This window comes from Roseateles chitinivorans (assembly GCF_002761755.1).
In the GTDB taxonomy this organism is placed as follows: Bacteria; Pseudomonadota; Gammaproteobacteria; order Burkholderiales; family Burkholderiaceae_C; genus Roseateles; species Roseateles chitinivorans.
This window is the reverse complement of sequence record NZ_PEOG01000011.1, coordinates 1-55393: the sequence shown is the minus strand read 5'-3', so window position 1 is coordinate 55393 and position 55393 is coordinate 1. Positions and strand designations below refer to the sequence as shown.

53 protein-coding genes and 2 pseudogenes (1 of these 55 cut by a window edge) are annotated in these 55393 nt (G+C 69.1%); 25 read left to right on the top strand and 30 right to left on the bottom strand.

Annotated features, from left to right (window positions below):
• Both CS062_RS05160 and CS062_RS05155 read right to left on the bottom strand, forming a co-directional pair.
• Positions 1 to 107: the beginning of an RBBP9/YdeN family alpha/beta hydrolase gene (locus CS062_RS05160; protein ID WP_099860377.1), read on the bottom strand. Its footprint begins 514 nt before the window's first position; the window shows 107 of its 621 coding nt (coding positions 1-107); its start codon is at positions 105 to 107; its stop codon lies off the left edge, out of view.
• A gap of 40 nt (positions 108 to 147) precedes the next feature.
• A complete protein-coding gene (locus tag CS062_RS05155; RefSeq protein WP_091729700.1) occupies positions 148 to 366 on the bottom strand; it encodes a TOBE domain-containing protein in 219 nt (72 codons plus the stop codon).
• A gap of 274 nt (positions 367 to 640) precedes the next feature.
• Between CS062_RS05155 and CS062_RS05150 the strand changes: the two genes are divergently transcribed.
• The 9 genes from CS062_RS05150 to CS062_RS05110 all read left to right on the top strand — a co-directional run bounded on the left by CS062_RS05150 (position 641) and on the right by CS062_RS05110 (position 6917).
• A complete protein-coding gene (locus CS062_RS05150) occupies positions 641 to 1681 on the top strand; it encodes a S1/P1 nuclease (protein WP_158238668.1) in 1041 nt (346 codons plus the stop codon).
• 336 nt (positions 1682 to 2017) lie between these two features.
• Positions 2018 to 3130: a 6-pyruvoyl trahydropterin synthase family protein gene (locus CS062_RS05145; RefSeq protein ID WP_099860375.1), complete on the top strand. Its 1113-nt coding sequence runs from the start codon at positions 2018 to 2020 to the stop codon at positions 3128 to 3130.
• Positions 3127 to 3774 (top strand): 7-carboxy-7-deazaguanine synthase, encoded by a 648-nt coding sequence (queE, locus tag CS062_RS05140; RefSeq protein ID WP_099860374.1) that lies wholly within the window; start codon positions 3127 to 3129, stop codon positions 3772 to 3774. Before CS062_RS05145 ends, queE begins: the two co-directional genes overlap by 4 nt.
• Before the next feature lie 392 nt (positions 3775 to 4166).
• Positions 4167 to 4481: a nucleotide pyrophosphohydrolase gene (locus CS062_RS05135; RefSeq protein WP_099860373.1), complete on the top strand. Its 315-nt coding sequence runs from the start codon at positions 4167 to 4169 to the stop codon at positions 4479 to 4481.
• On the top strand, positions 4478 to 5140 hold the full coding sequence (locus tag CS062_RS05130) for a 3'-5' exonuclease (protein ID WP_099860372.1): 663 nt from the start codon (positions 4478 to 4480) through the stop codon (positions 5138 to 5140). Before CS062_RS05135 ends, CS062_RS05130 begins: the two co-directional genes overlap by 4 nt.
• A 152-nt stretch (positions 5141 to 5292) precedes the next feature.
• On the top strand, positions 5293 to 5811 hold the full coding sequence (locus CS062_RS05125; protein WP_099860371.1) for a GNAT family N-acetyltransferase: 519 nt from the start codon (positions 5293 to 5295) through the stop codon (positions 5809 to 5811).
• A gap of 3 nt (positions 5812 to 5814) precedes the next feature.
• Positions 5815 to 6204, top strand: coding sequence for an AbrB/MazE/SpoVT family DNA-binding domain-containing protein (locus CS062_RS26760; protein ID WP_233217913.1), 390 nt, complete (start codon positions 5815 to 5817; stop codon positions 6202 to 6204).
• On the top strand, positions 6201 to 6683 hold the full coding sequence (locus CS062_RS05115) for a PIN domain-containing protein (RefSeq protein ID WP_099860370.1): 483 nt from the start codon (positions 6201 to 6203) through the stop codon (positions 6681 to 6683). Before CS062_RS26760 ends, CS062_RS05115 begins: the two co-directional genes overlap by 4 nt.
• 15 nt (positions 6684 to 6698) lie before the next feature.
• On the top strand, positions 6699 to 6917 hold the full coding sequence (locus CS062_RS05110; RefSeq protein ID WP_091729668.1) for a hypothetical protein: 219 nt from the start codon (positions 6699 to 6701) through the stop codon (positions 6915 to 6917).
• Between the two features lie 23 nt (positions 6918 to 6940).
• On the opposite strand, the gene CS062_RS05105 is transcribed toward CS062_RS05110, so the two are convergent.
• Positions 6941 to 8029, bottom strand: a complete 1089-nt coding sequence (locus CS062_RS05105) for a hypothetical protein (RefSeq protein WP_099860369.1) — start codon at positions 8027 to 8029, stop codon at positions 6941 to 6943.
• A gap of 159 nt (positions 8030 to 8188) precedes the next feature.
• Here CS062_RS05105 and CS062_RS05100 point away from each other — a divergent pair, with 159 nt between their 5' ends.
• Positions 8189 to 9169, top strand: a complete 981-nt coding sequence (locus CS062_RS05100) for a helix-turn-helix transcriptional regulator (protein WP_099860368.1) — start codon at positions 8189 to 8191, stop codon at positions 9167 to 9169.
• A gap of 28 nt (positions 9170 to 9197) precedes the next feature.
• Here the strand turns inward: CS062_RS05100 and CS062_RS05095 are convergent, their stop codons facing one another.
• Both CS062_RS05095 and CS062_RS05090 read right to left on the bottom strand, forming a co-directional pair.
• Entirely contained in the window at positions 9198 to 9806 is a 609-nt protein-coding gene (locus tag CS062_RS05095) for a cob(I)yrinic acid a,c-diamide adenosyltransferase (protein ID WP_099860367.1), read from the bottom strand.
• Between the two features lie 66 nt (positions 9807 to 9872).
• The gene (locus CS062_RS05090) at positions 9873 to 10184 is read right to left on the bottom strand and encodes a hypothetical protein (RefSeq protein ID WP_099860366.1); all 312 of its coding nucleotides are present in this window, start codon (positions 10182 to 10184) and stop codon (positions 9873 to 9875) included.
• Positions 10185 to 10372: 188 nt separating this feature from the next.
• On the opposite strand from CS062_RS05090, the gene CS062_RS05085 reads away from it, so the two are divergent.
• A complete protein-coding gene (locus CS062_RS05085) occupies positions 10373 to 11818 on the top strand; it encodes an FAD-binding oxidoreductase (protein ID WP_099860365.1) in 1446 nt (481 codons plus the stop codon).
• Here the strand turns inward: CS062_RS05085 and CS062_RS05080 are convergent, their stop codons facing one another.
• The 5 genes from CS062_RS05080 to CS062_RS05060 all read right to left on the bottom strand — a co-directional run bounded on the left by CS062_RS05080 (position 11819) and on the right by CS062_RS05060 (position 18674).
• Positions 11819 to 13327, bottom strand: a complete 1509-nt coding sequence (locus CS062_RS05080; RefSeq protein ID WP_233217919.1) for a SpoVR family protein — start codon at positions 13325 to 13327, stop codon at positions 11819 to 11821.
• 113 nt (positions 13328 to 13440) lie between these two features.
• Positions 13441 to 14730, bottom strand: a complete 1290-nt coding sequence (locus CS062_RS05075; RefSeq protein WP_099860364.1) for a YeaH/YhbH family protein — start codon at positions 14728 to 14730, stop codon at positions 13441 to 13443.
• Positions 14731 to 14761: 31 nt separating this feature from the next.
• A complete protein-coding gene (locus CS062_RS05070) occupies positions 14762 to 16684 on the bottom strand; it encodes a PrkA family serine protein kinase (protein ID WP_099860363.1) in 1923 nt (640 codons plus the stop codon).
• 423 nt (positions 16685 to 17107) lie between these two features.
• Positions 17108 to 18016 carry a ParB/RepB/Spo0J family partition protein gene (locus CS062_RS05065; protein WP_099860362.1) on the bottom strand — a complete coding sequence of 303 codons (909 nt, stop codon included), beginning with the start codon at positions 18014 to 18016 and terminating at the stop codon, positions 17108 to 17110.
• A 67-nt stretch (positions 18017 to 18083) separates the two neighbouring features.
• Positions 18084 to 18674, bottom strand: a complete 591-nt coding sequence (locus CS062_RS05060) for an RBBP9/YdeN family alpha/beta hydrolase (RefSeq protein WP_099860361.1) — start codon at positions 18672 to 18674, stop codon at positions 18084 to 18086.
• A 79-nt stretch (positions 18675 to 18753) separates the two neighbouring features.
• Here CS062_RS05060 and argC point away from each other — a divergent pair, with 79 nt between their 5' ends.
• Both argC and CS062_RS05050 read left to right on the top strand, forming a co-directional pair.
• The gene (gene argC / locus CS062_RS05055) at positions 18754 to 19719 is read left to right on the top strand and encodes an N-acetyl-gamma-glutamyl-phosphate reductase (protein WP_099860360.1); all 966 of its coding nucleotides are present in this window, start codon (positions 18754 to 18756) and stop codon (positions 19717 to 19719) included.
• Positions 19719 to 20168: a GNAT family N-acetyltransferase gene (locus CS062_RS05050; protein ID WP_099860359.1), complete on the top strand. Its 450-nt coding sequence runs from the start codon at positions 19719 to 19721 to the stop codon at positions 20166 to 20168. The genes argC and CS062_RS05050 overlap by 1 nt, the downstream gene beginning before the upstream one ends.
• 25 nt (positions 20169 to 20193) lie before the next feature.
• Here CS062_RS05050 and CS062_RS05045 read toward each other — a convergent pair whose 3' ends face one another.
• From CS062_RS05045 to mnmG, 4 genes are all read right to left on the bottom strand, one after another.
• Positions 20194 to 20988, bottom strand: a complete 795-nt coding sequence (locus CS062_RS05045) for a GNAT family N-acetyltransferase (protein ID WP_099860358.1) — start codon at positions 20986 to 20988, stop codon at positions 20194 to 20196.
• Between the two features lie 24 nt (positions 20989 to 21012).
• Positions 21013 to 21786, bottom strand: a complete 774-nt coding sequence (locus tag CS062_RS05040) for a ParA family protein (protein WP_091729619.1) — start codon at positions 21784 to 21786, stop codon at positions 21013 to 21015.
• An 89-nt stretch (positions 21787 to 21875) separates the two neighbouring features.
• Positions 21876 to 22556, bottom strand: coding sequence for a 16S rRNA (guanine(527)-N(7))-methyltransferase RsmG (gene rsmG, locus CS062_RS05035; protein ID WP_099860357.1), 681 nt, complete (start codon positions 22554 to 22556; stop codon positions 21876 to 21878).
• 47 nt (positions 22557 to 22603) lie between these two features.
• Positions 22604 to 24571, bottom strand: coding sequence for a tRNA uridine-5-carboxymethylaminomethyl(34) synthesis enzyme MnmG (gene mnmG, locus CS062_RS05030; RefSeq protein WP_099860356.1), 1968 nt, complete (start codon positions 24569 to 24571; stop codon positions 22604 to 22606).
• A gap of 210 nt (positions 24572 to 24781) precedes the next feature.
• Here mnmG and CS062_RS25730 point away from each other — a divergent pair, with 210 nt between their 5' ends.
• Entirely contained in the window at positions 24782 to 25066 is a 285-nt protein-coding gene (locus tag CS062_RS25730) for a YkgJ family cysteine cluster protein (protein WP_143742255.1), read from the top strand.
• 36 nt (positions 25067 to 25102) lie between these two features.
• Positions 25103 to 26098, top strand: a complete 996-nt coding sequence (locus CS062_RS05020) for a Bug family tripartite tricarboxylate transporter substrate binding protein (protein WP_099860354.1) — start codon at positions 25103 to 25105, stop codon at positions 26096 to 26098.
• A gap of 200 nt (positions 26099 to 26298) precedes the next feature.
• On the opposite strand, the gene CS062_RS05015 is transcribed toward CS062_RS05020, so the two are convergent.
• The 4 genes from CS062_RS05015 to CS062_RS05000 form a co-directional block, all read right to left on the bottom strand.
• Positions 26299 to 28479: a peptidase domain-containing ABC transporter gene (locus tag CS062_RS05015; protein ID WP_233217912.1), complete on the bottom strand. Its 2181-nt coding sequence runs from the start codon at positions 28477 to 28479 to the stop codon at positions 26299 to 26301.
• A complete protein-coding gene (locus CS062_RS05010; protein WP_099860353.1) occupies positions 28472 to 29719 on the bottom strand; it encodes an HlyD family secretion protein in 1248 nt (415 codons plus the stop codon). Before CS062_RS05010 ends, CS062_RS05015 begins: the two co-directional genes overlap by 8 nt.
• A gap of 53 nt (positions 29720 to 29772) precedes the next feature.
• Positions 29773 to 29961, bottom strand: coding sequence for a hypothetical protein (locus CS062_RS05005; RefSeq protein WP_099860352.1), 189 nt, complete (start codon positions 29959 to 29961; stop codon positions 29773 to 29775).
• A gap of 124 nt (positions 29962 to 30085) precedes the next feature.
• Positions 30086 to 30799 (bottom strand): helix-turn-helix transcriptional regulator, encoded by a 714-nt coding sequence (locus CS062_RS05000; protein ID WP_099860351.1) that lies wholly within the window; start codon positions 30797 to 30799, stop codon positions 30086 to 30088.
• A gap of 233 nt (positions 30800 to 31032) precedes the next feature.
• Between CS062_RS05000 and CS062_RS04995 the strand changes: the two genes are divergently transcribed.
• A complete protein-coding gene (locus CS062_RS04995) occupies positions 31033 to 31404 on the top strand; it encodes a DUF4902 domain-containing protein (RefSeq protein ID WP_497006787.1) in 372 nt (123 codons plus the stop codon).
• Between the two features lie 2 nt (positions 31405 to 31406).
• Here the strand turns inward: CS062_RS04995 and CS062_RS04990 are convergent, their stop codons facing one another.
• The 4 genes from CS062_RS04990 to CS062_RS04975 all read right to left on the bottom strand — a co-directional run bounded on the left by CS062_RS04990 (position 31407) and on the right by CS062_RS04975 (position 35481).
• A complete protein-coding gene (locus tag CS062_RS04990; protein ID WP_099860350.1) occupies positions 31407 to 32585 on the bottom strand; it encodes an ABC transporter permease in 1179 nt (392 codons plus the stop codon).
• Complete coding sequence (locus tag CS062_RS04985; protein WP_099860349.1) at positions 32582 to 33397, bottom strand: ABC transporter ATP-binding protein; 816 nt, start codon at positions 33395 to 33397, stop codon at positions 32582 to 32584. Before CS062_RS04985 ends, CS062_RS04990 begins: the two co-directional genes overlap by 4 nt.
• The gene (locus CS062_RS04980) at positions 33394 to 34941 is read right to left on the bottom strand and encodes an alpha/beta hydrolase (RefSeq protein WP_099860348.1); all 1548 of its coding nucleotides are present in this window, start codon (positions 34939 to 34941) and stop codon (positions 33394 to 33396) included. Before CS062_RS04980 ends, CS062_RS04985 begins: the two co-directional genes overlap by 4 nt.
• Positions 34942 to 35007: 66 nt before the next feature.
• Positions 35008 to 35481 (bottom strand): MaoC family dehydratase, encoded by a 474-nt coding sequence (locus CS062_RS04975; protein WP_099860347.1) that lies wholly within the window; start codon positions 35479 to 35481, stop codon positions 35008 to 35010.
• A 190-nt stretch (positions 35482 to 35671) separates the two neighbouring features.
• Here CS062_RS04975 and gstA point away from each other — a divergent pair, with 190 nt between their 5' ends.
• Positions 35672 to 36280, top strand: coding sequence for a glutathione transferase GstA (gstA, locus tag CS062_RS04970; protein ID WP_099860346.1), 609 nt, complete (start codon positions 35672 to 35674; stop codon positions 36278 to 36280).
• A 102-nt stretch (positions 36281 to 36382) separates the two neighbouring features.
• On the opposite strand, the gene CS062_RS04965 is transcribed toward gstA, so the two are convergent.
• The 3 genes from CS062_RS04965 to CS062_RS04955 form a co-directional block, all read right to left on the bottom strand.
• Positions 36383 to 37972: a thioredoxin family protein gene (locus CS062_RS04965; RefSeq protein ID WP_233217911.1), complete on the bottom strand. Its 1590-nt coding sequence runs from the start codon at positions 37970 to 37972 to the stop codon at positions 36383 to 36385.
• Between the two features lie 89 nt (positions 37973 to 38061).
• A complete protein-coding gene (locus CS062_RS04960; protein ID WP_099860345.1) occupies positions 38062 to 38550 on the bottom strand; it encodes a GFA family protein in 489 nt (162 codons plus the stop codon).
• 88 nt (positions 38551 to 38638) lie between these two features.
• Complete coding sequence (locus tag CS062_RS04955; protein WP_099860432.1) at positions 38639 to 39439, bottom strand: helix-turn-helix domain-containing protein; 801 nt, start codon at positions 39437 to 39439, stop codon at positions 38639 to 38641.
• A 121-nt stretch (positions 39440 to 39560) separates the two neighbouring features.
• On the opposite strand from CS062_RS04955, the gene CS062_RS04950 reads away from it, so the two are divergent.
• Positions 39561 to 39896, top strand: a complete 336-nt coding sequence (locus tag CS062_RS04950) for a DUF2834 domain-containing protein (protein ID WP_099860344.1) — start codon at positions 39561 to 39563, stop codon at positions 39894 to 39896.
• On the opposite strand, the gene CS062_RS04945 is transcribed toward CS062_RS04950, so the two are convergent.
• Positions 39872 to 40600 carry a hypothetical protein gene (locus CS062_RS04945; RefSeq protein ID WP_099860343.1) on the bottom strand — a complete coding sequence of 243 codons (729 nt, stop codon included), beginning with the start codon at positions 40598 to 40600 and terminating at the stop codon, positions 39872 to 39874. The genes CS062_RS04950 and CS062_RS04945 overlap by 25 nt on opposite strands.
• A 236-nt stretch (positions 40601 to 40836) precedes the next feature.
• Positions 40837 to 42126: a DUF4397 domain-containing protein gene (locus CS062_RS04940; RefSeq protein ID WP_099860342.1), complete on the bottom strand. Its 1290-nt coding sequence runs from the start codon at positions 42124 to 42126 to the stop codon at positions 40837 to 40839.
• Positions 42127 to 42330: 204 nt separating this feature from the next.
• Here CS062_RS04940 and CS062_RS04935 point away from each other — a divergent pair, with 204 nt between their 5' ends.
• Both CS062_RS04935 and CS062_RS04930 read left to right on the top strand, forming a co-directional pair.
• Entirely contained in the window at positions 42331 to 44391 is a 2061-nt protein-coding gene (locus CS062_RS04935; RefSeq protein WP_099860341.1) for an FAD-dependent oxidoreductase, read from the top strand.
• A gap of 171 nt (positions 44392 to 44562) precedes the next feature.
• Positions 44563 to 46863, top strand: a complete 2301-nt coding sequence (locus CS062_RS04930; protein WP_158238667.1) for a sensor domain-containing protein — start codon at positions 44563 to 44565, stop codon at positions 46861 to 46863.
• On the opposite strand, the gene CS062_RS04925 is transcribed toward CS062_RS04930, so the two are convergent.
• Together CS062_RS04925 and CS062_RS04920 are read right to left on the bottom strand one after the other, a co-directional pair.
• On the bottom strand, positions 46864 to 47217 hold the full coding sequence (locus CS062_RS04925; protein ID WP_143742253.1) for a hypothetical protein: 354 nt from the start codon (positions 47215 to 47217) through the stop codon (positions 46864 to 46866).
• A 143-nt stretch (positions 47218 to 47360) separates the two neighbouring features.
• Positions 47361 to 47831 carry an Lrp/AsnC ligand binding domain-containing protein gene (locus CS062_RS04920; RefSeq protein WP_099860338.1) on the bottom strand — a complete coding sequence of 157 codons (471 nt, stop codon included), beginning with the start codon at positions 47829 to 47831 and terminating at the stop codon, positions 47361 to 47363.
• 114 nt (positions 47832 to 47945) lie between these two features.
• Here CS062_RS04920 and CS062_RS04915 point away from each other — a divergent pair.
• Positions 47946 to 50966, top strand: a pseudogene (locus CS062_RS04915) (L-glutamate gamma-semialdehyde dehydrogenase); the annotation flags it as partial.
• 669 nt (positions 50967 to 51635) lie between these two features.
• Here the strand turns inward: CS062_RS04915 and CS062_RS04910 are convergent.
• Complete coding sequence (locus CS062_RS04910; RefSeq protein WP_143742252.1) at positions 51636 to 51998, bottom strand: hypothetical protein; 363 nt, start codon at positions 51996 to 51998, stop codon at positions 51636 to 51638.
• Positions 51999 to 52196: 198 nt separating this feature from the next.
• Here CS062_RS04910 and CS062_RS04905 point away from each other — a divergent pair, with 198 nt between their 5' ends.
• From CS062_RS04905 to CS062_RS04890, 4 genes and pseudogenes are all read left to right on the top strand, one after another.
• Complete coding sequence (locus CS062_RS04905) at positions 52197 to 53633, top strand: aminotransferase-like domain-containing protein (protein WP_099860335.1); 1437 nt, start codon at positions 52197 to 52199, stop codon at positions 53631 to 53633.
• Positions 53634 to 53665: 32 nt separating this feature from the next.
• Entirely contained in the window at positions 53666 to 54481 is an 816-nt protein-coding gene (gene proC, locus CS062_RS04900) for a pyrroline-5-carboxylate reductase (RefSeq protein WP_099860334.1), read from the top strand.
• Between the two features lie 67 nt (positions 54482 to 54548).
• A complete protein-coding gene (locus CS062_RS04895; RefSeq protein WP_091729518.1) occupies positions 54549 to 55109 on the top strand; it encodes a chorismate--pyruvate lyase family protein in 561 nt (186 codons plus the stop codon).
• A 40-nt stretch (positions 55110 to 55149) separates the two neighbouring features.
• Positions 55150 to 55393 (top strand): annotated as a pseudogene (locus tag CS062_RS04890) (HPP family protein); the annotation flags it as partial.

The window sequence follows — 55393 nt, the reverse complement described above, 5'->3', positions numbered from 1 at the left end:
CAGCTTTGCCAGTGCGCCGGTCCGCTGTCGTGCAGGCCGGGGATGATCAGCAGCCGCGGCTCGGCGCTGCCGAGGTGCTGCGCGGAGCGGTGAGGGTAGAGCGCCATGGCGGTCTCCTGCGGGGGCGGGCGTTGGAGCGCGCGGAGATCAGAGGGTCGCGATCGACACCTCGGTGGACTTCACCAGTGCGACGACTTCCTTGCCGACCGTCAACTGGAGTTCCTTGACCGAGCGGGTCGTGATCACCGAGGTGACGATCAGTCCGCCGGCGGTCTGCACGTCGACCTCGGAGACAACCGGTCCTTCGACGATCTCCTTGATGGTCCCGCGGAACTGGTTGCGGACGTTGATGGCGGTGATGGTCATGCGAGGGGCTCCTGAAAGGGTGACGACCAGCTTAGGCAGCCCGCCTCATCAGCCGAACGAAGCGCTTTGCCGATGGACATGCGGCCTGCGCATAAGCCGCCGATCAGGCCTGGCGGCGGGCACACGGGTAAAGCGCAGGTAAAGCCAGCCGTACGCTGGCGAGATGCGCCCGAAGCCGGGGAATCTCCGTTGCCGCCCGTCACGGAGCGCCATGCACAATCCGCGATCCCCAGCCGGCCAGGCGCCGGCGCATCGTCCGACACGGGTTCCTGTCATGACCACAACGTTTGCACGCGGCGTCGCCGCGCTGTCGCTGCTCGCCGCCTGCTGCGGCTCCGCCTTCGGCTTCGGCGCCGCCGGCCACAACGCCGTCGGCGAGATCGCCGCCCAGCTGATCAAGGGTCATCGCGCCGACACCGAGGTCCAGCGCATCCTCGGACCGGTCTCGCTGCGCGACATCGCCGTCTGGGACGACTGCGTGAAAGGCATCGACACCGGCAACGACTTCAAGTACGCCGTCACCGGCCGCTTTCCCGAATGCGCGGTCTTCGAGAACAACGCCGAGGAAGAAGCCCGGATGCGCGACTACGTGAAGCGCAATTTCGAGCAGTGCGGACCCAAGCCGGGCGAGGAGTCCTGCAACAAGCAGTACCACTACGCCAACGTCGCGATCCAGCGCGGTCGCTATGTGCCGGGCGCGATCGGGACCAGCGACCACGACATCGTGCCGGCACTGAAGGCCGCGATCCTGGTGCTGAAGACCGGCCAGCAGACGCCGCCGATGGACTTCAATGAGCGCGAGGCGCTGGCCCTGGTGGTCCACGCGCTGGGCGACATGCATCAGCCTCTGCACATGGGCTCGCTCTACCTGGACGGCGACGGCAAGCCCTATGACCCGGACCGGCAGGGCCAGGATGCGATGACGCACACGGTCGGCGGTAATGCGATCACGATGCCGCGTCCGGACGGCACGCCGGGCGGCAATCTGCACAGCTACTGGGACGGTCTGCCCGGACGCCTGAGCGCCGAGCAACTGGCCGCCATGCCGGCCCAGGCCAAGGCGGTGCCGCCGACCGCCGGCAGCCCGGACGACTGGCCGGTGCTGTGGGCGAGCGAATCGCTGCTGGGCGCGAAGGAGGCCTTCGAAGGCATGAGCTTCGGCGCCCGCCAGCAGAGCCTGCGCGGTCCGCGCTGGATGGGCACGCCGCCGGCCGGTTATGAGGCCCGCAGCCTGGAACAGACCCGTCAGAACGTCATCAAGGGCGGCGCGCGCCTGGCGCAACTGCTGCGGTCGATCTGGCCGGACAAGCCATGAGGCGTTGAAGCCGGCCTCACTCAAGGCGCCCCGCCATCGCGGGGCTTTTTTTCGTCCGCAGGGGCGGATTGGTCTGGAGGGCGGGCTGTGCACAACCCTGGGGACGGGTGTTGAACAACTCGATGCTTGTCCACACCGGCGCGGCGGCGCCGGAACTTGTTGTCTCGCCATCCCGTCGTTGCCCGGGTCCGGCCCACACCGTTGCTCCGTCGGCAAGTCCTTGTCGGGCCACAGGAAACGGTGGTTGTCCACAGAAACCCTCCAACACCTACCAATACGACCAAAGAGATATTCAACACAAGGAGATAAGAAAACCCGGCATGTCACACTCTCAGGATGTCTGCTTTTCCTGCTTCCCTTGTCACCGCTTCGGCAGGCTTCGAGTCGGCCTGCCAGATCGACGCGCTGCCCGCCGGGCATCGCTCGCGCGGCCTGCACGGCCACAGCTACCTGGCCACGGTCCGTGCCGAACTGCCCGCCGGTTGGGCGCCATTTCCCGGCGGTGAGGTCAGCGCCCTGCGCGACTGCCTCGAGCGCTGCATCGCCCCGCTCGACCATGCGCTGCTGAACGCGCACATTCCGCAGCCGACCGACGAGAACATCGCCCGCTGGATCCGCCAGCGCCTCGAATCCGAATTCCAGGTCCCCGGCATCACCCAGGTCGGCATCCAGAGCACCTCGAACTCCGGCGTCGACCTGGATGCCAACGGCCACGCCCATGTCTGGCGCCGCTATCGCTTTCAGGCCGCGCACCAGTTGCCCAATGTCCCGATGGGCCACAAGTGCGGTCGTATGCATGGCCATGGCTTCGAGTTGATCCTGCATGCCAACCAGGACCTCGGCGAACGCGACCTGAGCATCGACTACGACCACCTCGACGAGCTCTGGGCACCGTTCCACGCGCAGCTGAACTACCGGTGCCTCAACGAGATCGAAGGCCTGTCCAATCCGACCAGCGAGCTGATCTCGTCGTGGCTCTGGGAACGGCTGAAGCCGCAGTTGCCGGAGTTGAGCTGGGTGACGGTGTACGAGACCGGCTCCAGCGGCGCCAACTTCGACGGCGAGCGCTACCGGATCTGGAAGGAGTTCACCCTCGACAGCGCCGTCAAGCTGAACCGGGCGCCGGCGGACCATCCGCTGGCCGGCATCCACGGCCACACCTTCACGCTGCGACTGCATCTGAGTGCCGCGCTGGACGAAGTCTTCGGCTGGGCGATGGACTTCAGCGACGTGAAGCTGCTGTTCGATCCCATCTTCAAGGCCATGGACCACCATCCGCTGCATGAGCTGGCCGGATTGCCGGACGCCGACACGGCCAGCCTGGCCGCATGGGTGCTGCGCCAGGCCAAGGCCCAGTTGCCGCCGCTGGAGCGGGTCGACCTTTACGAGACCCGCGGCAGCGGCGTCATCGTCAGCCACGGTCCGTTCGAGGAGCTGATCCCGGTATGACCTACGCCGTCAAGGAAATGTTCTACACGCTGCAAGGCGAGGGTGCCCAGGCCGGCCGCGCGGCCGTGTTCTGCCGCTTCGCCGGTTGCAACCTGTGGACGGGCCGCGAGCAGGACCGCGACAAGGCCGTCTGCACCTTCTGCGACACCGAGTTCGTCGGCACCGACGGGCAGGGCGGCGGCAAGTTCGCTTCAGCCGATGCACTCGCGGAGGCGATCGATGCCAAGTGGCCCAAGGACGAGAGCGGCCGCAAGACCGGCACGCCCTATGTCGTCTGCACCGGCGGCGAGCCGCTGCTGCAGCTCGACGGGCCGCTCGTCACCGCGCTGAAGGCCTTCGGTTTCGAGATCGCGGTCGAGACCAACGGCACCCAGCCCGCGCCCGAAGGCCTGGACTGGATCTGCGTCAGCCCCAAGGCCGATGCGGAACTGGTGCTGACCCGGGGCAATGAGTTGAAGCTGGTTTATCCACAGCCGCTGGCCTTGCCCGAGCGCTTTGCCGGCCTGGACTTCGACCACTTCTTCCTGCAGCCGATGGACTCGATCCTGCAGAAGCAGAACACCCGCGAGGCCATTGCGTATTGCATGGCGCATCCGCAATGGAAGCTGTCGATCCAGATGCACAAGGTGGTGGGGATCGATTGATGCGACGCCGCGACCTGCGGCGGTTGTCCCCAGGTCGGCTCGCGCTAGCGCAATCGAGGTCAGGCTGTAAAGCCAACAACGCTGTGGAAAACTTTCTGGCAACCAGGTGGTTCTCCACAGCGGAGGCCTTGCATCCGATCTTGTTGTCGGTCCATGCAATGCCAAGCAGGCCTTCCGCGCACAAGGTTGTGAGAAGGGCAAGTCCTTGGTTTTCAAGGCGAATCCTGACTTGTCCACAGAAACAGGGGTCCTCTACTAAGACGACCAGAGAGATATATAAAACCTTGATGTTGAAAAGAGAGGCAGGAAATTTCGTCCCGGCGTTGCTCTGTGGCGCTTCCTGCGCACAGGTGGCTTGAGCCTGCGCCGCCGGGCTTGCACACTGCCGACCCATGGACATTGCCGACCTGCAACGACGGCTGCGCGATTTCGCCGCAGCCCGCGACTGGGATCCGTACCTCACGCCAAAGAACCTGGCCATGGCGCTGGTGGTGGAGTCGGCCGAGCTCGTGGAGATCTTCCAGTGGAAGACGGCCGAGGAATCGCGGCAGTTGTCGCCCGACGAGCACCGTCACCTCGGCGAGGAAGTGGCCGACGTGCTGATGTACCTGCTGCAGATCGCGGACCGTGCCGGCATCGACCTGCCTGCAGCGGTCGACCGAAAGATCGAGATGAACGCGAAGAAGTACCCCGCACCGACCGCATGAAACGCACGATCGCCGTCATCGACTTCGAGACCACCGGCAATTCGCCGCAGGGCGGGGGGCGAGCCACCGAAATCGGCATCGTGCTGCTGCGCGACGGCGAGATCGCCGGCCAGTACCAGAGCCTGATGAACACCGGCGCCTGGATCCCGCCGATGATCGAGCGCCTCACCGGCATCAGCAACGAGATGCTGGAGGATGCTCCGGACGCGGCGCGCGTCATGCGCGAAGTCGCCGAGTTCACCGCCGGCTGCGGCTTCGTCGCGCACAACGCGGGTTTCGACCGAGGCTTCTGGCTGCACGAGCTGGATCGCGCCGATGCGGCGCCTCGCATCGCGCCGGAATTCGCCTGTACCGTGAAACTGGCTCGGCGGCTCTATCCCGAGTCGCCGAACTGCAAGCTCGGCACCCTGGCCAAGTACCACTGCCTGCCCGACAACGGCCGCGCGCACCGAGCGCTCGCCGATGCGATGACGACGGCGCAACTCGTGCAGCGGATGCAGCGCGACATCGGCACCGAACTTGCCGAGTTTCTCGGCGAGTTGTCCGTCGAGCATGAGTTGCTGCTGCGCTTGCAAGCCGTCGCGCGGCCGCAGTGGCACAAGGCGGCAACCGGCTTCGCGCGGGATTTCCGCCGGCATCTGCAGGCCTCGCTGGTCTGAAGTTCGAATGTCGTGAACTTCAGGCGCATCGTCCTGGCGATGCCGCGTTCGGGTGATCGAGGGTCAGCAAAACATTTGCTGTCAAGGTGCCCGTTTCGCCGCATTGGCTGGGACAATCCCGCCCTTTCCTGAATTGCGTTTGTTCTCAAGGTATGTCGAGTATTCAGATTCGCCCGGCCACGCTGCGTGATGCCAAGGCCATCGCCCAGATCCAGGTGAGTTCCGCTCAGGACGCATACAAGGCGTTCTGGCCCGACACCGCCCTCAACGGGTTGTCCGTCGCCCAGCGCCAGGCCTACTGGCGCGAGGCCATCAACATGTGCGAACCGCAGGTGCTGGTCGCGCACCTGGACAACGAGGTGATGGGCTTCGTCGGCTTCGACCGTTCGCGCGACAAGGGCACGCCGTCGACGACCGGCGAGATCTGGGCCATGTACGCGGCGCCGTCCCATTGGGACAAGGGCGTCGGTCAGGCGCTGGTCGAGGCCGCGCAGGAAGGTCTCCAGGAAGAGGGCTGCACCCGCGTCACGCTCTGGACCTACAAGAACAACGAGCGCGCGATGCGCTTTTTCGAGATCGCCGGCTTCCGCGCCGAGGCGGACAGCGCCAAGGCGGTCGACGTCGAGGGCAAGCCGCTGGAACAACTGCGCCTGCAACGCTCGCTGGTCTGAGCCGTGCTGGCGAAGCTGACGTCCAAGAACCAGCTCACCCTGCCGAAAAGCGTCACCGAGAAGCTCGGTCCTGTGCAGTACTTCGAGGTACAGCTGCAGGCCGGTCAGGTGCTGCTGACGCCGGTGCGCATCCAGCGCGGCGATGCGGTGCGTGCGAAGCTGGCGGAACTCGAACTCGGTGACGAGGTGGTCGCCCAGGCGATCGCTTTCGCGTCCAAGGCGGCCAGGCCGGCCGCGAAAGGGACCGCGAAGGTGATTGCGGCGACCTCGTCCGTACGCCAGCGCGGGGCGCGGGTGGCCGAGGCCGTCTCCAAGGTGAAGAAGCCGGCGAAAGCCGTGAAGCCAGCGACGGCGACCAAGGCCGCCGGCAAGACGACGCGCAAGTCCGCATGAGCCGCCGATCGAAGCCGGCGGCGCCGACGCTCGTCGTCGTCGATCCGGTGCTGATCCTGAGCGCCTTGCTGAGGTCCGGCGGCGAATCGCTGGGCCTGCGCCGCGCCTGGCAGCAGGGTGTGCTGCGCCCGCTGGTCAGTCCCCAACTCGCGTCGACGCTGATGCGCGCGTTGGCCTATCCCAAGCTCCGGTTGTCCGCGGCACAGCAGCAGGAATTGCTGGCCGATTTCCTGCCGTATGCGCAGGTCGTGAAACCGCAGCGGCAACTGCGCCTCGCGGGCGTGCCGGCTGATAGGCAGGCCTTGGTCGAGCTGGCGTTGGAAGGCGAGGCGTCACTGCTGTTGAGCGACGATCCGGTGCTCGCGGAATGGTCTGCGAACAGTCGAAGCCAGGCCGCCCGGCAACTCTGCACGCTCCGTGCGATGTCGGCATGGTTCCAGGTGTTGCCCCCCTCCCAACGCGACACGCTGCTTTGCTAGATTCCGCGGTCGCATATGGCCAGCTTCCAAGACCGCATCCCTGCCAACATGTGGCGCGTGGTGTTCTATGAACGCCGCGGCAATCGCGTCCATCTCGACCGCACCGGCCCTTGGCTGCCGGAGAAGACCCTCGCCCGCAACTGGGCCCACTGGTTCATCGAGCGGGGCTATCACGTTGCGCTGCAGGACCAGAACGGCGGCTTGGAGAAGCTGCACGTCGGATTGCCGGGCTGAGGATCGTCCTCAGCTGCAGCGTCTCATGCCGCAGCACGGAACCCCTGACGCTCGAGTGCCCAGCCGTCGGTCGGCGCCGCGTGGCTCTGCACGCGAACATTGCTCAGCTGCTTCTTCGCGGCGCGTTGCACCAGTTGCTCGGCCTGCTGGGGGGTCAGTTGTTGCGCGAAATGCGTCCAGCGTTTCTGCAACAGCGGATCGCGCCAGGCGTCTTCCAGGGCCCAGCGGATCTCCATCGGATCGGTGAGCGACTGGCAACGCAGCACCCGCGGCACCAGCGCCAGTACGAACCTCGAAAAATCCGCCCGTTGCTGTGTGGCCATCAGCGCCTCCAGCCGTGTCAGGCGCTGGCTCCAGCCCGGCGTTGCCAACTGGCGCGTCACCAGCGCCTGCAGCGCCTGGACCGGGTTGAACAGGCGCAGCCGATTCGGCGGCAGCACCAGCATCGGCAGTTGAGCGGCCAGCTCGTGCGCCATCGGCGTGACGAAGCTCGCCAGGATCGCCATGCGCTCCCAGGCTTCGGCATTCAGGCCGCCAGCCATCGTCATCGGCCCCTGGCGCAGGCTCTGGCCCACGGCCCAGCATTGCTGCCAGCCTCGGTCCAGCTTCGCGACATTGGCGGCGTGGCTCACCAGCGCCAGATTGCCGGCCGCGTAGCCGGCATCGTCCCGGACCCGGTCGATCGAGCGGCGTTGCGGATGGTCCGCTTCATCGCTGAAGGGCAGGCGGCTGACCGGGCAATGGCTGGTGTCGAGTTGCTGCAGGTAGTTGGGCGTGACCAGCAGGGTCTCGAAACTGCGGCCGCGCTGCCAGGCGTGCAGGCGCAGCGACAGCCACAGCTGCGTGTGCCGATGCGACTTCAGCGTGCGCGCGCCGAAGGTCGAGCGCCCCAGTTGCCATCCCTGCTGCAGCGGCGACTGGCGGAACAGCTGCTCGACCGGCGGCGTCAGGCCGTGGTGGGCATAGTCCCAGCCCAGCTCGAAGCCGACGCGCTCATGGCTCGATGCACCAGCGTCGTCCTTCCTGTCCTCCGGCGTGTCGGCCGCCGTCATCGGCAGGACCAGTTGCTGGAGGGTGATGTCGTCGGCATTGCGGTGGATCGTGGCGACCATGAGCTGCTCCTTAAAGACTTGGATACCGGGTGGCCTGTGGGTGCTGCTTCAGGCTTGGGATCAAGTATTCAATCCGGGTGGCTCATAGAATGAGCCACCCCAGGATCGGTCAGCAGAAAGTTGTGGCTGATCTACTCAAACCTGTCAGGAGGGATCTGCATGGATCGCACCGAGCGCTTCTACAAGATCGAGATGCTGATCCGCAGCCGCGGCTGCGTCAGCTTCGCCGAGATGCGTGAGCTGCTGGAGGTGTCGCCGGCGACGCTCAAGCGCGACCTGCAGTACCTGCGCGAGCGGATGGATGCCCCGATCGAGTACGACGCCACCGAGAACGGCTATCGCTTCGGGGAGCAGTGGCGCGGGCAGCGGCATGAACTGCCGGGCGTCTGGTTCAGCGAGAAGGAGCTCCACGCGCTGCTGACCATGCATCAGATGATGGCCGGCCTCGACGAGAACGGCCTGCTGAGCCGGCACCTGCAGCCGATGCTGGACAAGCTCACCGGCATGCTCGGAGGGGATGCGGTCGAGGCGCAGGAGATGACGCGGCGCATCAAGCTGATCTCGACGGCGCGGCGCCGGGTGCCGTCCGAGCATTTCGAAACCGTCGGCAGTGCCGTCGTGAAGCGCTTGCGACTGCGGCTGCGGTATCGCAAGCGGGGGCCCGGCGGCGGCGCAGTGAGCGACCGGGAAGTGTCACCGCAGCGCCTGGTGCACTACCGGAACACGTGGTACCTGGACGCGTGGTGCCATGCCAGCGACGGGTTGAGACGCTTCGCACTGGATGCGATGGAGGATGCCGCGGTGCTCGAGGGACAGGCCGCGCGCAGCCTGCCGCTCAAGGAGCTCGAGGGCGAGCTCGACCAGGGCTATGGGATCTTCGCCGGCGGCGATCCCCAGTGGGCGACGGTGATCTTCAGCGATCAGATCGCGGCCTGGGTCTCGAGCGAGGAATGGCATCCCGCCCAGCGCAGCGAGTGGCTGCCGGACGGGCGCTGGCGGTTGGAATTGCCGTTCGTCGACGCGACGGAGCTGCTGATGGACCTGTTGCGTCATGCCGGGCAGGTCGAGGTGCTGTCGCCGCCCGCGCTGCGGGAAGCCTATGCGAAGCGCCTCAGGACGGCCGCGGCCGCCTTGACCTGACGGCGGGTGCCTTTGATGCTCGCGACGCTCAGGGCGCGTCCTGGGCGCCTTCCTGGGCCTCTTCGGCGGCGTAGCGCGCCAGCCGCTCGCTCTTCCAGTAGACATCGTCGCCGCCCTTGCCATCGAGGTTGGCGCGATTGAGGACGCGCGCCAGCACGAACAGCAGATCCGACAACCGGTTCAGGTAGTGACGCGGCGTGGCATTGAGGGCTTCGTTCGCGGCCAGCGTGACGACTGCCCGTTCGGCGCGGCGAGCGATGGTGCGGCAGACATGCGCGATCGCGGCGCTGCGGGTGCCGGCCGGCAGGATGAACTCCGCCAGGCGGGGCAGGGTGGCGTTGTGGTCAGCCAGGGCCTGGTCGAGGTGGAGCACAGCCGCCTCCTTCAACAGGCTGTAGCCCGGCATGCACAGCTCGCCGCCGAGGTTGAACAGCTCGTGCTGGATGGTGACGAGGAGTTCGCGGACCTGGTCCGGCAGCGGCTCGGCCAGCAGCACGCCGATTTGCGAGTTCAATTCGTCCACATCGCCCATCGCCTGGATGCGCAGGTGGTCCTTGGGGACGCGGCTGCCGTCGCCGAGGCCGGTGGTGCCGTCGTCGCCGGTACGGGTCGCGATCTGGGAAAGTCGATTGGCCATGGCGGATGCCGCGCGGGCTGTGCAAGTGCAAACCCGGCATCTTGCCGCAACTCGCCCGAAGCGCCCTCAGTTGCGGCTGCCGCTGCGGTGGAAGAGGGGGCGGTGGTGCGACATGGCGGCGGCATGACCATGGACATCGTGCACGGTGTGCCGCGGAATGCCGACCGGGCGGGGCGCGTGCGGCATCGGCTGCCGGCTCCCCGGGTCGAGTTGGCCGCGGGCGGGCTGTCCGGGATCGATGTCCTCGTCGGCCGCCTCGCCGGGGAGGTGGCGAAGCTGATCCATCCACCAGACCTTCAGCCAATCCATGCGCAAGGTGGCAAGCACCACCAGCGCCAGCAGCAGGGCCCAGATCGTCCATAACCACAGGTGGGACATGGCGGACTCCTCGTGACGCGCGACGGCGCGCGCGATCCGTCCATGCTGTCACTGTGCGGGTCGCGGCGCAAGCGGGACGATGCAAGCGAATGCGGCGACGCGTCTTCCTAGAATCCGTCGCACAAGCGACGACCCGCCGGCCGATCGGTGTGTTCCGATCCGGGACCAGGCGGCACCAGGAGACCACGATGAACGCGCCACGAGAACTCGGTGACGGCCAGGGCGAGCCATCCGCGCCGCACCAGCCGGTCCACGCGCCGCGCCCGATGCCGGCGGCCATGCTGGAGGCGCTGATGGCGCGCTTCGGTGACCGCTGCAGCACGGCGATGGCCCTGCGGGAGCAGCATGGGCGCGACGAATCGCCATTCGACGTGCCGCCGCCGGAGGCGGTCGTCTTCGCTGAAAGCAACGACGAGGTCGCCGCGGTGCTGGCCTTGGCCAATGCCCATCGAGTGCCGGTGATCCCCTACGGCGCAGGAACCTCGCTCGAAGGCCATCTGCTGGCCGTGCAGGGCGGCGTGAGCCTGGACCTGTCGCGGATGAAGCGCATCCTCAGCATCAACGCCGAGGACCTGACGGTGACGGTGCAAGCCGGCGTCACCCGCAACCAGCTCAATGCCGAGATCCGCCATCAGGGGCTGTTCTTCCCGATCGATCCCGGCGCGGATGCGTCGATCGGCGGCATGTCGGCCACGCGTGCCAGCGGCACGAACGCGGTGCGCTACGGGACGATGAAGGAGAACGTGCTCGGGCTGACCGTCGCGACACCGGGCGGACGACTGATACACACCGGTTCCCGCGCTCGCAAAAGCAGCGCCGGCTATGACCTCACGCGCCTGTACGTCGGCAGCGAGGGCACGCTGGGCGCGATCTGCGAGATCACGCTGCGGCTGTACCCGCTGCCCGAGGCGGTGTCCGCGGCGGTCTGCTCGTTCGAATCGATCGATGCCGCGGTCCGCACCACGATCGCGATCATCCAGATGGGCGTGCCGATCGCGCGCTGCGAGCTGCTCGACGCGCACGCGGTGCGAGCGGTCAACCGCCATGACAAGCTCACCCTGCGTGAAGCGCCGATGCTGCTGATGGAGTTCCACGGCTCCGAAGCCGGCGTGGCGGAGCAGGCGGCCACCGTGCAGGAGATCGCCACCGAGCACGGCGGTACCGGCTTCGAGTGGGCGACCACGCCGGAGGAACGCACGCGGCTGTGGACGGCCCGTCATCACGCCTACCTGTCGGCCCTTCAGATGAAGCCCGGTTGTCGCGCGGTGACGACGGACACCTGCGTGCCGATCTCACGCCTGGCGGAGTCGATCAACGCATCGGTGGAGGAGGTCGAGGCGAGTGGACTGCCGTACTTCATCGTCGGCCATGTCGGCGACGGCAATTTCCACATGGGCTACCTGATCGATCCCGGCATCCCGGCCGAACGCGAGACCGCCGAAGGCCTGAGCGCCCGGATGGTGGCCCGTGCGATCGCGCTCGAGGGCACCTGCACCGGCGAGCACGGCATCGGCTTGCACAAGCAAGGCTTCCTGCTTCAGGAAGCCGGTGAGGGCGCCATCGATCAGATGCGAGCGCTCAAGCGGGCGCTCGATCCGAACGACATCATGAATCCGGGGAAGATCTTCCTCTGATCAATGCTGCGGTGCCGGCACGCTCCACCGGCGGGTGACATCGCCGCGGGCGTTGACGCTCTCCAGCTGGACGCCGAAGCCCCAGAGGCGGGCGACGTGCTTGAGCACCTCCTGGGCATCGTCGTGCAGCGGACGGTCCAGATGCTGCTGATGACGCAGCGTCAATGAGCGGTCGCCTCTGAGGTTCACGTTCCAAACCTGGATGTTGGGTTCCCGCGTGGACAGGTCGTACTGCCGGGACAGCGTCTGCCGGACGTGTTGATAACCCTGCTCGTCGTGGATCGCGGAGATCTCGTACTCCGCCTGGTGCTCGTCGTCCAGGATCGAGAACAGCCGGAAGTCGCGCATCATCTTCGGACTCAGGTACTGCGCGATGAAGCTCTCGTCCTTGAAGTTGCGCATCGCGTGATCCAGCGTCGGCAGCCAGTCGCTGCCGGCGATCGCGGGGAACCATTCGCGGTCCTCGTCGGTGGGGTTCTCGCAGATGCGCTTGATGTCGGTGTACATCGCGAAGCCCAGCGCATACGGATTGAGCTGTGCCATCGGTGGCTGGGCCACCACGTTGGTGTGGGACTTGAGCCACTCGATCATCATGCCGTCCGACAGGTAGCCGTCGTCGTACATCGTGTTCAGCAGCTTGTGATGCCAGAAGGTGGCCCAGCCTTCGTTCATCACCTGCGTCTGCCGCTGCGGATAGAAGTACTGCGCGATCTTGCGGACGATGCGGACGATCTCGCGCTGCCAGGGCTCCAGCAGCGGCGCATTCTTCTCGATGAAGTACAGCAGGTTCTCCTGAGGCTCGTCGGGGAAGCGCCGCTTCTCTTCCGCCTTGGCCTCGTCCTCCGGCCGGCGCGGCAGGGTGCGCCACATGTCGTTGACCTGCTGCTGGGCGTAGGCCTCGCGGTCCTTGCGCATCGCCTGCTCTTGCGCCAGCGACAGCTTGGCCGGCCGGCGGTAGCGGTCCACGCCGTGGTTCATCAGCGCATGGCAGGAATCCAGCGTCGACTCCACCGCATCCAGCCCATGGCGCTGCTCGCAATCCGCGACGTAGTTCTTCGCATAGACCAGGTAGTCGATGATCGACGACGCATCGGTCCACATGCGGAACAGGTAGTTGTTCTTGAAGAAGCTGTTGTGGCCGTAGCAGGCGTGCGCGATCACCAGTGCCTGCATCGCCATCGTGTTCTCCTCCATCAGGTAGGCGATGCACGGGTCGGAGTTGATGACGATCTCGTAGGCCAGGCCCATCTGGCCGCGCTTGTAATGGCGCTCGGTCGAGATGAACTCCTTGCCGTAGCTCCAGTGCCGATAGTTCACCGGCATGCCGACCGACGCGTAGGCATCCATCATCTGCTCGGCGGTGATGACCTCGAGCTGGTTTGGATAGGTGTCGAGGCCGTAGCGTTCCGCGGTCTGGCGGATCACCTCGTGGTACTCCTCGATCAGGTCGAAGGTCCAGTCGCTGGGGGAGGCGAGCGGCCGATCAGGCCGCTTCTCCAAGGGCCGCATCTTCGTCAGCGGCGCGCGCACGCGGCGACCACCGTACTCGTTGGCACCCACGCCCACGCCCACATGGCGACGGTTCTCGAGACTGCTCATGGTGCTGTCCTCCGGCGCCGCGCTCATGCGGCCGCCCCTTCTTTCTTGAATAGGTCGCGGAAGACCGGATAGATCTGCGCGACCTCGACCGCCTTGCGCATTGCGAAGTGAGGCACGTCCTCCTCGAGCTTCGCGTACTCCTCCCACAGGTTCTGCTCGGCTTCAGCCACCTGCACGTAGGCGTAGTAGCGGCACAGCGGCAGGATCTTGTCGGCCAGCAACTCGCGGCAGCGGCCGCTGTCGTGATGCCAGTTGTCGCCATCACTGGCCTGGGCGCCGTAGATGTTCCAGTCGCCGGCGGGGTACCGCGCCCGGATGATCTCTTCCATCAGCACGAGCGCCGAGGACACCACCGTGCCGCCCGTCTCGGTGGCGTGGAAGAAGTTCTGCTCATCGACCTCCTGCGCCTGCGTGTGGTGGCGGATGAAGACGACCTCGATCTTCTCGTAATGGCGCGTCAGGAACAGGTAGAGCAGGATGAAGAAGCGCTTGGCCAGGTCCTTGCGGCTCTCGTCCATCGAGCCCGACACGTCCATCAGGCAGAACATCACCGCGCGCGTGGTCGGCTGCGGCACCTTGATGCGGTTGCGGAAGCGCAGGTCGATCGGGTCCAGGAAGGGAATGTTGGACAGGCGCTGGCGCAGCAGCACGATGCGGGCCTCGGTCTCCGCGATCAGCGCCTGGACCTCGGGCTTGCGCGCGTCCTCTTCCTGCGTGAGCGTCTGCAGCCGGGCTTCGAGCTCATGCAGTTCGCGCCGCTTCTCCATGCCCAGCGCGATGCGTCGCCCCAGCGCCCCGCGCATCGAGCGCACCACGTGCAGGTTGGTCGGCGTGCCGTCGGTGACATAACCGGCGCGCACGGTCTTGTACTCGGGTGTCTCCGCGAGCGTGGTGCGCGCCAGGTTCGGCAGCGCCAGGTCCTCGAAGAAGACCTGCATGAACTCTTCCTTGCTGAGGTGGAAGACGAAGTCGTCCTCGCCCTCGCCGGAATCGCTCGCCTGCGAACCGCCGCCGCCGCCCTGGCCGCCCTGCGGCTTGCCGATGCGGTCGCCCTTGATGTGCTCGGTGTTGCCGGGCCGCACCACCTCGCGGATGCCGCCTTCGCCGTGGCTGAAGACCGGCTCGCTCAGGTCGCGCTTGGGGATGTGCACGTCCTCGCCGCGCTCCATGTCCCGGATGCCGCGCTTGTCGACCGCCCGCCGCACCGCCTCGCGGATCTGGTCCTTGTAGCGGCGCAGGAAGCGCTCCCGATTCCCGATCGACTTGTTCTTGCCCGACAGCCGCCGATCGATGATCTGTTGAAGGCCTGTCATGTAGGGACCTTTCCGGTGGCGTACGTTCGGCTCAGCTCGACTTCCGCACGCGCAGGTACCACTCGCACAGCAGCCGGACCTGCTTGGGCGTGTAGCCCTTGTCCACCATGCGCTGCACGAAGTTCTCGTGCTTCTTGGCTTCGTCGGCGCTGGCCTTGGCGTTGAAGCTGATGACGGGCAACAGCTCCTCGGTGTTGGAGAACATCTTCTTCTCGATCACCGTGCGCAGCTTCTCGTAGCTGGTCCACGCCGGGTTCTTGCCGGCGTTGTTGGCCCGCGCCCGCAGCACGAAGTTCACGATCTCGTTGCGGAAGTCCTTGGGATTGCTGATGCCCGCGGGCTTCTCGATCTTCTCGAGCTCCGCGTTCAGCGCCGAGCGGTCGAACACCTCGCCGGTGTCGGTGTCCCGGTACTCCTGGTCCTGGATCCAGTAGTCGGCGTAGGTGACGTAGCGGTCGAAGATGTTCTGGCCGTACTCGCTGTAGCTCTCGAGGTAGGCGGTCTGGATCTCCTTGCCGATGAATTCGGCATACCTCGGCGCAAGCACCTCCTTGATGAAGCCGACGAATTTCTGTTCGGCTTCCTGAGGGAACTGCTCGCGCTCGATCTGCTGCTCCAGCACGTACATCAGGTGGACCGGATTGGCCGCTACCTCGGTCGAGTCGAAGTTGAAGACCTTCGACAGGATCTTGTACGCGAAACGCGTGGAGATGCCGGCCATGCCTTCGTCGACGCCGGCGTAGTCGCGGTATTCCTGGATGGACTTGGCCTTGGGGTCGGTGTCCTTCAGGTTCTCGCCGTCATAGATCTGCATCTTGCTGAAGGCGCTGGAGTTCTCCGGATCCTTCAGCCGCGTGAGCACCGCGAACTGCGCCATCATCTTCAGCGTGCCGGGAGCGCACTTGGCCTCGGCCAGCGACGAGTTGCGGATCAGCTTCTCGTAGATCTTCACTTCCTCGCTGACGCGCAGGCAGTAGGGCACCTTGACGATGTAGATGCGATCGAGGAAGGCCTCGTTGTTCTTGTTGTTGCGGAAGCTCTTCCACTCGCTCTCGTTGCTGTGCGCGAGCACGATGCCGTCGAAGGGGATCGCGCCGAAGCCTTCGGTACCCTTGAAGTTGCCTTCCTGGGTGGCCGTCAGCAGCGGGTGCAGCACCTTGATCGGCGCCTTGAACATCTCGACGAACTCCAGCAGCCCCTGGTTGGCCAGGCACAGGCCACCCGAATAGCTGTAGGCATCCGGATCGTCCTGTGCATAGGTCTCGAGCTTGCGGATGTCGACCTTGCCGACCAGTGAGCTGATGTCCTGGTTGTTCTCGTCGCCAGGCTCGGTCTTGGCCACGCCGATCTGCTTGAGCACGCTCGGCAGCCGCTTGATGACCTTGAATTTGCGGATGTCGCCGCCGTACTCGTCCAGGCGCTTGACCGCCCACGGGCTCAGGATGCGATTCAGGTAGCGACGCGGGATGCCGTACTCGCGCTCCAGCAGCGGGCCGTCTTCGACCGGGTCGAACAACCCGAGCGGACTTTCATTCACCGGGCTGTCCTTCAGCGCGTAGAAGGGCACATGCTCCATGAGCTGCTTCAGCCGCTCGGCGATCGAGCTCTTGCCGCCGCCGACCGGCCCGAGCAGATAGAGGATCTGCTTCTTTTCCTCCAGCCCCTGCGCGGCATGCCGGAAGTAGCTGACGACCTGCTCGATCGCATCCTCCATGCCGAAGAACTCGGCGAAGGCGGGATAGATCTTGATGACCTTGTTCTGGAAGATGCGCGACAGCCGCGGGTCGTTGCGGGTGTCCAGCATCTGGGGCTCGCCGATAGCCTTGAGCATGCGCTCGGCCGCGGTGGCGTAGGCAAGAGGGTTGCGCTTGCACTCGTCAAGGTACTCCTCCAGCGTGAGTTCCTCGACCTTGCTGCGTTCATAGCGAGCCGCGAAATGGCTGATCACATCCATGCTGACCTCCGGAGTAGTTCGTAGGGAGGCGACGCGCGTCCATGTGACCACGGACCTCGCATCGTCCAGGAAGTTCTGGCGACGTCCATGACTCAAGGCGTCATCAGAGCTTTCCGAGCTCAGCAAGCATTCAGCAAACGGCCAGCCCATGCTGGCCCAAAGTCCTTCGCCCTGTCGCGGATCGCGTACGACAACCTCAAGGGCGGCGCGGCTTTGGAGGCCATGCTACGCCCATCGAGAGCGATGCGCGATAGCAAGACGTGACCCCGTTGTACTCCCTCGTGCAACGTCTGTGAAGCACTGCCGTTGACGGCCCCCCGCGTGTGGGGCACCTGTGGGAAGTACGAAGAAGACAGCACGCATCCCGCGTGCCATCCTCATGGATTCAGTCGGCGGACGGGCCGGTTCGAGGCCCGCGCGACCTCACTCCTCGGCGCCCGGCGGACGCAGCTTTTGCAGCAAGCCGTTCAATTCGTCGAGCGAGCCGAAGCTGATCGCCACCTCGCCCTGTTCGCCGCGCTTGGTCTTCTTGCGGACGCGGATCTCGACCTGCGCCGTCAGCAGGTCCGACAGCTCTTCCTCGAGCCGCAGCACGTCGCGGCTCTTGTCCGACTTCACCCGCAGCAGCGGGGCCTGGCGGCCCGCGCCCTGCTGGCGCTGGACCAGCTTCTCGGCTTCGCGCACGCTGAGCTTCTTGGCGGCGATCTCGGTGGCGCTGGTGATCTGGTGGGCGCCATCGAGCGCCAGCAGCGCGCGGGCATGGCCCATGTCGATGTCGCCGGCCATCAGCATGTTCTGCACCGGCTCGGCCAGGTTGAGCAGGCGCAGCAGGTTGGACGCGGCGCTGCGGGAGCGGCCCACCGCTTGCGCGGCCTGATCGTGGGTCAGTCCGAACTCGTCGACCAGCCGCTTCAGGCCCTGCGCCTCTTCCAGCGCGTTGAGGTCCTCGCGCTGGATGTTCTCGATCAGCGCCATCGCCGCCGCTGCCTCGTCCGGCACCAGTTTGACCAGCACCGGCACCTCGGCCAGTCCGGCCAGCTTGGCGGCGCGGAAGCGCCGTTCGCCGGCGATGATCTCGTAGCGGACCGCGCCGTGGGGCGCGATCGGGCGCACCAGGATCGGTTGCATGATCCCTTGCGCCTTGATGCTCTCGGCCAACTCGTACAGCGAGCCCTCGTCCATGCGCGTACGCGGCTGGTACTTGCCGGCCTGCATCTGCGCCAGCGGCAGCACGCCGGGTTCGCCTTCGCGCACCGCCGGTGCGTCGCTCACTTTGGGGCCCAGCAGGGCCTCCAGGCCCATGCCCAGGCCCTTGGGTTTCTTTGTCGCCATGGGGCGCGATTCTCCGCGATTCCTTCGCTCTTCCGACGGCGCCCGGCGGCCGCCCTTGCGGGGGGCCTCAGCGGGCGAGGCGATGCAGCATCGCCCGCCCTTCGGGCCAGGCGCCGAGTCCGGACGCCGCGTTCAGGTGGCCCAGCGGGCCGGCCAGGACGAACTGCGCGCCCCAGTCCGCTGCCATGCCGGCCGCCCGCTCGGGACGGCAGAAGGGGTCATCGGTGGAGGCGACGACGATCGCCGGGAAGGGCAGGCGAGGGCGGCGGATCGGCCGCCAGTTGTGCAGCTGCGGTGGGGTTTCGTCGCGTTCGGTGTCGGGCGGCGCGACCAGCAGCGCGCCGGCCACCAGGCGGGTGTGGGCCGAATGGTCGGCCCACGCCGCCACCAGCTGGCAGCCCAGGCTGTGGGCGACGAGCAGCGCCGGCCGTTCGACCAGGCGCGCATCCTGCTGGAGCACCTCGTCCAGGCGGGCCATCCAGTCGCCGCGCCGCGGCCATTCCCAGTCGTCCTGTTCGACCCGCGTATCACCGTGTCGGCGTTGCCACTCGCTCTGCCAGTGGTCGGGGCCGGAGTTCAACCAGCCCGGCAGCAGGTAGACCGGACGGGCGAGGGCGGGATCGTCGAGGTCATTCGATGGAAGGGCGTGCTGTGACATCTGTTGGCCTTATGCTTCGCGCTTTCTTTGGCGCCATCGGGGACGGGCCCCGGCGGCAGCGGATTTTGCAGGAGCGGCGATGAAGTACGCGGTGTATGTCGACGGGCAGGAAGGCACGACCGGCCTGCGCATCAATGAATATCTGGCGCAGCGCGCCGACATCGAGGTGCTGCGCATCGACGCCGACAAGCGCAAGGATCCCGCCGAGCGCGCCCGGCTGCTCAACGCCGCCGACGTCGCCTTCCTCTGCCTGCCGGACGCCGCCTCGCGCGAGGCGGCCGCCATGGTGACCAATCCCAAGACCTGCCTGATCGATGCCAGCACCGCGCACCGCACCGCGCCGGGCTGGGCCTTCGGCCTGCCGGAACTGGCGAAGGGCCAGCGCGCGGCGATCCGTGAATCCAAGCGCATCGCCAACCCCGGCTGCCATGCGAGCGCCTTCATCCTGGCGGTGCGTCCGCTGGTCGATGCCGGCCTGCTGTCGCCCGATGCGCTGTTGACCGCGACCTCCATCACCGGCTACTCCGGCGGCGGCAAGTCGATGATCGCGGAGTACGAGGCCGGCGGTCAGCCGAAGCTGACGGCGCCGCGCCCGTACGCCCTGGGCCTGACGCACAAGCACCTGCCGGAGATGATGGCTCATACCGGCCTGAAGCAGGCGCCGGTGTTCATGCCGATCGTTTCCAACTTCTACAAGGGACTGGCCGTCACCGTGCCGCTGCACTTGAGCCAACTGCGCGCGGGCACGACCCCCCAGCAGGTCCGCGACGCGCTGGCGGCGCATTACGAAGGCGAACGCTTCATCCACGTGAAACCGCTGCGCGACCCCGACACGCTGGCTGGCGGCTTCTTCGACGTGCAGGCTTGCAACGACACCAACAATGTCGACCTGTTCGTCTTCGGCAGCGAGCAGCAGATCCTCGTCATGGCGCGCCTGGACAACCTGGGCAAGGGCGCCAGCGGCGCCGCGGTGCAGAGCATGAACGTGCACCTGGGCGTGGATGAATCGCTGGGCCTGACCGGTCCGGACCTGAACAGCATCTGATGACGGCTTCGACGCGGACCGTCAGCCGCGAATGGCGCCGAGAGGGCGCCGTTTCGCAGGCTGACCTGGATGCCATCCGCGACGGCGTCATCACCCACGGACGCCAGCAGACCCAGGGCAGCGACGCCCGCGACATCGCGGTGGCGCTTTACGAGGGCGACGCGCTGATCGCCGGCGGCTTCGGCCGCACGGAGTTCCAGCGGCTCTATGTCAGCTACCTGTGGGTCGACGCCGACCATCGCGGCCAGGGATTGGGCGGCGACTGCCTGCGCCAGCTCGAGGCGCTGGCCTTGCAGCGCGGCTGCGTGGACGCGTTGATCGAAACCCTGCTGGACGAGGTCGCCGAGCTTTACGAGCACCTCGGCTACGCCTGCATCAGCCACGTGCATGACTTCGTGCCCGGCTTCACCCGGCACACGCTGCTGAAGGTCTGGCAAGCGCGGGACTGAGCTTTGTCGCGCAAGGCCCGGGCGCTCAAGCCCAGGCGCGCGGATCGTCGCTGCGGTAGTGGTAGCGATAGGCCTGCAGGAAGCCCAGGCGGGCGTAGAGACGCTGGGCGACATCGTTCTCGGCGCCGACCTGGAGATAAGCGCTCGTGGCGCCCTGAAGGCGCGCCTGGTCCAGCAGGGCGGCGCAGAGCCGGTACCCATGGCCGCGACCGCGTTGGTCCTCGGGCGTGTAGATGTCGAAAAGTCCCGCCATGCCGCCAGCGGCGGTGCCGGCCGGTCCCGGGTCGATGGCCACCTGTCCACAGGCGAGCAGCACGCCGTCGCGCTCCAGCTTGAAGGCCTGATGCCGCACGCTGGCCTGTTCGAGGCGGCGCGCATGGCCGGTGATCTCCTCGACGCTCGACTGGCGCAGCGCGCCGATCAGCGCCGCGTAATCAGCTGGCGAAAGCGGCATCAGCGGTACCGCCCCACCGGATTCCGCGAAACCATCCAGCGACGGCAACACCATCACATCTGCCGGATCGAAGCGATGCCAGCGCATCGCGGCGAGGCGGTCGTCGAGATCGCTCGGCTGGCTGAATGGGGTGAGCCGCAGGATCAGCGGTAGCCCGGCCTGCTCGAAGCTGACGCGGCAGCGCCGCAACAGTTCTTCCAGGGGAAGCGATCCACCCGCCAGCGGGTTCACGCAGCGGGACCGCTTGGCCTTGCCCGGCGACAACCGCAGCAGCCAGCCCTCGACCTGGGCTTCACGTGGCGCCGACGCCGCGTTGAGTCCGGCCAATTCGGCGCGTCGGGCGAGTGCTTCCAGCTCGGGAGCCATACCGGGCCACTGGCCGGAGCGCCTTCAGCGCATCCCGCCGACGCGCTTCACCATTTCCTTGGCGAAGTCGATGAACGCATGCGCGCCCTTGGATCCGCCGTCGAAGACCACGCCGGGCAGGCCGTAGCTGGGTGCCTCGGCCAGACGGACGTTGCGCGGGATGACGGTGTCGAAGACCTTCTCGCCGAAGTGCGCCTTCAGCTGCTCGCTCACCTGCTGCTGCAGCGTGATGCGCGGATCAAACATCACGCGCAGCAGGCCAATGATCTGCAGGTCCGGGTTCAGGTTGGCGTGGATCTGCTTGATCGTATTGACCAGGTCGGTCAGGCCTTCCAGCGCGAAGTACTCGCACTGCATCGGCACGACCACGCCGTGAGCGGAGCACAGGCCATTCAGCGTCAGCATGGACAGCGACGGCGGGCAATCGATCAGGACGAAGTCGTAGTCTTGCGCGGCGGCGGCCAGCGCCGTCTTCAGCCGCTGCTCGCGTCGTTCCAGCTCGACCAGCTCCACTTCGGCGCCGGCCAGTTCCCGATTGGCCCCCAGCACGTCGTACCCGGCTTTCTCGCTGCGCTGGCGGGCTTCGGCGATGGTGGCCGATTCCAGCAGCACGTCGTAGACCGTCAGGGCGAGAGCACGCTTGTCGATGCCGGAGCCCATCGTCGCGTTGCCCTGGGGATCCAGGTCGACGACCAGCACCCGCTGCCCGACCTTGGCTAGGCCGGCGGCCAGATTCACGGTGGTGGTCGTCTTGCCGACGCCACCTTTTTGGTTCGCAACGCAAAAGATCTTGGCCATGAATGCTGGGAGAACGAACTCGGAAGAGGGGCGCAGCTTAACCGCTGACGCGCGGACCTGCGACGCGAAGTCGCAGGGAGAGGGGAAGCTCAGGCTGCGGATGTCGCTTCTGCCCCAATGGGGCGGATCCACAGCAGGCAGCGCTGCGCATCAAGGCCAGGCACGGTCAGCTGTTCCACGTGGAACACGGTCAGGTCTGGCGCGCGTCGGCCCAACTCGGCAATCTCGTCGGTAGGGTGCTGCCCCTTCATGGCCGCCCACACCGCGTCCGACTTCAGGTGCATCCGCGTCCACTCGGTGAAGTCCGCCAAAGAGGCGAACGCTCGCGAAGTGATGACGTCGAACGGAGCCGTCTTCAGCTGCTCGACCCGGGAATGCTCCGCGTGCAGATTGGGAAGACCGATCTCCGCTGCCACCTGGGCGATGAAAAAAGCCTTCTTGCCGACGGTATCGACGCAGGTCACGTCGATGGCGGGATCGCAGATCGCGATCACCACACCCGGCAGACCGCCGCCGCTGCCGACGTCCATCAGGCGAAGCGGCCGACCTGCGGCATGGCGGCGCAGCGGCGGGATGAGGCTGAGGCTGTCCACCAGATGCTGGGTCAGCATCGCCTCCGGGTCGCGCACCGCGGTCAAGTTGTAGACCTTGTTCCACTTCGACAGCAGCCCGAGGTAAGCGATCAGCCGATCCAGTTGCTGGTCGTGCAGGCCGAGGTCCAAGGTCTGGGCGGCGGCGGCGAGTCGGGAGCGCAGGTCGAGGTCAGTCATCAACGGCGGGATCGGTCGATTCGGGATCGGGTCGTAGGAGGGAGGGTTCAGGCGGCGGCCGATTCGGCGGTGGTGTCCTGCTCGGTGAATCCCTTGAAGCGGCCCTTGCGCAGGTGAATCAGCAGTAGCGAGATCGCTGCCGGAGTGATGCCTGAAATGCGCGAGGCTTGGCCCAGGGTTTCCGGACGATGCTTGTTCAGCTTCTGGCGCGCCTCGAAGGAGAGGGCGGTGACGAGGCCGTAGTCCAGATCCTCGGGCAGCTTCAGATGCTCGTAGTTGGACGCGCGGGCGACGTCCTCCTGCTGCTTGCTGATGTAGCCGGCGTACTTGACGCTGATCTCGATCTGCTCGACCACCGCATCGCTGAGGTCCATACCGAGCGACGTTGCCAGTGCCGCCCTCGACACCCCGGCTTCCGGGCGTGCAATCGCGGCAACTTCGGCAATGGTGTCGAAGGTGACGCCGGGGCGGCGGAGGAGGTCCACCAAGTTGTACTCGCGCTCGAGCGGCTTGCCGACCAGACGCTCCGCATCTGCAGCGGGCAGGATGTTCGGATGAACCCAGGTGGACTTCAGCTTCTCTGTTTCACGTGAAACAGCGTCGCGCTTCCGATTGAACGCGTCCCAGCGCGCGTCGTCCACCAAGCCGAGCTGGCGTCCGGCATCGGTCAGGCGCATGTCGGCGTTGTCCTCACGGAGCTGGAGTCGGAACTCGGCGCGGCTGGTGAACATCCGATAGGGCTCGGTGACGCCCTTGGTGATCAGGTCGTCGACCAGCACGCCGAGATAAGCCTGGTCGCGGCTGGGCAGCCAAGCGTCCTTGCCTTGGACCTGCAAGGCAGCGTTCAGGCCGGCGAACAGCCCCTGGGCGGCCGCCTCCTCGTAGCCGGTGGTGCCATTGATCTGGCCAGCGAAGAACAGGCCGCCGATCGCGCGCGTCTCGAAGCTGGACTTCAGCTCGCGCGGGTCGAAATAGTCGTACTCGATCGCATACCCCGGGCGCAGGATGTGCGCGTTCTCCAGTCCCGGGATCGATTGAACGGCCGCCAGCTGGATGTCGAAGGGCAGGGAGGTCGAGATCCCGTTCGGGTAGAACTCGTGCGTCGTCAGACCCTCGGGCTCGAGGAAGATCTGGTGCGAGTCCTTGTCGGCGAAGCGATTGATCTTGTCTTCTATGGACGGGCAGTAGCGCGGTCCGACGCCCTCGATCACCCCGGTGAACATCGGACTGCGGTCGAAGCCGGAGCGGATGATCTCGTGGGTGCGGGCATTGGTGTGGGTGATCCAGCAGGGCAGCTGCTGCGGATGCTGCGCGGCGCTGCCCATGAAGCTGAACACCGGCACCGGGTCCAGGTCGCCGGGCTGTTCGGCGCACTTGGAGAAATCGATGGTGCGGCCGTCCAGGCGCGGCGGCGTGCCGGTCTTCAGCCGGCCTTGCGGCAGCTTGAGTTCCTTGAGCCGGCCGGACAGGGAGACCGCTGGCGGATCGCCGGCGCGACCGGCGGCGTAGTTGTCCAGGCCGATGTGAATGCGGCCGTCGAGGAAAGTGCCGGCCGTCAGCACGACCGCCCGGGCGCGGAAGCGCAGGCCCGACTGAGTGACGGCGCCGACGACCCGGTCGCCCTCGACCATCAGGTCGTCGACGGCTTGCTGGAACAGCATCAGGTTGGGCTGGTTCTCCAGCCGACGCCGAATGGCGGCCTTGTACAGGATGCGGTCGGCCTGCGCGCGGGTGGCGCGGACCGCCGGGCCCTTGGAGCCATTGAGGATGCGGAACTGGATGCCGCCTTCATCGGTGGCCGCGGCCATCGCGCCGCCCAGCGCGTCGACTTCCTTGACCAGGTGGCCCTTGCCGATGCCGCCGATCGACGGATTGCAGCTCATCTGGCCGAGCGTCTCGATGTTGTGGGTCAGCAGCAGCGTGCTGACGCCCATGCGGGCAGCCGCCAGTGCGGCTTCGGTGCCGGCATGGCCGCCACCGACCACGATCACGTCGAACTCTTTCGGATAAAGCATGGCAAGGCGTCCAGCGGAATCGGCGATCGGTCGATCGAGGCCATCGCGACGCGCGGAAGGCGCGTATCCAGGCGATGGACAGCCGGCTGGCGTTCAGATGAGGGAAGGGCGCGATTTTACGCGGGGCTGTGGATAAGTCACTGCCTCAGGGGCATGGCGGGCGGACCTTGTTGGCGTCCTCGGAAGGCGCGGGGCGACAATCCCGCCGTCATGAATTGCCGTCCCCACTGCGCCGCCTGCTGCATTGCCCCGTCGATCAGCAGCCCGATCCCCGGCATGCCGCACGGCAAGCCGGCCGGCGTGCGTTGCGTCCAACTCGACGAAGACCTGCGCTGCCGGATCTTCGGCCGGCCGGAACGGCCGCCGGTCTGCGGATCGCTGCCGCCGTCGGAGGACATGTGCGGCGACTCCCGCGAGCAGGCGATGCGCTGGCTCGGCTGGATGGAGGAGCAGACCGCGCCGGACCGACAGCGCCTTGAAAGCGCGGCTCCGTAGAGTCACCCTCTCCAGAAGAACCGATCGGAGACAACCATGATTCCCACCGACGAGGACCGCCGCCGTTTCCTCCTGCAATCCGCCGCGCTCGGCGCCGCCAGCTTCGGGGCGAGCGCCCCGGCGTTCGCGCAATCGACCTGGCCGTCGCGCAACGTCCGGCTGGTCGTGCCCTTCGCGCCCGGCGGCAGCAGCGAGATCGTGGCCCGCGCCACCGCCGCCGAACTCAGCAAGACACTGGGCCAGGCGGTCTACGTCGACAACAAGCCCGGCGGCGGCGGCAACATCGCGATGGTCGAGGTGGCGCGCGCGGAGGACCAGCACACGCTGATCCTCGGCCACATCGGGACGCTGGCGGTGAACCCGTACATCTACGACAAGCTGCCCTACGACCCCAACCGGGACTTCAAGCCGATCACGCTGCTGGCCAAGGTGCCCAGCCTCTACGTCGTCCATCCCGATGTGCCGGCCAAGAACCTCAAGGAATGGGTCGCGCTGGTGCGCAAGAACCCGGGCAAGTTCAGCTACGGATCGGCAGGCAACGGAAGCGCCGGGCACCTGGCGATGGAGTACCTGAAGATGGTCGCCGACCTCTTCATCCTCCACGTCCCGTATCGCGGCACCGGCCCGCAGCTGACCGACTTGCTGGCAGGACGGCTGGAAGCCGCCTCGGTCGGCGCACCGGCGATCCTGCAATTCATCAAGGCCGGCAAGCTGCGCTGCCTGGCCACCGGCTCCAAGGAACGCCTGCCGCAGCTGCCCGACGTGCCGACCGTCGCCGAGCAGGGTTATCCGGGCTTCGAGATGACGCAGTGGTACGGGCTGTGCGCGCCGGCCAATCTCGCGCCGGCGAATGTGGACAAGCTCGCCGTGGAGTCGGCGAAAGCGATCCGGTCGGTTTCCGCGAAGGAGCGCCTCAGCCATGACGCGGCGGAGCCGATCGGCAACACGCCCGCCCAGTTCGCCGCGTTCATCGCGCAGGAACAGCAGCGCTGGAAGCAGGTGGTGGCGCGGGCGAAGATCAAGCCCGATTGAGTTTGGGGGCGTTGTTGCCTCGCCGTCTGGGGGTCCTTGACCGCGGGCGGCCAAGCGCGGGCACTCCACGACGCGGGGGGCATCCCGTCCGGGAACCCCCCGCATCGTTCCGGCCCCACGGAGGTTGGCTGACGCCGCAGGAGGTGGCACTCGCGGGTGGGGGCGGGTAGGGACGGGATGGCGGGGCTCGTTGATCGCGGTCAGCGGTGCTGGACCGAGCGCAGATCCTGGACGACGCGGCCGCCCTGCAGGCTGACGACGCGCTGCGCGGCCGCGATCGTCTCGGGGCGGTGGGCGATGACGATGCGGGTCAGCGGCAGCTGGCGCAGGCTCGCGTTGACGAGGCGCTCGCGCTCGACATCGAGCGCGCTGGTAGCCTCGTCGAGGAACAGGAACTGCGGTCGCTTGTAGAGCGCCCGGGCCAGCAGGATGCGCTGGCGCTGGCCACCGGAGAGGCTCGAGCCCATGTCGCCGATCAGCGTCTGGAAACGCATCGGCATGGCCTCGATGTCCTCCAGGACGCAGGCCAGTCGTGCGCATTCGCGGACCCAGTCAGGGTCGACGTTCAGGTCGAAGAAGCTGATGTTGTCCGCGATGCTGCCGGCGAAGAGCTGGTCGTCCTGCATGACCGTGCCGATCCGCTCGCGCCAGGCGTTGGTCCCCAGTTGCGCGAGGGCGACGCCGCCGATGCGGATCTCGCCCTGCTGCGGCGCGTGGATGCCCAGCATGAGCTTCATCAGCGTGGTCTTGCCGCAGCCCGACGGCCCGACGATGGCCACCGACTCCCCCGGCTCGATGCGCAGCGAGCAGCCGGCAATGACCTCCGGCTCGCCGTCGGCATAGCGGAATCGCAGGCCGTCGAGCTCCAGCGGCGCCTCGCGCGGCACCGCGCGGCCGGGCGCGTCGAGGTCGGCCTCGGGCGCGGTCAGCACGATGTCGGCCAGGCGCTCGCCCTGCAGGCGCAGCATCTTCAGCGCGACCACCTTGTCGATCAGGCCGGCGATGCGTTGGCTGAACTGGTCCTTGTAGGCGAGGAACGCGAACAGCATCCCGACCGAGAGTTCCTTGTCCAGCACCAGCATCGCGCCCAGCGCGACGATGGCGACGCGCTCCAGCCCGAACAGCAGCTTGTTGCCCTGCGTCATGCCGAGTTCGAGCTTGCGGCCGGTCAGCGACGCGTTCATCTGCTCGACGACCAGGTTGGCGAAACGCGCGCCGCGATCGGCCTGGGCATTGAAGAGCTTGATCGCCTGCGCGCCGCGCAGCGACTCGAGGAAATGGCTGTTCTGGCGCGCCTCGTGGTTCAGCGCCTCTTCCTGCGCGTCGCGCAGCGGCCGGAAGCAGGCCCAGCGCAGCAGCGCGTAGCCGGCCACCGCGGTCAGCGCGACCGCCGTCAGGCGTCCGCTGTAGAGCACCATCATCGCCAGCGTCAGCAGCACCATCAGGCCGTCGAGCACCGCCTCGATGAAGCTGCCGGTGAGGGTCTTCTGGATCTCCTGCACGCTGGAGAAGCGCGACCAGATGTCGCCGAGATGGCGTTTCTCGAACCAGGCCAGCGGCAGCCGCAGCAGGTGCGAGAAGACGTTGGAGAGCCATTGCAGGTTGAGCGATGCCGACAGGATCAACACCGCCCAGGAGCGCAGCAGGCCCATGCCGACCTGCAGCAGCACCAGCAGCGCGAAGCCGATGCCCAGCGTGACGAGCAGGTCGCGGTCGGCGCTGACGATGACGCCGTCGACGGTCCATTGCAGCAGGAAGGGCGCGAGCAGGCCCAGCAGCTCCAGTCCGAGCGCCAGCGCCAGCACCTGCGCGATGGAGCGCTTCAGCCCGGTGACATGGCCCAGCAGCTGCCGCCATTTCGGCGCTGGCGCTGGCGCCTTGCGGGCGAAGTCCATGCCGGGACGCAACTCGAGCGCGACGCCGGTGAAGTGCTTGGAGACCTCCGCGAGCGGCAGCCGGCGCTCGCCGTGCGCGGGATCGAGCACCACCGCCCGATCGCCGTCGACGCGGTCCAGCACGACGAAGTGATTGAAGTCCCAATGCAGGATGCAGGGCGTCTGCAGCTTGTGCAGCGTCTGCGGCTCGGCGCGCAGCGCGCGGGCGGTGAGGCCGAGCTGCGCGCCCATGCGGACCAGGTCCGCCATCGTGAGGCCCTTGAGGGAGACGGCGAAGCGATCGCGCAGCTCGCCCAGCGCCCACCGCTGGCCATGCGCGGCGGCGACCATCGCCAGGCAGGCGAGGCCGCACTCGGCGGCCTCGGTCTGCAGGATGACGGGACGGCGGCGGCGCCAGCCGAGGTTCAGCTTCGCCAGGAAGCCGGCGGGCGCGGTGCCCGGAGGCGGAGCGCCGGGCGGGGCGCCGGAAGCGGGGACGTCAGACACGGCGGGCGAGGCTCAGCAGCGGTTCGAAGATCCATTCGATCAGACGGCGCCGCTCGAGCAGCACGTCGGCCTCGAGCAGCATACCGGGGCTGAGCGTCTGGTCCTGCCCGTAGGCCTCGACCGACTGGCGCTGCAGCTGCACGGTGATGCGGTACATCGGCTCGCCTTGCGCCATCGCGGCCGGCAGTCCGAGCTGCGCGAGCTCCGCCGCCTGCAGCGGTGTGCGCGAGACCTGCAGCACCTCGCCGGCCTGCTGGCCGAATTTCTGGTACGGGAAGGCCTGGTAGCGCAGCAGCACCGCCTGGTGCGGGCGCAGGAAGCCGACGGCGCTGGACGGGGCGTAGAGATGCGCCTGCAGCGGCGTGCGCGCCGGCAGCAGCGCGGCGAGCTGGGTGCCGGCCTGCACGACCTGGCCCGGTTCGGCCAGCACGGTGCTCATCTGGCCGTCACTGGGCGCGCGCAGCACGAGCCGGCGTCGCGCCTCGTGTTCCACGCCCTGCGCCTGCAGCGCGGCGATGTCGCGCGCCAGTTCCCCTTGCTGGACCTGTGCCTTCAAGGGGATCGCCTGAAGCTCAGCTTGCAAGCCCAACGCCTCCCGCTGCAGGTTCTCGCGCTCGCGCGAAAGTGCCTGCCGTTGGGCCTGCAAGCCAAGCAACTCCTCCCGTTTGGTCTGGACCTGGGCGCTCGATACGAACTGGTCTTTCGCCAGCGATTCCAGCCGTCCCAGACTCTGCTGCGCCAGCGCTTCGCGCTGGGCATGCAGCTGCAGCTCGGTCTCGGCCTGCCGCAGCGTGGATTCGAGCGTGGCGATCCGCGCCTTCAACGAGGCCGCCTGGCTCTGCGCGATTTCCCGCTGCTGCACCTGCGCGGCGCCCAGCGATTGCTCGCGGTCTTTCAAGGTCCGCGACAGGCTGTCGCCGGTCGGGTTGGCGCTGTCGAGCGACAGCACGAACAGCACGTCGCCCTCTCGCACCTGCTGCCCATCCTGGACCGGACGTGCCACGACGGTGGCGCTTTGCGGCACGCTCAGCCGCATCACGCCGCGCTCGGGCACCAGCAGGCCGTTGACGCGGGCCTTGCGGGTGTACTCGGTGCTGAACAGGAAGGCGCCGACCGCGACGACACCCCCCAGGGCCAGCAGACTCAGCCATCGCAAGGTGGCGGGCCGATGCAGCTGCACCGATCCCAACCAGGCCTGCTGCTGCGAGGCCTGGGCTTCGGCGCGGAAGAGCGCCACCACGATTTGCTACGCCTGGTTGCGAACCTGACGGATCGCGCCGGAGCCGCGGGGGCTCACCAGGTGCCCTTGGGCGCCGGTTCCACGTCCAGCGAGGCGGCCGCGGTCAGCGTGACATCGCTGCCGACCAGCCAGGTGCCCTTCGGGGCGCCGCCGCCGACGTGAACCAGGGCCTGCAGGTCCAACTCGACCAGACCTTCTTCGACTTGCGTGGTGACAGCGACGTTTTGCGGTTGGGCTTGCATAAGAGGCTCCAGATTCGGTGACGTGCCCGGAATGTGTTGAGCACGGGACGCATTGAAGCAGCGCGCCGCCTGACGCATAACTGTCAGCTCTTACAGTGTTTACAAGGTGCTGCCCCGGGCAGCATCAGCGAATCAGGCCCAGCCGGAGCGCCTTCAGCACCGCCTGGTGCTTGTTGGAGCAGCCCAACTTGTGCATCGCATTGTTGATGTGCAGCACCGCCGTGCGTTCGGTGATGCTGAGGATGGCACCGACTTCCCAGGCGGTCTTGCCTTCCATCGTCCAATGCAGGCACTCGAGCTCGCGCGGCGTGAGCCGCGGCGATTCGGTGACCTTCTCCTCCGGCAGCAGCACGCGCAGCGCGGTGTCGACCGCATGCACGGCGAACAGCTGCAGGTCCGCCACCATGCGCGTGAGCTGGCCCGAATCGCTGGGCAGCGGCTGGTCGCGATCGACGCCGAGCACGAAGTGCCGGCCCTCGGGCAGGTGCAGCGCCAGGCAGATGCCGGTGCTGTATCCGAATTGCGCCTGCGATTCCCAGATGTCGCTCGCGCCATGCCGCGCATAGGTCTGGCGGTCCCAGACGATGGGCATGCTGTTGCGCTTGCAGTGCTGCATCACCGGATCGCGCCGGCCGAACTCCGGCGCATGCATCACCTCCGCATAGCCGGCGGGGCAGTTGTCGATGGTGATGAACTCGGTCTCGGCCAGCGTGTGGTCCACCACCGTGATCGCCGACACCGTCTGGAAATCCAGTTTTTGCGCGAAGCGGATCACCTCACTGCGGAACTCTTCGCGTGAGCGCGCTTCCAGGACTGATTGATAACCGCCTTGCAGCATTGATCGCTCCGGCCCATCGGCCGGCCTAGTGGGCCTCTTCGGTCGCTGTCGCGGGTCGCCGGGCTCGTCTGGGTTCCGCCACGCGTCCGATGCGACCGCATAGGCCACGTGACGCATTCACGCCCCTGACAGGGTTTACAGCTGGCGGCTCGTGCCCATCGTGACCACACTGCTGGTCAAGGGGAGAAGCAGCAACCGCCGATCCGCAATAGCCAAACCAAACAATTCTGACAATGACACCAGCTTGGATTGTGTACGCGTGGCCACGAATATTGTGTGATGTGCAGCGTCTACCCCGCTTACAGTTCGCGCATTTGAGCACGCGCGTGTTGGTGGCGGGAGACGAGGATCACCCGGCCATGGGGCAAACCCTGTGGAGTGGCGAGTCGGAATTCGGCGCCGCCGGCGTGGCCTGGGACTGGGTGCGCATGCCTTACGGCATCGTGTCGATGGTCGATCCGATGGCACTGGTGACCAACCTCCAGTTCCTGAATGGCGAGGGCGAGGTGCTCGCTCCCATCGAATCGGCCATCCAGCTCAACGGCATCGTGCACACGCTGCCGTGGCAGGAGCAGGTGCAGCTGGCGCTCGCGACGCGGCACTGAGCTCATCGCGCCACGGCCGCGCGCATCGAGCGCGCCACCAGCGCGAGCCCGGCCACGGTGAGCGCGGCGCCCACGACCACCGTGGGCATCACCTTGGCGAAGGTCAGCGGCTCGCCCTTGAGCACCTGCATCATGAGCAGGTTCTGGCCCAGCCCCGGCACCCACAGATGCCAGGACGCCTCGCCGCCGGGATGGATGATCGCCACCACCGGCGCCAGCGAGATCGCGGTCACCACCAGCGTGGTGCTGGCCTGCGCCTCCTTGAAGGTCTTGGTGCGGATGGCCAGCGCCATCAGCACCGCCGCCAGGCCGGCGGCGAGCGGGATCTGCAGCAGCAGGAAGCGCAGCGCCTCGCTCCAGCCGAACTGGAACATTGCCGCCAGCGCGTCGCTGCGCATCAGCCACTGGCCCGGCAGGAAGCTGAGGTTGGACAGCACGGCCACCGTCAGGCCCGCCATCATCACCGCGGCCCACTTGCCGGCGACGATCGCGGCATGCGGCGCCGGATTGACCAGCAGCGGCTCGAGCGAGCCGCGCTCGCGTTCGCCGGCGGTGCTGTCGAGCGCGGCGGTCAGCGCGCCGTAGAGCACCGCCATCATGATGAACATCGGCAGGATCTGGGTCAGCCGCGTCGAGCGCGCCTGCAGGCTGGCGAGGTCGCGCTCCTGGACATCGATCGGCTGCAGCTGCCGCGCGCCGATGCCGCGCATCGCCAGGGCCAGCGTCGTGCGCTCGCTGCTGAAGCCCTGCAGCAGGCGATTGATCGTGCCCACGCCGGCCTCGGCCCGCTGGTTGGCGCTGTCGGTGACGATCTCCACCCGCGGCGCTTCGCCGCCGGCCAGCAGCGTCTCGAAGTCGGCCGGCACCACCATCACCGGATCGGTCAGCGTCGATGCGCGCAGCCGGGCCTCGTAGTCGGTCGGCGCCGCCTTGATCGTGTAGGTCTGGCGCTCGAGGTAGTTGCGCAGCGTGGGCGCATGCTCGATGCCCACGACCAGCAGCTCGCGCTGCTCGGCCCGCTCCTGCAGCGAGGCCGTCAGCCCCGACATCAGCATCAGCAGCAGCGGTCCCATCAGCACCGCCGGCACCAGCAGGCGCAGCAGCGTGCGGCGGTCCCGCAGCGCATCCACGATCTCCTTGGCGAAGACCGTGCGGAAAGCCTTGAGGAAGGGACCGTTCATGCGGACTCCAGCTGGCGCGGCTGCGCCGCCTCGGGGAAGGCGAGGTCGACGAAGGCGTCCTCGAAACGTTGCCGGCCGGTCTGCGCCAGCAGGCCGTCGACGGTGCCGGTCGCGACCGAGCGCCCGTGCGACATCACCACCACCTGGTCGCAGAGCTGTTCCACCTCTTGCATGATGTGGCTCGAGAAGACGATGCACTTGGCGCCGCCGGCCGGCGAGCGCAGGTGGCGCAGCACCTCGCGCAGCGCGCGCGTGGCGACCACGTCCAGGCCGTTGGTCGGCTCGTCCAGCACGATGTTGGCCGGGTCATGCACCAGCGCGCGGGCCAGCGCGGTCTTCATCCGCTCGCCCTGGCTGAAGCCCTCGGCGCGGCGGTCCAGGATGGCGCGCATGTCCAGCAGTTCCGCGAGCGACTCGGCGCGCGCCTGGGCCTGCTCCATCGGCAGGTCCTGCAGCCGCGCGAAGTAGACGATGTTCTCGCGCGCCGTCAGGCGCGGGTACAGGCCATGGGCATCGCCGAGGATGCCCATGCGCGACAGCGCCTCGCGCGGCGAGCGCAGCACGTCCACCCCGTCGACCTCGATCGCGCCCTGGTCCGGCGGGAACAGGCCCGCCAGCATCCGCAGCGAGGTCGTCTTGCCGGCGCCGTTGGGACCGAGCAGCCCGGTGATGCGGCCGTTGGGGGCGTCCAGGTCCAGCCGATCGACCGCGACGACGGTGCGCGCCGGGCCCTTGCGACCGAAGCGGGCGGCCAGCGAGCCACTTCCGCCCCGTGTCTGGAAGGCCTTGTGGAGGGCATGCAGGCGGATCATCGGTCGGACTCCCGGGCGGCGGATGCGGCGGCCGCGAGGGTCGCCGGCGTGGGGGGCAGGAAGGCGGGCGGACGCGGCAGCTTGAGCGCGCAACTCGCGTCGACGGCGAGTGCATCGGCGTCGCGCGGTGCATCGATGAAGCGGAACAGCACGTCGCGCATGCAGGGCAGCGTCAGCATGACGCCATGGCCGGCGGTCGGGACGACGACATGCCGCGCCTGGGCGCCCAGCGCGGCCTGGACCCGCTGGCCGTGGCGTTCGGGCGTGGCCGGGTCGCTGCCACCGCTGGTGATCAGCACCGGATGGCGGGCCGGCGGGATGGCATAGAACGCAGGCGCGACCTCGCCACGTGGCCAACTTGCGCAGACGCGGGTGTAGAGGTCGCGGTCCAGGGTGCCGAAGTCGGGCGAGGGGGCCTCGGTCGAGGCGGCGATGCGCGGTGCGTCCTCGGCGCAGATCACCGAGAAGTGCATGCCTTCGAAGATTCGCATCGCGCGCGAGCCGCCGCCGAGCTGGCCGGCCAGTCCGGCCAGCGCGTCGAAGCGGCCCAGCGAGGCCTCATGGATGGCCGCCGGCAGCGCCGCGGCGACATTGGGCGCGTACAGCGGCGGTCGCACCAGCCCCAGCAGGCCCTCGCGCGTCAGGGTGACCTCCTCCGGCCGCCCGGTCAGCGGATGGGTGAAGGCGACCTTGCGCGGCATGCCCTTGATCAGCGCCTGCCATTCGGCCTTCACCGCCGGATAGCGGGCATGGCAGTCGGCGGCCTGGGCGCAGGCGGCGAAGCTGAGGTCGAGCGCGCGCTGGGCGTCCTGCGAGAAGCTGACCGGCAGCACCATGTCCGGCGGCGCGACGCCATCGATGACCGCGCGGCGCACCCGGTCGGGGAACTGGCGCTGGTACTCGAGCGCCGCCCGCGTGCCGTAGGACGCGCCGATCAGATTCCAGCGCTCGACGCCGAGCGCCGCGCGCACCGCGTCCATGTCCTGCATGGCGATCGTCGTGGTGTAGTAGCGCAGGTCGCCGTGGGGCAGCCGCTGCAGCGTGTCGCGGCATTGCTCGAGCAGGCGAACCTTGGCGCCGGGCTTCAGCAGTTCGTCCAGGCCGCGGTCGCTGTTGTCGGGGCAGGAGAGCGGCGCCGAGCGGCCGGTGCCGCGCTGGTCGATGAAGACCAGGTCGCGGCGATAGTTCAGCCGGGACAGCCGCGGCATCACCGAGGCCGTCAGCGCGATGGCGCTCTGGCCGGGACCGCCGGCCAGCAGCAGCACCGGGTCGGGCAGCTTGTTGCGGGCCAGCGCGGGCACCACGACGTAGCGGATGTCGATGCGCACGCCGTCGGGCCGGGCCGGATCGAGCGGCCGGCTCAGTTGGCCGCACAGCACCTCGGTGGAGACGCCGTCGACGCGGCAGGCCGTCAGCGGCCGGATCGGATCGGGCGGCGCCGCGCGGGCGCTACCCGCGGCCAGCGCAAGCGCCGCCGCCATCGACCACAGGGCCGGCGCCGGCCGGGCTCGGGGGGCAGGCCTTGCCCCGGGACGCGTCAACATGGACTCACTCCTCCGTCGTGCCCGGCGATTATGGCCAGCGGGCGGAGCGCGGCAGGGTGCCTTCGGTCAGGTCTCGCGGCGACCGAACATGCCCCAGCCTTCCATGCTCATGACCTGTTCGTCCTTCTGGTTGAAGACCTCCCAGCCCGAGCGCACCAGCCCGATCTGCGGGCGGCTGCGACTGGCCTTGGTCTCCAGCACGGTCATGCGCACCCGCAGCGTGTCGCCGGGGCGCACCGGCTTGAGCCAGCGCAGCTGGTCGATGCCGGGAGAGCCCTGGCTGGTCGAGTCCAGCAGGTAGGCGTCGCACATCATCCGCATCACCAGCGCGCAGGTCTGCCAGCCGCTGATCGAGAGGCCGCCCAGCACCGACGCGTTGGCGGCGTCCTCGTCCAGGTGCAGCGGCTGCGGGTCGTAGGCGGCGGCGAAGGCCAGGCCTTCCTCGCGGTCGACCCGACGCGAGCCGAATTCACGGACCTGGCCGACGCTGAAGTCCTCGAAGGCATGGGTCGGGGTAGGGCCGGGGGTGGGGGCGTTCATCGATGAGGTCCTCGAACAAGTCGCGACCGGGCGACTGTAGGCGCGCAGCCGCCGGGCGATTGGCGCGACGGCGACAGCCCCGCGCGCCGTCCTGGCATTGCGCGGGTCGGGCCGGGCGCGTATGGTCCCCGGGTTCCGCTTCCCCCAATCGCCCGCCCACCCGCGAGCGACCCATGTCCAAGGAGACCCCATGAAGCTCTACTACAGCCCCGGCGCCTGCTCGCTGTCGCCGCACATCGTCCTGCGCGAGGCCGGCCTGGCCTTCGAGCCGGTGCTGGCCAGCACCAAGACCCACAAGCTGCAGGACGGGACCGATTACTACGGCATCAATCCCAAGGGCTATGTGCCGCTGCTGGAACTCGACGACGGCCAGCGGCTGACCGAGGGGCCGGCGATCGTCCAGTACATCGCCGACCAGGCGCCCGGCAAGCAGCTCGCGCCGGCCAACGGCACGATGGCGCGCTATCGGCTGCAGGAGTGGCTCAACTTCATCACCTCCGAGCTGCACAAGACCTTCAGTCCGCTGTTCAACCCGGCGATCTCGGAGGACGCCAAGGGCGTGTTCCGGAACAAGCTGCATGAGCGCTTCAAGTGGCTCGACGGCCAGCTCGAAGGCAAGCAGTTCCTGATGGGCGAGCAGTTCACCGTGGCCGATGCCTACCTGTTCACCGTCTCGAACTGGGGCCCGCATGTGGGCGTGGACCTCGCCGGCTATCCCAACGTCGTGGCCTACCGCGGCCGCGTCGCGGCCCGCCCGGCGGTGCAGGAGGCCATGAAGACGGAAGGCCTGCTGAAGTAGTCGGCGCCTTCAAGGGGGCCGAGCAAGCGCTGCGCCCCCTCTTGCTCCCTCGCCCGCTTGCGGGGAGCGCGGCGGCGAGGGCGGAGGCCGAGGGCAGCGGCCTCAGCCCTTCTTCAGCAGCGACTCGCAGGCGCCCTTGTCATCGGCATCCTGCTTGGCGCAGACGCCGTCGAGCTGCGTCCGCAGCCGGGTCAGGGTCGCTTCATGCTGCCCGTTCGCATTCCACGCCACCAGTTGGCTGCCGACCTTCTGCAGCGAGCGCGCGCTGCGTTCATAGAACGCGCCCTTGTCCTTCGCCGCCTCGGCCAGCAGCTGCGAGGCCGCCTTCTCGATGCGTGCCGCGTCCTGCGGCGTCAGCTCCACCAGCGCGCTCAGGTAGTTCGAGCCCCATTGCAACCGGGTCGCCGGACCTTCGCTCTTGTTGAAGGCTTCCTCGTACCAGCGCAGCGCTTCCTCCTTGCGCCCCTGCTTGCGGGCGTTGCTGCCCAGTGAGCTCATCAGGTAGTAAGGGCTGTGGCTCCTGGCCAGGCTGGCCTTGAGCAGCGCGTCGCTGTCGCTCCACAGGCCGGCGCGTCCCAGCAGGAAGGCCGCCGAGGTGATCACCGCCTGGCGCTCATAGCCGTCGGTGACCTCCTTGTCGACCTTGGCGGCATGCGCCTTCACCTCGGCCAGCAACGGCGCGGGCAGCTTGGGCGTCAACGCGGTCTTGGACTGGTCCAGCCGGGCCAGTTCGACGCGCGCGATCAGCGACTGCAGGCGGTCGGCCCGCGACAGCGAGGCGTCGGCCTCGAAGCGCTTGAGCGCCTCGTCGAACTTCGCGACCAGCGCCTGGCGCTCCTTGCCAGCCGCCGGCGCCAGCGCGCGGACGATGTCTTCGCCGTTGTTGCTCAGCACGTCCATCTGCGCGCGGGCTGCGGCCGGGTCGGCCAGCACCTGCTCGACGCGGGCCCGCAGCGCGGCATCCGCCTTCAGCGCGCCGCCGCCCTCGGTGGCCGCCAGCGCCTTGAGCCACAGCCGGGTGGTGGTCTCCTCGTCGACGCCCTGGCTCGCGGCGGCGAGCCGGGCCAGCAGCGCGGGCCGCTGCGCGGCGGGCACCAGCTGCTGTTCGTCCGTCTCCCAGGAATAGAAGCCCAGCAGCTTCCACTCGTTGGCGGACAGCTTCCTGCCCGCCTGCGCGTCGCTCAGCACCGTCTTGATGGGGCGGCCGCCGGCCAGGCCCAGCTGCAGCACGCGCAGCACCTGCGGCGCGTCGACCTCGCCCGGCAGGCGGGTGAGCTCCTGGCCGTCGTTGCCGAACAGGATCATCGTCGGGTAACCGCGCACCTTGAAGCGCGCGCCCAGGCGCTGGGCGCCGGGGTTGTCGCCGTCGATGTGGACCGCGACGAAGGCGCGCGACTGCTCGATGAAGTCGGCGCGGTTGAAGAGCGTGGCCTTCAGCTGGTTGCACGGCGGGCACCACTTGGCGCCCCAGTACAGCAGCACCGGCTTCTTCTCACCCCGCGCCTGGGCGAAGGCGCGCTCGATGTCGGCGTCGCCGGAGGCCTCCTGCCACGACACCGAGGCCGCGGCGCTGGCGGCGGTCGCCGTGGGCATCAGCGCCGGCATCGCGCCGATCGTGGACAGCGCGGTCGCAAGGACGGTCAGGCGGGCGGCCGAGCGCAGGCGCTGGGCGGTCGAGGTGCGGAAAGTCATGGCGGAACTCGCGGCCTCGTGAGCCGGTCGGTGTCGAGGAAAGGCGGCATTGTGGCGCCGCGCCGGCGGACCCGATATGCGGGACGCTTCTAACCTTGCTTGCCCCGCAGGATCGCGCCGCGGCGCAGGCTCTCGGCCGGCCACCGCTCGCGGGCGTCGTAGTACTCGGGCACGGCGACCGCGTCGGGCGGCAACTGCACCCAAGGCTGCCTGGAGGCAGTGAAGATGTGGATGTCCGGCGGCAGGCGGTCCGGCTCGTCCAGGGTGCCGACGCGGACGAAGCGCATCGCGTCGCCGCCGCCGGCGTAGTTGCTCCAGACCGCGATCCAGCAGCTCGGGCAGCGCCAGATCTTCTGGCCCTTGCCGCTGGCGGACGGGTTCATCACCGGCACCGGCTCGCCCGCGAGCAGCTCCACGCGATCCGCCTCGATCAGCGCATTCAGCGCGAAGGCCGCACCGCTGGCGCGTTGGCACCAGCGGCAATGACAGCAATGGACGAACAGCGGGCGGCTGGTCATCCGGTAGCGGACCTGGCGGCAGTCGCAGCCGCCTTCGAAGGTGTCGGGGGCGTCGCTCATCGCTTGTCTCCTCCTGGCATGCGGAGCGCGCAGGATAGCCGTTCGACAACGGCGAGCGACCGGCCGGTCGCCCCGCGACCGGGCCGGCTCAGCCGTCGGCGAGCGCGATGCGGGTGGCGGCGTCCGCCGGGAAGAAGTGCTCCACGCGCAGCGAGGCCAGGGTGACGTCCAGCGGCGAGCCGAAGCTGGTGAAGGCCGAGAACAGGCTGAGCACGCCGGCCGACGAGCGCAGCCGCGTGTGCAGCAGCGGCGTGTGCGCGTCCGTCGCGACGCGCTGCGGCACATGCGGGCGGAGTTCCTCGAGCAGCGGCTTGAGCTCGGCGAAGTGCGCGGCCTCGTGATTGGCGCGGCTCCACAGCGCGGCGCAGACCTCGTCCTCGTTCTCGCAGAGCGCCCGCAGCCCACCGGGCTGCAGGCAGGCCCGCAGCAGGTTGAAGCCCGGTTGCAGCATCGTCCCGGCGTCGACGCCCAGCAGCGTCATCAGCCGGTGGGCGCCGCGGTTGGCCATCACCAGGTTCCAGCCACCGTCCAGCACCAGGGCGGGCGCGGGGTCGTGCGCGTCCAGCAGGTGACGCAGCGCCTGGCGCACCGCGTCCAGGTCGGGGTCGTCGAGCGAGCGGCGCGGATAGTGCGGCGCGTAGCCGGCGGCCAGCAGCGCCTCGTTGCGGCGCGGCAGCGGCGCATCCAGCGCGTCCAGCAGCGCGATCAGCATCTCGCGGCTGGGTCGCGCGCGGCCGGTCTCGATGCAGCTCAGGTGGCGCTGCGACACGCCCACGCGCAGCGACAGCTCCAGCTGGCTCAGGCGGCGCTCGCGGCGCAGCTGCGGCAGCAGCACCGTGACGGGGGAGGTCGCGGGTATCGCGGAGGTCGGGACAGCGATCGTGTTCATGCGGGTCATGCTAGCCGCGGGGCGGCTGGCGGCAATGACCTCGGAGGTCATTGAGCCGGCGCGCGCCGGCGCCGAGACTGAAAGCCATGTTCAACCCGTCGATGACCTCAAGGAGCCCGTCATGCTGAAGATCTCCCTTGCCCTGGTGCTGGCCGTGTTCGGCGCGTATTCGATGCACGTCGTCCTGGAGCTGGGTTATGTCGGCCTGTGGCTGTCGCTATTCGAGCGGCCCGGCAGCCGGCAGGCGGTGGCCGACCTGATGATCGCCTGCCTGCTGCTGCTGGGCTTCCTGTGGCGCGATGCGCGGCAGCAGGGCCGCCGCTTCTGGCCGTATGCGGTGATCACGCTGGCGGCCGGCTCGGTCGGTCCGCTGCTGTACCTGCTGCTGGCGCCGAAGGCCTCCACCCTGCCGGCGCACCGGGCCGACGGCCTTCAGGCCTCCCCGAGCAAGTCCTGACCCTCGTCCAGCGGCGGCCCCTCTGGTGCCGCCTTCGCGAGCGCCATCCAGGTGCCGAAGTCGGGCTTCATCGGCCGGCGCGGCGCGGGGCGGCCCAGCTCGAAGCGCCAACCCTCGGCCAGCTCATGCGCGAACAGGACGCCGAAGGCCGGCGGGATCTCCTCGACCGCCGCGATGCCGGCGCGCAGCACGTACCAGCACTGGCCGCTGAGCGCGAGGTAAGCCTGGGCCTTGGCCGGCCGGCGCAGTTCCGAGAGCAGGTCGGCGCGGCTGACCTTGATCTCGTGGACCGCCGGTTCGAGGTAGTCCTCGACGGTGGTGTTGCGCACCGAATAGACATCGGGCATCGCGTTGACCCAGCGCAGGCGCTCGGGCTCGTCCTCGCGCGGCAGGCCGGCGCGCAGCGACAGTCCGCGCCAGACGATCCGGCCCGCGCGCTGCAGCTCGATGGCCATCCGGCCGACCAGGTCCTCATGCCGGTCGCGGGCGGCGCGGTTCTTTCGCAGGCCCAGGTGCAGGACCTCGATCCCGGGACCGGTCAGCCGCAAGGTCTCGCGGCCGCGCGCGTCCTGCTGGCGCTCCAGCCAGCCCAGTGCCAGCAGTTCCACCTCCAGCATGTCCTGGCAGGGCCAGCCGGCCGAGCGCCAGAGCTGGCGCAGGCGGCGGATCTGGATCACCGTGGGACGGAGCGGCGGCGAGGACATCCGGCGATGTTGCCCGAGATGCCTGGCGAAACCCGTCAGTAGCCCTGCCGTGGCAACGACGCCTTCCAGCACGACCGGATGCGGGTGGCCCGGCGGTTCCGCTGAGAAAAAAGGCCACGCCTCGTGAGAGGACGTGGCCAACAGGGAGGAGGTTGCAGGGCCTCGAGCCGTCGGGACCGCCGCGTGCGAGGACGGATCAGGCGCCCGGAGGCCGAGGCGAGGAGCCGATCGGCGCGTCAGTTGTTCGTGCGCTCGCGGCGCAGCGAGCCGACCATCGCGGTGCTGTCGCCCATCACGAAGACGGTGTAGACATAGCCGGCGGTGATGCCGAGGTCGCTCAGCGAGTACACCGGCGTCGTCGAGGACGGCGAGGTCACCGTCAGCAGCGCCGCGGTGGAGGCCGGCGTGGTCTGCGCCGTCGAGGCGGTCCCGGCCACCACGTTCGAGGCCAGCGCGCTGTAGTCGACGTTCAGCGTCAGGCCGGTCGCGGCGCTCGCCACGCCGTTGACCAGGCGGATCTTGGCCGTCGTCGTCGGGCTGGTCGGCAGGCGGTTGTCATCGGTCAGCACCGACAACTGAGGATTCGCCGCCGTGCCCCACACCATCAGCGTGTAGTCGTTGCCCGCGACCAGGGTCGGCTTGGCGAAGGACATCAGCTGGCCGTTGACGTAGACCGACAGGTCGGCCGCGCCCGCGGTGAGCGTCGTGTAGTCGCCGATCGTCGGCGCGACCGAGGTGGGCATCAGCGCCGTCTGGCCCACCGAACCCGACACCAGCGCACTGCCGCCCACCGCCGCCACCAGCCGCGCCCGCGCGGTCGTGTTGGGGAAGTTGGTCGTTGCGCCCTGCTGGATCAGCTGGATGCCGTTGACCAGCACGCCGCCGGTGCTGCCGGTCAGCACCAGCGTCGAGACGCCGGCCGACGGCAGCGTGATGCTGGGGATGTCCAGGCGCACGTCGCTCTTGGAGCCGGCGGCGGTCAGGCGGACGCGGAAGGTGCCGCTGTTCAGCGACACATAGCCGCTGCCCGAGCCCGCCGCGATGCCGGCCGCCACCGTCGACGCGGTGTCCAGCGTCTCGTCCGCGCCGGTGACATAGACGTCCATCGAGCCCGCGTCCGGCGCCAGGTTCAGCACCAGCAGCTTGGACTTGCCGGAGGCCGGCGCCTCCTGGTCTTCCTGCAGCAGCGTCGTCTGCAGCGAGCCCGCCGAGCCGTACGCGATCATCGCGTAGTGGCTGCCCGCCGCCAGCGTCGGCGTGGACGAAGCCAGCGTGCTGCCCACGCTGTTGCTCTGGATCTCGGTGCCGGTGGCGGAGGTCTTCACGTCGGCATAGCTGCCGACCGCGCCGTAGGCCACGGCGGAGTTCACCGTCGTGCTGTCCACCGACATGTCCAGCGCGGCATAGCCGATGCTGGCGTTGAGAAGGCGCATCTGCGCCGTGCTGCTGTCACCGCCGCCGCCGCAGGCGGCCAGCAGGGCGGCCGCGGCCACGCTCAGGCCCCAGGCCCAGGTCTTGAATCGCATCGTCCGACACTCCGATTGAGGATGGCGGGATTGAACGAGGCCCGTGTTGCTGCGGCTTGTGGCCGCTTGCCAGCTTTGTGTAGTTCCATATCAAGGCCGACACAGAGTTGCCGGCCGCTAGCCCCGCGGGCGCCGCACCTGGGGTCTTCCCTCCTGGGTTCCACTCTCTAAACGGCCGCCGGCGCCGCCGCTAGCATCCGCGCCATGAATGCCTACCCGCAGCTGCTGTCGCCCCTGGATCTCGGCTTCACCACCCTCCGGAACCGCGTGCTGATGGGCAGCATGCACACCGGGCTGGAGGACTCGCGCAAGCACATCGGGCGCCTGTCCGAGTACTTCGCCGAGCGCGCCCGCGGCCAGGTCGGCCTGATCGTCACCGGTGGCTACGCGCCCAACATCGCCGGCTGGGCCAAGCCCTTCGCCGGCACGCTGATGACCGGCGGCGCCGCCCGCCGCCACCAGGCCATCACCCGCGCGGTCCATGCCGAGGGCGGCAAGATCGCGCTGCAGATCCTGCACACCGGCCGCTACGGGTACCACCCGTTCAACGTCGCGCCCTCGGCGCTGAAGTCGCCGATCTCGCCATTCACGCCGCATGCGCTAAGCGAGCGCGGCATCGAGCGCCAGATCCGCGCCTTCGTCCGCTGCGCGGTGCTCGCGCGCGAGGCCGGCTACGACGGCGTGGAGGTGATGGGCTCAGAGGGCTACTTCATCAACCAGTTCCTGGTCGCCGCCACCAACCAGCGCAGCGATGCCTGGGGCGGCGACTTCGCGCGCCGCATGCGGCTGCCGGTGGAGATCCTCACCCGGATGCGCGAGGCCGTCGGCCCCGACTTCATCATCATCTACCGCCTGTCGATGCTGGACCTGGTCCCGGACGGCGGCAGCTGGGACGAGGTGCTGCAATTGGCGCGCGCTGTCGCGCGAGCGGGCGCGACCCTCATCAACACCGGCATCGGCTGGCATGAGGCCCGCATCCCGACGATCGCCACCAGCGTGCCGCGCGCCGGCTTCGCCTGGGTCACGAAGAAGCTGCGCGACCAGCTGCATGCCGAGGGCCTGCGCATCCCGCTGGTCACCAGCAACCGCATCAACACGCCGGAGGTCGCCGAGTCGGTGCTGGCCGACGGATCGGCCGACATGGTCTCGATGGCGCGGCCGCTGCTGGCGGACCCGGCCTTCGTGCGCAAGGCCGCCGAGGGTCGTGCCGACGAGATCAACACCTGCATCGCCTGCAACCAGGCCTGCCTGGACCATGTCTTCAAGCAGGAGGTCGCGTCCTGCCTGGTCAACCCGCGCGCCGGGCATGAGACGCTGCTGCGCATCGTGCCGGTGGCCCCTGGGCAAAGGCGCAAGCGCGTGGCCGTCGTCGGCGCGGGACCGGCCGGCCTGGCCGCCGCCACGACGCTGGCCGAGCGCGGCCATGAGGTCACGCTGATCGACGCCGCCACCGAGATCGGCGGCCAGTTCAACCTGGCCAAGCGCATCCCGGGCAAGGAGGAGTTCCATGAGACGCTGCGCTACTTCAAGCGCCGGCTGGAACTGCTGGGCGTCACGCCGCAGCTGGGCCGGCGCGTCGGCGCCCAGGACCTGATGGACTACGACGAGGTGCTGCTCGCCACCGGCGTCACGCCGCGCGATCCGCGCATTCCTGGTCAGGAGGAGGGCATCGCCCGGGGCCAGGTCCTGACCTACCTGGAAGTGCTGCGTGGCGAGAAGCCGGTCGGTCGCCGCGTGGCGGTGGTCGGCGCGGGCGGGATCGGTTTCGACGTGTCGGAGTTCCTGCTGGAGCAGGGGCACTCGCTGGCGCTGGATGCCCCCGCCTGGCGCAGGCACTGGGGCGTGGGCGATCCGCAGGAGACCCGCGGCGGCCTCGCGCGTCCGCAACCCGAGCCGGCCGATCGCGAGATCACGCTGCTGCAGCGCCGCGCCGGCAAGCTCGGCGCGGGCCTGGGCAAGACCACCGGCTGGATCCATCGCGCCGCGCTCAAGACGCACGGTGTACGGATGATCGGCGGCGTGCAGTACGAGCGCATCGACGCGGCGGGCCTGTGGATCAGCCGGGGCGAGGATCGCACCGACCCCGAGCGCATCGACTGCGACACCATCGTGCTGTGCGCTGGCCAGGAGCCCTTGCGCGAGCTCGAGGCGCCGCTGCGCGCGGCGGGCCGGTCGGTGCATCTGATCGGCGGTTCGGCCGAGGCGAAAGAATTGGACGCAAAGCGTGCAATCCTGCAGGGAACGCAGGTGGCGGCCTCGCTGTAAACCCTAGCGGGCCCTTCAGCCGCGCGCCGATACTCCGAAGGTCGAGCCAAAGGGAGCGGCCGCCACACGCGGCCGCCGCCGACACGGGGCCAGCTGTTGCCCCTCCATTCATAAGAAATGCTTGGGTGAGCCATGCGTCTTCGCCTGACCCGTCGTTGGGGATGCCTTGCCGTGTCCGCGCTGCTGCCTGCGTGCCTGAGCACGACGGCATGGGCCGGCGCGTCCGCGCCTGCCCCGGTGACGGCGGCGACGAGCGCGACGAATGCGATGGCCTCGCACCTGCCGGCGTGGATCGATTCCGGCTCGACCGTGTTCTGGCTGGGCGCCGGCTGCGTGATCGGCGGCCTGACGCTGGGCGTGATGGTCAGCTTGTTCGTGCAGCAGCGCGGCCGGCTGCGGCGCCGCCGCGAGGAACTCAAGCGCGTGCGCCGTGAGCGCGCCCGTCTCAGCGCCCTGCTGAACGCGATTCCCGACCCGATGTATTTCAAGGATGCGAACGGCGCCTATGAGGGCTGCAATCCGGCCTTCGAGCGCGCCGTCGGCCTGACCGAGCAGGAGATCATCGGCCGCCGCGACGCCGACCTGCCCAATCCGCCGGGCTGGGTCGACACCCAGGCCGACGGCCGCACGCTCACCTGGCGCGATGGCGCCGATGGCGGCGCCCGCTGCCTGGACGTGGTCAGCGCGCCCGTCGTCGACGACGACCAGTACCTGGGCCAGGTCGCCATCGCCCGCGACATCACGCAGCTGCAGCAGGCCACCGACGCCGCCCGCCGCGCCGCCACCGTCTACGAGCATTGCGGCGAAGGGATCATGGTCATCGACCACAACCTGCGCATCGTCGACGTCAATCCGGCGCTGGTCGCGATGGTCGGCCATGACCGCCAGACGCTGCTGGGCAAGCGCCCGCTGCTGCTGCGCGAGGCCGAGCAGGATCCGGAGAAGCTGCGCGCGCTGTGGGCCGACATCGAGTCCCGCGGCAAGTGGAGCGGCGAGGTCACCGAGCGCCACAAGAACGGCGAATCGATTCCGATGTGGGCGACCTTCGTGAAGGTGCCGGCGCCTTCGGGTGATCCGGACCAGGTGCAGTACCTGAGCGTGCTGACCGACATCTCCCGCATCAAGCAGACCGAGGCCGAGCTGCTGCACCAGTCGCTGCACGACAGCCTGACCGGCCTGCCCAACGCGGCGCTGCTGCGCGACCGCATCACCCGCCAGATCGGCAACGCGCAGCGGGAGCACACCTGCGTGGCGGTGCTCTACATCGACCTGGACGGCTTCCGCGACGTCAACGACATCGCCGGCCATGCCGCCGGCGACCAGGTGCTGCTGACGGCCGCGGCGCGTTTCGCCAATGTCACCCGGCTGAGCGATTCGGTGGCGCGGGTCGGCGCGGACGAGTTCGTCGTGGTGCTGTCGGGCCTGGTCGACGAGGAAACCGCGATGCGCCTGGGCGACCGCCTGATCCAGGCGATGGACGAGCCGGTCGTCATCGACAACCACCGCTTCAATGTCGGCGCCAGCATCGGCCTGGCGCTGTTCCCGGCCGACGGCACCCAGGTCGACGAACTGCTGCGCAATGCCGAGGTGGCCATGGTGCGCGCCAAGCTGCATGCGCGCGGGTCGGTCCAGGCCTACCGGCCGGAACTGACCGAGGCGGTGCAGCAGCGCTTCGAGCTGACCCACGCGCTGCGCCAGGCCAACGAGGCGGCGCAGTTCCGCCTCGAATACCAGCCGCAGGTGCGCCTGAGCGACGGCCAGCTGATCGGCGCCGAGGCGCTGCTGCGCTGGCGGCATCCGACGCGGGGGCCGATCTCGCCGGCGGACTTCATCCCGCTGGCCGAGGAGACCGGCCTGATCATCCCGATCGGCCGCTGGGTGCTGGAGCAGGCCTGCGCGCAGGTGGCGCGCTGGCAGGGCCAGGAGGGCAAGCCGCAGCAGGTCGCGGTCAACGTGTCCGCCCGGCAGCTGCGCCAGCCCGACTTCATCGAGACGCTGGACTTCATCCTCGCCGAGACCGGCTGCCCGCCCAGCGCGCTGGAGCTGGAGGTCACCGAGAGCCTGCTGCTGGAGGATGCCGAGCAGGCGATCAGCCTGCTGACGCGCATCTCCAATCGGGGCGTGCGCGTGGCCATCGACGATTTCGGCACCGGCTATTCCTCGCTGGCCTACCTGAAGCGGATGCCGGTCAGCACCCTGAAGATCGACCGCAGCTTCGTCCACGACCTCAGCAGCGACGCCAACGTCGCCGCGATCGCGCGCACGGTGATCGTGCTGGCACGCAGCCTCAACCTGGACGTGCTGGCCGAGGGCGTGGAGACGCTCGAGCAGGCCGAGTGGCTGCGCCGCGAAGGCTGCGACTGGGCCCAGGGCTGGTACTACGGCCGCCCGATGCCGGCCGAGGATTTCGTGCTCACGCCGCCGCCCGAGCCGCTGCGCCGCGCGCCGGCCAAGCGGCTGCAGCTGGCCTGATCAGGCCTCGCCGTCGCCGTTCACGCGGCGCCGGGGCGTGGTCGGCGGGGCCGGCTCGCTGACCCACAGGCGCCATTCCCGCGCGCTGATCTCGCGCACTTCCAGGCCGCGCCGCAGGACGTAGCTCGAGTCATGCCAGCTCTCGACCGGACCGGCGACGGTGCGCCTGGGGGGTGGCTCGAAGCCGAACTCCGAGTCGCCGAAGCTGCTGCCGCTGTCCGCGTAATGGCTCTCGCCATGGCTGAAACGACTCTCGCCGTAATGGCTGGGATACAGGCTGTCGGACCCGCCGCCGGTCGCCATCGGCCTGGACGCCGCGGGCGGGAGCTGTGGGAGGGAGGACCGGTACTTCATTGCTGGAACTCCGGGATCACGGGGGAAGGGGCACTCCATGGTGATCCTGTCGGCCCTGGGCCGTCAGCCCGCAGATGGAGGGGCTGGCGGGGGAGGACATTTCCCCCTTGAAATCACTTGCCGGCCCGGGCGGTGTGTGCAAATCACAGCGGTAGCGCTGTCGTGTGCTTCACCTCTTCCATCACCGCGTAGGTCCGCGTCTCGCGCACGCCCGGCAGGGTCCAGATGACGGCGCCGATGAACTCCCGGTAGGCCGCCATGTCCGACACCCGCGTCTTGAGCAGGTAGTCGAAGCCGCCCGCCACCAGATGGCATTCCAGGATCTCCGGCCGCGCCTGCACCGCCGCGCGGAAGTTGTCCATGACGTCGTGGACGGTGCGATCGAGCAGGATCTCGATGAAGACCAGCATCTGGGCCCCCAGCTTGGCGGGATTCAGGCGTGCCTCGTAGCCGAGGATGAAGCCGTCGCGCGTCAGCCGCCGCACCCGCTCCAGCACCGCCGTCGCGGACATCTGCACCTCCTCGGCCAGCTTCAGGTTGCTGATGCGCCCGTCCTGCTGCAGCAGCGCGAGGATGCGTCGGTCGATCTTGTCCAGGTCCTGGAGGTCGCTCATGCTGGATTCCGTGCGGTGGATGGCCTAAACATTGGAGATTAATTCGGACCTGTCCTTTTTACACTCCCGACATTCGCTAGGGGAGCGCCCCTCGCACGAACATTCGAGGATCCCATGAATGCTTTCGCCCTGCCGCCCGAGACCTCCCGCCTGCCGGACCCGTACCGCGATGAACTGCCGCTGGTGCGCGCACTGGCCGCGCCGCTGCAGGCCCTCAACTGGGCGGCGGTGGTCGACCAGGCGCGTCCCTGGGTGCAGCAGGTGCGCGCGAATCCGGCGCCGTTCTGGGCGATGGAATCGCTGCTGCGCGAGTACCCGATCACCAGCGCCGAGGGCCTGGCCCTGATGCGCCTGGCCGAGGCGCTGCTGCGCGTGCCCGATGCCGAGACCGCCATCGCGCTGACCGCCGACCAGCTCGGCCGCGCCGACTTCGATGGCGGCTCGGACGGCCCGCACAAGATGCTGGCCGGCCTCGCGGCGAGCGCGATCTCGCTGTCCAAGAAGTTCCTGCCGGACGCCGAGTCCGACGGCGGCCTGATGAAGCGCCTGGGCGCGCAGACGGTCGTGGCCGCGACGGTGCGGGCGATCCAGCTGCTGGGCCGCCAGTTCGTGCTCGGCCGCAACATCCAGGAAGCGATGAAGGAGGCCGACGCCGCCCGCAAGGCGCAGGCGGCGCCGGGCCGCCCCAGGCAGCCAGACGCCTCCGTGGGGGGATCCGGAGCCCAAGGTCATCAGCTGCGCTTCTCCTACGACATGCTGGGCGAGGGCGCCCGGACCGAGCGCGATGCCGAGCGCTACCAGGCCTCCTACCTGCATGCGATCGCCGCGATCGCCGGCGGTCGCAAGGCCGAGTCGCCGGAGGGCAGCGACGGGATCTCGATCAAGCTGTCGGCGCTGTTCTCGCGCTACGAGGTGCTGCAGCGCGAGCGCGTCTACGCCGAGCTGCTGCCGCGGGTGTGGCAGCTGGTCGAGAAGGCCGCGCAGGCCAACATCAACCTGACGATCGATGCCGAGGAGGTCGACCGGCTCGAGCTGTCGCTGGAGCTGCTCGACGCGCTGGCCGCGCGCATCGCCACCCACTTCCCGCAATGGCGCGGCTTCGGTCTGGCGGTCCAGGCCTACCAGACGCGCGCCCGCGACGTGGTGGAGGCGGTCGCCGCGATCGCGCGCCGGCACGGGCTGCGCTTCATGGTGCGACTCGTCAAGGGCGCCTACTGGGACGGCGAGATCAAGCGCGCCCAGGAGCAAGGCCTGCCGTGCTATCCGGTCTACACCCACAAGCCGCACACGGACGTGTCCTACCTGGCCTGCGCCCAGGCGCTGCTGCAGCACCACGACGTCATCTATCCCCAGTTCGCCAGCCACAACGCCGGCACCATCGCCGCCATCCTGCAGATGGCCCGGGCGCTCGGCGCCAAGTTCGAGATGCAGCGCCTGCACGGCATGGGCGAGGGCGTCTACCGCGAGGTGCTGAAGGACGGCGCCATCCCCTGCCGCGTCTACGCGCCGGTCGGCGAGCACCGCGACCTGCTGGCCTACCTGGTGCGCCGCCTGCTGGAGAACGGCGCCAACTCGTCCTTCGTCCACCAGCTGGCCGATCCGACGGTGGCGCCGGAGGAACTGCTGGCCTCGCCGATGACGCAGATCCAGGAGGCCGCGGCGCTGCCGCTGCCGGTCGCCCTGTACCGCGACGCGGCGGGCCGCGGCCGCGACAACTCCGCGGGCCTGGACCTGGCCGTGCCCGAGCAACGCCAGCCGCTGCTGGACGCGCTGGCCGTCTGCACCGTGCCGACGCTGACCGAGGCCTCGCCCGACGAGGTGGACGCGGTGATGGCGCGCCTGCAGGGCGGCTTCGTCGGCTGGAACGCGACGCCGGTGGCCGAGCGCGCCGCGGTGCTGCGCCGCGCCGCCGACGCGCTGCAGGCACAACTGCCGCAGTACTGCGCGCTGCTGGTCAAGGAGGCCTACAAGAGCTTCGGCGACGCGATCAGCGAGGTGCGCGAGGCCATCGACTTCCTGCGCTACTACGCCGATGAGGCGGAGCGCCTGGCCGCCGATGGCGTCGTGCTGAACGGCCGCGGCGTGTTCGTCTGCATCTCGCCGTGGAACTTCCCGCTGGCGATCTTCGCCGGCCAGGTGGTGGCGGCACTGGCGGCCGGCAACGCCGTCGCGGCCAAGCCCGCCGAGCAGACACCGGCCGTGGCCGCCGCCTGCGTCGCGCTGCTGCATGCCGCTGGCGTGCCGCAGGACGCGGTGCAGCTGGTGCATGGCCGTGGCGAGACCGTCGGCGCGCGCCTGGTGGCCGCGCCGCAGACGGCGGGCGTGTGCTTCACCGGCTCGACGCAGGTGGCGCAGATCATCAACCGCCAGCTGGCGGCCAAGCCCGGCGCCGCGGCGCTGCCGCTGATCGCCGAGACCGGCGGGCTGAACGCGATGATCGTGGACTCGACCGCGCTGCCGGAGCAGGTCATCGACGCCGTCGTGCAATCGGCCTTCCGCAGCGCCGGCCAGCGCTGCTCGGCGCTGCGCCTGCTGGCGGTGCACGAGGCGGTGGCCGATGGCGTCATCGAGATGCTGCGCGGCGCCGTCAAGGAACTGCGCGTCGGCGACAGCGCCGACCTGGCGACCGATGTCGGCCCGCTGATCGACGACGAGGCCTTCCAGGGCGTCTCCAGGGAAGTCCAGCGCCTGAAGCGCGAGGCGACGCTGATCGCCGAGGCCGTGCCGGCCGACGCCTGCCCCCGCCTGCTGCCGCCGGTGGCGGTCGAGCTGCCGACGATTGCGTCCCTGAAGCAGGAGATCTTCGGACCGGTGCTGCATGTCGTGCGCTGGAGCGGCGACGTCGACGCCGTGGTGCGCGAGATCAACGCGCTGGGCTATGGCCTGACGCTGGGCATCCAGACCCGCATCGACAGCCGCGCGCTGCGCCTGGCGTCGGAAGCGCGCATCGGCAATGTCTATGTGAACCGCAACATCATCGGCGCGGTCGTCGGCGTGCAGCCCTTCGGCGGCGAGGGCATGTCGGGCACCGGTCCGAAGGCGGGTGGTCCGCACTACCTGCTGCGCTTCGCGGCGCAGCCGAAGGTCGAGGCGACCGAAGCGGCCCCGGCGTCGGCATTGGCGACGACCGGCGCCGCCGCGGACCTCGGACCGCTGTTCACCGCGCACGAGGCCTGGGCCGAGCGTCCGCTGGACGAGCGTGCGACCGCGCTGGAGCGCGCCAGCGCCGGCCAGCCACCGGTGGTGGCCGGGGCCTGGCGCACGCTGGGCGCGGCTGCGCGCCGTGCGCTGGTGGATGTGAAGCTGCCCGGCCCGACCGGCGAGAGCAACGAGCTGCGCCTGCATGGCCGCGGCGTGATCGCGGTGCTGGCGCAGGGCGCGTCGACCGAGGAGCTGGCGCGCGCGCTGGGCGCGGCGCTGGTGGCGGGCAATGCGGTGGCGGTGGTGGGCGGTGGCGACACGGCGCAAGAGCTCCGCACCGCGCTGATGCGCGGCGGCGTGGCCGCGGCGGCGATGCAGCTGCTGCCGGCCGACCAGTTGGGTGCGGTGCTGCGCGCGGTGAAGCTGGCTGGCGTGATCGCCCCCGCGGCGCTGCAGCTGGCCGCGCAGCGGGAGCTCGCCAGCCGCGACGGCGCGATCCTGCCGGTTGTGCCGATGGTGGAACTGGCCGACGCCCGCCAGCTCTATCGCCTGGTCGCCGAGCAGACGCTCACGATCAACACCGCAGCCGCGGGCGGAAACGCTGCGCTGCTGGCGGGCATGCACTGATCGCCGATCGCCGATCGCCGATCGCGGCGCCGGTGCTCAGCGTCGAAGGCTGAATCGGCCGAGGCCGTCCCGGGAGGGGCGGCCGTCGATCCGCCACCATCCCGAGCGCGGCACGACCCAGCTTTCCCCTGCGCGCAGGCGCATCGGCTGTGGCCAGCAATGGTCGGCCCACAGCGTGGGCGCGTCCTCGATGCTGATCTCGCCGCCGCGCAGGTGCAGCACCGTGCCGCGGGCCAGCCGCAGCAGCGTCGACTGACCGGCTGCCAGCGCGTGATCGCCATCGAAGGACGCCGGCGCCAGGCTCTCGCTCGATGACGGCGTCGCCCGCGCCATGCGGACTCGGGCGTGCTGTCCGGACCAGGGGGTGGGCAGCCATCTCAGGACATGGGTGAGGAACATGACAGCATCGCCCGGCCTGTTCTCAGGCCTGGGCGCCATGAAGACGATGCGGTCCAGTGTTCCGGCCGCCGCCTCGTCGCGACAGGTACAGCGGACCGATTTGTTCTGCGCAACAGCGCTCGCGCGGGGGCTGTTCCGTATCCACTGCCCGCCGGCTGTTCCGGTGCCCCGCTGGCACCCGGGCGCAGAATCGCCGCCATGGACGCTACCGATCCCCTCTACGCGCAGGTCGCGGCGCATTACCGCCAGGCCATCACGGCCGGCACGATGCCGCCGGGCAGCCGGATGCCGTCGGTGCGCACGCTGATGGGATTGCACCGCGTGAGCCTCAGCACCGCGCTGCAGGCTTGCCGGCTGCTGGAGAGCCAGGGCCTGCTGCAGGCCCGCCAGCGCGCCGGCTACTTCGTCCGCCCGCCGCGACCGACGCGCCTGGCGCGTGCCGCCGAGCCGCGCCAGACCCAGGCCGACCCGGCACGTTTCGTCGGCGTGCATGAGCGTATCTCGGAGATCCTCACCCGGGGCATCGCGGCCAGACCCGAGGTCAACCTTTCCGGCGCCTGCGCGCATCCGTCGCTGTATCCGACCCGCGCGCTCGCGCTGCACGGCCAGCGCCTGCTGCGCCGCCGGCCGGAGATCCTCGGTACCCAGCCCGATCCGCAGGGCCTGCTCGGGCTGCGCCAGGCGCTGTCGCGGCTGGCGCTGAATGCGCAGATCCAGCTCGACCCGTCCCAGCTGGTCATCACGCATGGCTGCACCGAGGCCCTGAGCGTCGCGCTGCGCGCGGTGACCAGGCCGGGCGACGCGGTGGCGGTCGAATCGCCCACCTATTACGGCCTGCTGCAGTTGCTCGAAAGCCTGGGCCTGCGCGCGCTCGAGATCCCCACCAGCCCGCACACGGGGCTGTCCGTCGAGGCGCTCGAGGCGGCGGCCGCGCAGGAGCCGCGACTCAAGGCGGTGGTGGTGGTGCCCAACCTGCAGAACCCGCTCGGCGCGGTGATGCCCGACGCGGCCAAGCAGGCCTTGCTGGCGAGCTGCGAGGCCCGCGACCTCGCGCTGATCGAGGACGACACCTACGCGCTGCTGTGCGACACGCCGCAGCGCGCGATCAAGTCCTGGGACACGACGGGGCGGGTGATCTTCTGCTCTTCGCTGCACAAGACGCTGGCGCCGGGCATGCGAGTCGGCTGGATCGCCGCCGGGCGCTGGCAGCCGCGGGTGGAGATCCTCAAGTACGCGCAGAGCCGACCCAACGAGATGCTGGGGCAGGCGATCCTGGCGGAGTTCCTGGCCGGCGGCCAGATCGAGCGCCACCTGCGGGCGCTGCGGGCGAAGCTCGCCACGCAGCGCGAGCAGATGGCCGAGGCCCTGTCCGACGAGCTGCCGACCGGCACGCGCCTGTCGATGCCGCCGGGCGGTCCCAGCCTCTGGGTGGAATTGCCGGAGGGCCTGTCGTCGCTGGCGCTGTTCGACGCGGCGCTGGAGAAGGGGGTGAGGCTGGGGCCGGGGCTGATGTATTCGAACTCGGACCGCTTCGACAACTTCATCCGCATCAACGCCGGCAATCCGATGGACGAGGCGCAACGGCGCGCGATCGCGACGCTGGGCGCGCTCTGCGCGTCGATGTTGCGCAGGTGAGGGCTGAAGGCCCGCGGCTACACTGCCGGCCCATGAGTTCCTGCATCGCATTCATCGGTGGCGGCAACATGGCCAGCGCCATCATCGGCGGCCTGCGCCGCGCCGGATATCCGGCCGAGGACCTGCTGGTGGTCGAGCCCTTCGAGGCGCAGCGCGAGCGCCTCGCCGCCGACTTCGGCCTGCGTCCGATGGCGACCGCCGATGCCGCGCTGTCGCGGGCCCGCGCGGTGGTCTGGGCGGTCAAGCCGCAGCTGTTCCAGGAAGCGGCCGCGCCGGTGGCGCCGCATGTGGGCGGCGCGCTGCAGCTGTCGGTGATGGCCGGCCTGCGCGCCGATTCGATCGCCCGCGCGACCGGCGCCGCCCGCGTCGTGCGCGGCATGCCCAACACGCCGGCGCTCATCGGGCAGGGCATCACCGGTCTGCATGCGAGCACCGCCGTGACCGCCGACGATCGCGCGCTGGTCGAGCAGTTGCTGCAGGCGACCGGTCGCACGCTCTGGGTCGATGCCGAGGGCGACCTCGACACCGTCACCGCGCTGTCGGGCTCGGGCCCGGCCTATTTCTTCTTCCTCGTCGAGCACATGGTCGCCGCGGCGCGGACGCTGGGCCTGGACGAGGCCAAGGCCCGCGAGCTCGCGCTGGCCACCTGCGGCGGCGCCGCGGCGCTGGCCTTGCAGTCGGGCGAGTCGCCGACCGCGCTGCGCGAGAAGGTGACCTCCAAGGGCGGCACCACGCATGCGGCGATCACCAGCTTGCAGGCCGATGGCGTCGGCGACGCGATCGAGCGCGCGGTGAAGGCTGCCCATCGGCGCGCGGGCGAGTTGGGCGACGAGTTCGGGCGCGGCTGAAGCCGCCGTGCTCCGCGCCCTGCGCCGACGTTCGCCGATGTCCTGATTCCAAGCACCGTTCCGACCGATGGGGATTGCCGATCGCTGGGGCCTGCGCGCCTGGTTGCGCGCACCGGGCTCGCTGAGCAAGCGCCTGGCCGCGACCGGCCGCCGCTACGAGGTGCTGGTGCTGCGCCAGACGGTGGCGCCGCTGCGACCGCAGGAGCGCGCCGCGCTCGGCCTGCCGCGTCGCGGCCTGACCGTCGTGCGCGAGGTGCTGCTGCATGTCGACGGCCAGCCGCTGGTGTGGGCGCGCTCGGCGGTGCATGGCCATTCGCTGGCGGGGCCGTGGAAGGCGCTCAAGGGCCTGGGCAGCCGGCCGCTGGGCCATCTGCTCTACGACGACCCTCGCATTCATCGCAGCGAGCTGCAGCCACGCCGGGTGACCCGCCACGGCGCGACCCACCGGCAGATGCAGCGCCAATGGCTGGCCGCGACCGGCACCGAGGCACCGGCCCGGATGCAGTGGTCGCGCAATTCCGTCTTCACCCGGCACGGGCAGCAGTTGCGGGTGATGGAGATGTTCGTGCCCGACGTCGCGCTGCGCGACCCCGGGCCGCTGCGGCGCAAGTCGCGGCCACGGCGCTGAATGCCGTCGTGCCGCGCCCCGACGCCCACCGGAGACGCCGATGCCTGATCCGATCCCCTCTGCCGATGCCGGGCCGACGACGCCCGCAGCGCGCCTGACCGGCGCGTTCCGCCGCTGGCTGCAGGCGCTGCGGCCCGCACCGATGCGGGTGGACGCCGGCGAGCGGCTGCGCGTGGTGGCCGGCGCGATCGCCGGGGTGCTGGTGACCGCGGTCCTGATGGAGCTGCTGTCGCGCCATGCGCCGGGCGTGCCCAGGCTCGTCGCGCCGCTGGGCGCGAGCGCGG

Coding starts and splice junctions, on each gene's coding strand:
- CS062_RS04965 (WP_233217911.1), bottom strand. CDS start 37,972: ATGACTTTCCGCACCTCGACCGCCCAGCGCCTGCGCTCGGCCGCCCGC.
- CS062_RS04975 (WP_099860347.1), bottom strand. CDS start 35,481: ATGAACGCCCCCACCCCCGGCCCTACCCCGACCCATGCCTTCGAGGAC.
- CS062_RS05105 (WP_099860369.1), bottom strand. CDS start 8,029: ATGGTCGCCACGATCCACCGCAATGCCGACGACATCACCCTCCAGCAA.
- CS062_RS04995 (WP_497006787.1), top strand. CDS start 31,033: ATGACACCAGCTTGGATTGTGTACGCGTGGCCACGAATATTGTGTGAT.
- CS062_RS05020 (WP_099860354.1), top strand. CDS start 25,103: ATGATTCCCACCGACGAGGACCGCCGCCGTTTCCTCCTGCAATCCGCC.
- queE (WP_099860374.1), top strand. CDS start 3,127: ATGACCTACGCCGTCAAGGAAATGTTCTACACGCTGCAAGGCGAGGGT.
- CS062_RS04950 (WP_099860344.1), top strand. CDS start 39,561: ATGCTGAAGATCTCCCTTGCCCTGGTGCTGGCCGTGTTCGGCGCGTAT.
- CS062_RS05095 (WP_099860367.1), bottom strand. CDS start 9,806: ATGGCCAATCGACTTTCCCAGATCGCGACCCGTACCGGCGACGACGGC.
- CS062_RS05075 (WP_099860364.1), bottom strand. CDS start 14,730: ATGACAGGCCTTCAACAGATCATCGATCGGCGGCTGTCGGGCAAGAAC.
- CS062_RS04945 (WP_099860343.1), bottom strand. CDS start 40,600: ATGTCCTCGCCGCCGCTCCGTCCCACGGTGATCCAGATCCGCCGCCTG.
- CS062_RS04940 (WP_099860342.1), bottom strand. CDS start 42,126: ATGCGATTCAAGACCTGGGCCTGGGGCCTGAGCGTGGCCGCGGCCGCC.
- CS062_RS04920 (WP_099860338.1), bottom strand. CDS start 47,831: ATGAGCGACCTCCAGGACCTGGACAAGATCGACCGACGCATCCTCGCG.
- CS062_RS05080 (WP_233217919.1), bottom strand. CDS start 13,327: ATGCGGCCCTTGGAGAAGCGGCCTGATCGGCCGCTCGCCTCCCCCAGC.
- CS062_RS04895 (WP_091729518.1), top strand. CDS start 54,549: ATGGGGATTGCCGATCGCTGGGGCCTGCGCGCCTGGTTGCGCGCACCG.
- CS062_RS05130 (WP_099860372.1), top strand. CDS start 4,478: ATGAAACGCACGATCGCCGTCATCGACTTCGAGACCACCGGCAATTCG.
- CS062_RS04985 (WP_099860349.1), bottom strand. CDS start 33,397: ATGATCCGCCTGCATGCCCTCCACAAGGCCTTCCAGACACGGGGCGGA.
- CS062_RS05045 (WP_099860358.1), bottom strand. CDS start 20,988: ATGGCTCCCGAGCTGGAAGCACTCGCCCGACGCGCCGAATTGGCCGGA.
- mnmG (WP_099860356.1), bottom strand. CDS start 24,571: ATGCTTTATCCGAAAGAGTTCGACGTGATCGTGGTCGGTGGCGGCCAT.
- CS062_RS05155 (WP_091729700.1), bottom strand. CDS start 366: ATGACCATCACCGCCATCAACGTCCGCAACCAGTTCCGCGGGACCATC.
- CS062_RS05100 (WP_099860368.1), top strand. CDS start 8,189: ATGGATCGCACCGAGCGCTTCTACAAGATCGAGATGCTGATCCGCAGC.
- CS062_RS05150 (WP_158238668.1), top strand. CDS start 641: ATGACCACAACGTTTGCACGCGGCGTCGCCGCGCTGTCGCTGCTCGCC.
- CS062_RS05090 (WP_099860366.1), bottom strand. CDS start 10,184: ATGTCCCACCTGTGGTTATGGACGATCTGGGCCCTGCTGCTGGCGCTG.
- CS062_RS05125 (WP_099860371.1), top strand. CDS start 5,293: ATGTCGAGTATTCAGATTCGCCCGGCCACGCTGCGTGATGCCAAGGCC.
- CS062_RS05000 (WP_099860351.1), bottom strand. CDS start 30,799: ATGCTGCAAGGCGGTTATCAATCAGTCCTGGAAGCGCGCTCACGCGAA.
- gstA (WP_099860346.1), top strand. CDS start 35,672: ATGAAGCTCTACTACAGCCCCGGCGCCTGCTCGCTGTCGCCGCACATC.
- CS062_RS05040 (WP_091729619.1), bottom strand. CDS start 21,786: ATGGCCAAGATCTTTTGCGTTGCGAACCAAAAAGGTGGCGTCGGCAAG.
- CS062_RS04935 (WP_099860341.1), top strand. CDS start 42,331: ATGAATGCCTACCCGCAGCTGCTGTCGCCCCTGGATCTCGGCTTCACC.
- CS062_RS04925 (WP_143742253.1), bottom strand. CDS start 47,217: ATGAAGTACCGGTCCTCCCTCCCACAGCTCCCGCCCGCGGCGTCCAGG.
- CS062_RS05050 (WP_099860359.1), top strand. CDS start 19,719: ATGACGGCTTCGACGCGGACCGTCAGCCGCGAATGGCGCCGAGAGGGC.
- CS062_RS05065 (WP_099860362.1), bottom strand. CDS start 18,016: ATGGCGACAAAGAAACCCAAGGGCCTGGGCATGGGCCTGGAGGCCCTG.
- CS062_RS04960 (WP_099860345.1), bottom strand. CDS start 38,550: ATGAGCGACGCCCCCGACACCTTCGAAGGCGGCTGCGACTGCCGCCAG.
- CS062_RS05070 (WP_099860363.1), bottom strand. CDS start 16,684: ATGGATGTGATCAGCCATTTCGCGGCTCGCTATGAACGCAGCAAGGTC.
- CS062_RS04910 (WP_143742252.1), bottom strand. CDS start 51,998: ATGTTCCTCACCCATGTCCTGAGATGGCTGCCCACCCCCTGGTCCGGA.
- rsmG (WP_099860357.1), bottom strand. CDS start 22,556: ATGACTGACCTCGACCTGCGCTCCCGACTCGCCGCCGCCGCCCAGACC.
- CS062_RS04990 (WP_099860350.1), bottom strand. CDS start 32,585: ATGAACGGTCCCTTCCTCAAGGCTTTCCGCACGGTCTTCGCCAAGGAG.
- CS062_RS05145 (WP_099860375.1), top strand. CDS start 2,018: ATGTCTGCTTTTCCTGCTTCCCTTGTCACCGCTTCGGCAGGCTTCGAG.
- CS062_RS05060 (WP_099860361.1), bottom strand. CDS start 18,674: ATGTCACAGCACGCCCTTCCATCGAATGACCTCGACGATCCCGCCCTC.
- CS062_RS04980 (WP_099860348.1), bottom strand. CDS start 34,941: ATGTTGACGCGTCCCGGGGCAAGGCCTGCCCCCCGAGCCCGGCCGGCG.
- CS062_RS25730 (WP_143742255.1), top strand. CDS start 24,782: ATGAATTGCCGTCCCCACTGCGCCGCCTGCTGCATTGCCCCGTCGATC.
- CS062_RS05135 (WP_099860373.1), top strand. CDS start 4,167: ATGGACATTGCCGACCTGCAACGACGGCTGCGCGATTTCGCCGCAGCC.
- CS062_RS05005 (WP_099860352.1), bottom strand. CDS start 29,961: ATGCAAGCCCAACCGCAAAACGTCGCTGTCACCACGCAAGTCGAAGAA.
- CS062_RS04905 (WP_099860335.1), top strand. CDS start 52,197: ATGGACGCTACCGATCCCCTCTACGCGCAGGTCGCGGCGCATTACCGC.
- CS062_RS05115 (WP_099860370.1), top strand. CDS start 6,201: ATGAGCCGCCGATCGAAGCCGGCGGCGCCGACGCTCGTCGTCGTCGAT.
- CS062_RS05110 (WP_091729668.1), top strand. CDS start 6,699: ATGGCCAGCTTCCAAGACCGCATCCCTGCCAACATGTGGCGCGTGGTG.
- argC (WP_099860360.1), top strand. CDS start 18,754: ATGAAGTACGCGGTGTATGTCGACGGGCAGGAAGGCACGACCGGCCTG.
- CS062_RS05085 (WP_099860365.1), top strand. CDS start 10,373: ATGAACGCGCCACGAGAACTCGGTGACGGCCAGGGCGAGCCATCCGCG.
- CS062_RS04955 (WP_099860432.1), bottom strand. CDS start 39,439: ATGAACACGATCGCTGTCCCGACCTCCGCGATACCCGCGACCTCCCCC.
- proC (WP_099860334.1), top strand. CDS start 53,666: ATGAGTTCCTGCATCGCATTCATCGGTGGCGGCAACATGGCCAGCGCC.